This is a genomic window from Alistipes sp. DJF_B185, from assembly GCF_964250025.1.
Classification (GTDB): domain Bacteria; phylum Bacteroidota; class Bacteroidia; order Bacteroidales; family Rikenellaceae; genus Alistipes; species Alistipes finegoldii.
This window is the reverse complement of sequence record NZ_CAXUDY010000019.1, coordinates 1-43,682: the sequence shown is the minus strand read 5'-3', so window position 1 is coordinate 43,682 and position 43,682 is coordinate 1. Positions and strand designations below refer to the sequence as shown.

Below are 43,682 nucleotides of genomic sequence, written 5' to 3'. Positions count from 1 at the left end.
GCCGCTTCGATCCGTCATACGCAGCATATTATCCAGTGTCTCGATGCGGGTGCCGATGTGGCGACATGCCCCCTTGCAGCGATCGAAGGACTGCTCAGACATCCCCTGACGGACAGCGGGCTGGAGAAGTTCCTCGCAGACTATGCGCGCCTGAATGCCTGACGAGTCGCCGGCCGCGATAAAACGACAACGCCCCGATTCGAATTTTGAATCGGGGCGTTGTGGCAATCATTTCTTTTCTAAAAGCCGCTGGAAGTCTGGATAGGGTTTTGAACGCAGGGATATCATGAGCCGGAATTCTAATCGTCACATTTTTGGAAATGTTGCGTGCCGTCTTCTCCCTGCGATGCTTGCGGATGAATGCGCCGAAACCGCGAAGATAGACATGCTCCCCGGCAATTACGGTACCACGGACCTGTTCCATAAATTCCTCGACAACAACCGAAACGGTTGCGGCCTCGATGCCCGTTTCCTGGGCGAGTTGCTTTACGATATCTGCTTTGGTCATTTTTGTAAGTTTTTGTCCGACAAAGATAAACAAACTTCCGAACTGAAAAAAGCCCATCGACAGTCCGATGATTATACCAACAGGTTTATTGTATTGCCGCAGAACGGCGCATCGTGATATTAGAAAATAAAAATCCGGGTTCGAACATTTTTAACATGGATACAGATTCATCTCTTCCGACCCCGTTTCATAGAGGTCGTATCCTTGTCCTCCGCTACGGGAAGTTTCTGTTCTTTTAACGGCCACTGCGAAAAAATATGCTCTTGGCGGACTGTCATCTCTTTCAGTCGTCGGGCGATCTGCTTCCAGTCGTATTCGAAATTCAGCATGACGATATCCTCGCCGAAGTCGATATCATCGAAATATGTGAGTGCCTTGAACGGGCGGATGACATTTGCCTGCGGAAATTTTCGTTCGTAGCATTTGAGCATCTCATAAAACGGCATCCGGGTGGACAGGCAGGCGATATCCACGAAATCTTTGAGCCGCGAACCGTCGTCGGCGATCGCAGACAGCTTCATGGCGACGATATCCTCGATGCTGTATAAACGGATTCCGGATTCCGCATAGGGCCGCCGGAGATATGCATATTTGTGAGCTATGCAGTCGATCTTAACGCCGTCGATCATACCTTTCAGCGTGTCGGGGCGCCTGAAGGCCGTTTGGAATCCGTATCGCTGCGAAAGAAACGTTTCAAGTTCCCCGACGTCGAACGACTCCGGAGTGAACAGATCCAGATCGACACTCACACGATGCCCCAGATATAAGGCCAAAGCCGTACCTCCGGCCAGATTGAACGCCGCAAGTCGGGGCTCGGCCTCCAACTGCTTCAACAACCCAAGTGTCTGCGGCGCAACTGTTTGCGTGTGTAACATCTCAATTCCTCTTTTTTAAGGCCGAAAGCCGTACATACGAAATTCATATCCTGTGCCGAGAGTGTCGGAACCTCTTTGATGATTTCCCGGAAGCCTTCGATGCCTCCGTAGAGGTCGAACGCCGCGAAATAGTCCCGGAGCCATCCCCGTTCTATGATGCGCTGCACAACGACCTTACGCGAACGCTGCCAGTCAAACTGCGTCAGGTCATAGTCCCAAAGCAATGTTTTTGAGACCTTGCAGCAGCCTTTATTTCGGATATAGTCATCGAATATGGTCATGGGCCGGAGTTCGTTTCGTTTTACAAAGATACGGATAAGCCGAGAGTAAACCAAAACTTGTTTTGAGTTTACCGAGGCGGAGTATCTTCGGCGAAGCCAAAGATACGAATTATCCTGATGATATGCAATTTCCGTGCTTTGTCCGGCACACGTCTTCAAGAGTTGTGTCTTGTCGCTCGTCATTCGCCGCAGCAGACACGGGACAAATCGGATATATACTCCCCGACGAAGGTCGGATACGGTGGTACGGACATCTCCGAACCGATTGTTCCTGTCTGCAGCATAGTGCAAAATTTTCATACGCATAAATAACCGGTTTTCAGGTGTGGGTCGCCCAGCCGTGAAAGGGGCGGTCGATAAAACAGCACGACCGATCCGGACATCCATGATAAACCAATCCGCCGACAACGCCCAGACTTCCGTCGGGATAGCGTTCCTTGAAGAGGAACGAATAGGGCGCGAAGTCCCTGTAAAGTTCTATCTCGCACGGATGATGGGGATTTTGCTCCCAGCGTTCGAGCCGTTGCAGACACTCTTCGAGCGTCTTGTCGCCGATACTCTCGGCGTATTGCACTACCTTATCGTAGTGCTCCTGACACATGATTTTCATAATAATCAAATTTTAGAATTTTGTTTATTTCCCCATTTCGGGGTGTTGTTCCAGAAAGAGCATCCGCTGCCGGATATAATGCAGCAGCGGTTCTCCGTCGCCGACAGATTCCATAATGTTATTCGTTCCGCCAATATCCTTCAGCACTTTCAATGAGAAAGAGTTGTGTATCTGCCCCGAATCGAACTGCAAATCGTGTCCGGACTCGGTAAAGGTGATGCAGACAGGTCTTTCCCGCTTTGTTCTGCCGAAAACCGTGATAGCGCCACGCAAGTCTGTCGGATAGAACTCGTCGTTGTTCTCCCAGTCGATCTCAGGAGTCAGGCGGGCGATCTCCGCCATGACCGGCCGAAGCAGCCCCTCCGTCCAATGCGGATTATTCAGCCGCTCCCGTTCCTGCTTCAGATGTTCAATCTCCCGATCGATCTCCTTGCGGCGCTTGTCGCACTGCGTTTTATGCAGGCGGTAGCGCGTAATGATATTCTCAATAGCATTCATCTTGTCAGGTATATTATGCATACCAACTGCACCGCAGGGGCTGCCCGCCCCATTTCCATGCAGTGCGGCAGGAGTCGATGCGGATATAATTTTTCGACAGACGGTGCGTATGGGTCTTGCCCTTGAAAACATCGGGCAGCGGGACGGTCGTTCCGCACATATAGCCGTCTTCGGTAGTTTGCTGGTCGAGTTGCCGAAGGTCAACCGCGCTGCCGCGGATCGCCACGACCTGATAGAAGTCGATATTGGTCTGCTCCCAGCCCCACGATGCATAAAGTATGTCACCGACGCGCAGCGAACGTCGGAACTCCTCACTCGACCGCGCTACGGCTTCGTCATGGCGGCGGAACCGCTCGGCCTCCTGCCGGATACGCTCCATAGCTTTGTCGTCGTACATTTGTCATGAGTTAAACAATTGAATTATTTTTACAGTATCAGGCATGGAATAAGACAGATTTGTCGTTGGTTTTAGAAACCGTAGAATACGTTACGTCCCCATGCTTTGCATCTTAAAACCGGACAGTTCGTTAGGCCATGTAGAGCCCGTGTTCGCGACGATGGTTTACAAGATGTAGTTTTTACTTAAATTCTTTTTATTATGGTTTATATCGGTATCGACATCAGCAAAAGCAGTTTTATTGCAGCTTACCCGTCAACGAACGGCTACCGTACTAAGACTTATCCGAACACTATTGCGGGAATTCGTAAGTTCATCGCTACGCTCTCCGTCGCTGAGCATCACTGCATCATGGAAGCCACAGGTAATTACTGTTTTCTACTGCTGTACCTGCTTCATCAGAGCGGTATAGTCGTCAGTCTGGTCAATCCCAAGCAGATCAAGCATTTTGCCCGAATGATGATGGCCGTTACCAAGACCGACGAAAAAGACGCCTGCATGATCGCCATGTACGGGGAGAAGATGAACCCTCCTGTCTACAAAATGCCCTCGCAAGCTATTATCTTGCTCAGACAGAAGAAGACCGTAATCCGTCAATTGCGTAAACAACTCGTCGCATCAAAGAACCTGCGTGAATCGCTTGTCGTACTGCCGTATCGGGACAAAGCCTGTGTGCGGGCATTGGACAAGACCATTGACTTCTTAACCAGACAAATCGAGCAACTCGAAGCGGAACTGGCAGACATCGCATCTGCGGAGTTCGATAAGCAACTCAAAGCCCTAACATCCACCAAAGGAATCGGAATTACGCTCGCTACGGCACTCATCCTTACCACCGGAGGATTTACCTACTTCGACAATGCAAAGCAACTATCCCGCTTCATCGGAATATGTCCCACCTACCAACAATCGGGAACATCCGTAAATATCAAAGGGCATATAAACCGGAATGGAGATGAACACTTACGATCCTTGCTTTATGTCGCTTCATGGTCAGCTCTGCGTTCAAATGCGGCATGTCGGGAATCTTATCTCCGATTAAAGGCAAATGGAAAACCATCTAAAGTAGCTCTGATCGCTGTGGCTAACAAACTCGTCAGACAGGCTTTTGCTATCGCTACAACCGACTCAACATATATCGACGGGTTTGTCTCTACTAAAAAATAACCTCTCGTTCATTTTTTTTACCTCTTTATTTGCTTTTTAACACAGTTCGTATTCTTCCGGTGTGTGGGCCTTGTAAACATACCGGGGGTGCTTCATCCCCGGCGTCCATGCCGCGATACAGCGGCCGTTACGGCCCTGAAACCGGACAAGCGAGATATTATAGATCAATTCGGGAGCGAAGCCCGTCCCCTGAGCGAGCCGCTCGGCGTTCTTGTTGATGCGATAGGTTTTCATTGTTTCTGAGATTTAAGATTTGGGGTATCTTCTTCTACGACTTGGAAGTTGTCGGGATTCCAGCCCTTCATGAAAAGAGCAGCTTGTGCGTCGATGACGCTCGGAAAGATGCGGCGGTGCTGCCGCGAAAAAGAGATGCGCCCGGCCGAAATCCGCCGCACAGGGCGCCCCCGGTGTTCGAGGTGGCAGCGGCATGGCACGGGACGGTAGTGCAGGAAGCCCCGCATGCGCAGCAGCAGGCCCCGTTCGTACTCCTTGTCCTCGCGGCAGCGTTCCCACGCCTCGTATTTGTCGATGCCGTCGGTCAGCAGCGTGTAACCGACAGCCCGATCATAGCGGGTTCGGCCTTGCCAAAGGCCCTTGAAAAAGAGCGACAGAAGTTCCAGTTCGAGCGTCGGACGGCCTTTCGTGCGCAGAATTTCGGTCAACGATTCGACTTCGTTGTAACGGAAGTCGAGCGGGCGAATGTTGTTCGTCGCCATGCGCACCATCACCCGCAGGTCGGGGGTAATGGTGATACGTGTTATAATCTGATAGCTCATAATGATATGCAATTAAAAGACCGCAGCTTTAGGGCTGCGGCCTGATTTGACAATACGTGAAGTGTCGTGTTATTTCGGATTGGTCGTGTCCCGGAGCTTCAATCCGAAAGCACCGCAGGCTGTACGCAGATCTTCGCTGAACTTGCTGCTCTCGCAATAATAATCACCCATTCGCCCGGCCAATTCCTGCAGATCGCTGTCCGTAATCGTCGCAGTATCGTATCCGTGTCTTTCGAGTACCGCACGGTTCAGAAAGGCGATGTCGAACTCCGCATTCGGATCATCCTTACTCGGAACGCTTCGCAGTTTCTCGTCGGTGAATCGGCAAATCTCGTCGAGGTATTCCTTCTCCGCCCAGTCCGTATCCTCGTGCCGCCGGGAGAACTCGTCACCCCAGGCAATGAGCGTCGCGATCGTATCGCGGGAGTTGTCCGAGGGGCGGAATTTCCTGCGCCCGGCTTCATAGGCGATATCGACCAGCGCCTCGGCATAGTCGCGCAGGGACACATTGCCCGGAAGCGCTGCGGGCTGCCTTTTCATAAAGGCAGTGACGGCCTCGGCATAGATCCGAAGCTGCAAACGGTCGCGCTCCGCGACGGCTTCGTCGCGGTTCAGCCCGAATTCCGGGGATTCATGTCCGTCGAGGAAGTTCTGCAACTCGCCCAGCCGGAAAACGTCGTAGCGCGTATGGTATTCCGGCAGGCAGCGTTCTACGAAATCTGCCGTAAGGTCGCTTGTCGTCTGCGGCGCAGCTTCGGCGGACGGGATAAAATCATATTCCTGCAGCCATTCAGCGATGATTTGCAGGGTATCGCAGGATAGATTTTCAAGCGGAAGCGGGAAATCATCCCCGTCCCATCCGTCCATCAGGCAGACGGGCGTCAGCCCATCCTCACAAAATTCGAGGGAGATTACATTGCGATAAAGGCCGTCGTATCTGATTGTAAGGGGTGACTCGTAATACTCCTCGTAGGCGAGGCCGCCCGTATCTGCCAGCCTCTCGCGGTCTGTCGCATCGGCCTGATAGGTTCCCAGCCGCCCTTGCCGGCTGGCGATGACCGAGCGGATGACGCCGATCTGATAGGCACGCAGTTTTTCGAGTGTTTCTTTGTCTTTCATAATCGTAGAGAGTCAAGTTATTTATAAGAAAATTTCGGTCTGACGAAATAGCAGACCGTGGTGTGCCGCCCGTGATCCTTGACGAGTTTCACGGGTTGGGGCGCATTGTAGATGCGTCGCTCGGAAACGGGAGCATCGAGCGCATTCCATTTCTCTTGCGATACGGCGGTCTGCTCGTCCCGATAGCACCAAACGATGACGGATTTCGGATCGGGAGCCGCAAATACGGTTCCTTCGTAATCGGAGAGAAACTGCCGGAACTCCTCTTCCGAGCCGAACGAGATGCACTCGCCCCGGTAAAGATCACCGTTCCGGCATTCCGCATCCTTATAGAGTCTGATCTTGCGCCATTTCTCGGTGGAGAAATCACCGTAGAGCAGATCGCCTTCCCGGAACTCCCACTGCGGAACCTCGGCGCAGAACCGGACGACTCCGTTGCCGCAGGCGCCGCAATGGCCCCAAGCACAGAAATCCCCCGGCATAGCACCGGAAGGCTTCAGTTCTTGCGGCATCACGGCTGTAAAAGGCCCTCCGCTGACCGAGCAGCCGATACCGTCGGCTGTCGCCCACACGAAAGGCACGTAAGGGCACAGGCAGATCGAGCGCATTCCGTCTTCACGGACCGCCTCGATCAAGGCGTTGCCATGGAAGTCGCCGTGGCGCGTGGTATAGCGCACCCGGTCGCCGCCCTGCGAGACAAGCGGGTTGCGGGTACGTTCGATATGACGCACCAAAGCATTGGCGGCATCTACGTCCTCTTGCGTCAGGCAATGTTCATGGTCGTAAAGCGTATTCATCGGCAGCAGCGTTTCGCGGCTGTACCGATCTTCGGTTTGGGATTGTTGCATATAGCTGATAATGAAAGCGCCGCGACCTTTCGGCCGCAGCGCAGATTAAATGATTGGTTTATCAAGGTTCAGGCAGCTTCGGCCGGAATCGCTTCCGAAGAGTCTGATTCTTCCCCGCCGGCCAGCCGTTCGGAGATCATGCGTGCCGCCCGGTTCACGTCTGTGAGGATGTCGAACAGGTAGGTCGGCTCTTTATGGAACTCCGCCAGCCAGTCCTTGATATAGGCGGCGCTCTCCTCACGAGGCGTCGTAGCGAAGCCCAGCATCGCACCGCACAAGGCCGCCGTAAGTTCGGCGACCAACTCTTCGCGGATGTAGTCGGCATCTCTGTAGCAAGCGCCAAAAGGACGGTTCAGACGCTCCGCATGCCCCGTACTGTGCGTGACTTCGTGGAGAAGTGTCGTGTAGAATGCCGCGCCCTCCGGGAACTGCCGTTTTTCGGGGCAGACGATCCGGTCGAGCGTCGGCGAATAGGACGCCCTGTTGCCGGATTTGAGCAGGATGGGACAGAGCCACGACCGCTCCGCCAGCATCCGGTCCAGCGCCTCGCATGTCAGACCGTCCGAGTAGTCTTTCGGCCCGGTCGGTGTCGTAAGCGAAGCGTAGCGCTCCGGCTGCTGTTCCGACATATCCGTCTGGTCGATGTTGAAGACCGGGTAATAGCGCATCACGGGCAGCACGTCGTATTGCCGCCGCTGCTCCTGCGGCAGGCGGTAATAGTCCGCCAACTCAATCTTCTTGCGGGTCTCCTTATGGCGGATATACAGTTTCCAGAAGAAGACCGGGAACGAACCGGAGCCTTTGAGGATGTTCAGACCCTCCTCCTTGGCCTGCTTGAACGTCATAAAAAGCGGCGTACTGTAGCCTGCGATCTCCGAGAGGAACAGCAGCATCAGGATATTCCCGCCCCGGTAGGGCGTGCCGCGCAGATTGCGCGGAAGACCGTGCGCGAGGTCGGCGATCCACGGCTTGCGCCACTCCTCGGTGAGCGTCTCCATTTTCTTTATCATCAGCTCCGTCAGCTGCGGAGCGATCTTTTCAATCAAATTCTTATTCATAGCAGTAATAATGAAAAGACGGAGCAGGCATGACCTGCTCCGTCGGTTGGACATCTCGTTCGCGCTATCGTTATGCCGCCGTTTTCATCTCCTCAGGCACCCGGGTATCGGGTTCGATATCGGGGTCCATCGGAATAATCAGCGGCTCCGGCTCTGCGTCGGGCGTTTCATCCGGCAGCAGGTCGGGAAGCTCCTCGGGCTCGAAGTCCGGAGCCTCCAGCATCGAAACAGCCTGCGCTTCGGCCTCGGCTTTTGCCTGCAAAGCGTCGATCTGCTCCTGAAGCCGGGCTTTGCGACGCTCGTAGACTTTCAGATACTCCTGCTGCACTTTCTGGCTCTGTTCCGCGAAGTTCATATCCGCGAAGCGGCACATCATTCCCGTCAGGAGCGTTTCGTCCGTACAACGGAAATCCGGAGCCGCCGATCGGAAGTAGTCCACCAGAAACGCGCGGATCAGCGCTGCCTGCTGCTTGGCCGTAATGCGTCCCGCAGCGGCGAACTGCTCTTCGTCGGTCAGGTAAGAGCCCTCCTTAGGCCGGAAACCGCACTGACGGAGTTTCGAGTCGCTCATTACGCGCTGCATCACGGCATAGTAGAACATCTGCTGCTCCTCTTTCTGCAAGGGCTTGTTCGCAACTTTCACATCGAGGAAGACCCGCTTCATATCGGTCGTGATGTGTTCGTAGCAGATTTCCCGATAGCGACGCTCCTGTTGGAACAGTCCCTCCAACGGCGAGGGCGGGACGACGGTGACGAAGACCTTGTGTTCATCGTCCTGTCCCTCGTTGACCGTCACTTCCCGCTCTTCGTCCTCGATCTCTTCGTAGCGGAGCTCGATATCGAGGTTGCCGATGATTGCGTATTTGCGCACGCGCCCTTCCGAGATGTCGAACTCCAACTGCTGCGTCTGTTCCGTAAAGCGGATCATCCGGATCTCATGCCTCTCCTGAGCCTCGGCAAAATCCACCTCTGACACGTAATTTTCGGCCTGCGGAACGTCGGGCATCTGCGGAGCTTTGTCGTAGTAACCGGCATTGTATTCCAGTTCTTCGACGTGGTAGCCCTCCTGTTCGAGTGCTTCGAGCACTGCGGCAGGCGTTTCGCCGTCTGTGGCCAGTGTCGTACGCGGATCGTCCTTGAGGAGTTTCACGGCCTTCTGTACCAAAAACTCGTTGTTCTTGCGGATCATGCACTCGCGGTTTTGACAGCCCGCGCAGCCACCCGCGCATTCGTCCTTGAACAACACCTGATTGGCCGTGTTGTGCTGGCAGGAAAGGCACTCCGTCTTATCGAAGTTGTAGCTTTCCAGCTTGGTCATATAACGCTCGTAGAGCCGCCGGGCGATCTCCTTGATCCGCGCGGTCTTCCACGAGCTGTAACACCCCTCGGCGAAATGATCGTCGTAGACCTCCTGCTGGATGTCGGCGGGATATTTGGCGATCTCCGTAGCGACGCCCACCGAAATCTCCTCCTTGTCGAGCATCCCGGCCAGGGCATCGATCAGCTCGCAGAGTTTCAGTCGCGAGCGGATGTAGGCTTCCGACTTGCCGAACTTGCCCACGAGACTCTCGATCGTATGCCGCCCCGACTGCAAGGCCCGCTTGTAGGCAGCGGCCTCCTCGCGCGGCCGTACGTCCTCGCGTTGCAGGTTCTCCGTGATGGCGGCATCCTCGGCCTCGGCGTCCGACAGATCCCGCACCAGGGCAGGGATGAATTTCAGGCCCGCCATTGCAGCCGCCCAATAGCGGCGCTCGCCGTAGACGATCTCGAAGCCCTCGTCCCTCGGACGCACGCAGATAGGTTGAAGAACGCCCGACTGTTTGATGCTTTCGGCAAGTTCCAACAGCGTTTCTTCGCGGAAGTTCTTGCGGGGATTGTAGGTCGAATTGACGATCTTGTTCAGGTCCAGCAGCCGGACATCCGTTTCGGGATGGGCTGTCGGTTGTTCGACGGTAACGGTGTCCGCAACCGTTGTCTGCGGTTCGGCGGCTTCCGTATTTCGAGCCTGCGGCCCAACAGTGTCGGGAATGACCGGCATCAAAACTGCGGACTTGCCGTTCTTTTTCGATTTCGAATTCATTTTCGCAGTCTGCATAACATGTAACAGTTTTTACCGTGTGTCTCACGTGTTTGTGCCTGTACGACCTTTATTTGTCATGGATCGCACAGGCAATGAATAATATGTTATGAGGCTTTAATCCCGAACGGGTCGGTTGCCTCGGGAAGATTCATAAGCCCGAGGCGCAGGCGCAGGGACGGAAAAATACCGCAGCCCCGGCGAGGATGATTTTTCCGCCCCGGAGCCGGAGAGGGAGGCCCGGCCGACTGGCTCGGGCTTATCTTCCCCGACGGCAACCGATAAGGGGATGGAAATACTGATATTGAAAATCTGTGATTGATCGAAAACGTAATTTGATATGTTTGGAAAAAAGGTAATTTATATATAATTTCACCAAATATTTAGTAGGAGAATATTTAAAAGACATATGGATAAGGAAACATTGGCCAATCACATATCCAGATTGGGAAAGAGAGATTTCGAAATTGCATGTAGACTTATATTGCATGACATTTTTAACCTGATAGCCGTAAATGTAGATGGCGCAAACGATGGGGGAACAGACTTTGCTGTATTTAATTCAGAAGGGAATCGAACAAAAGCTGCCTATCAAATCACAACACAAAAAACGGACATTAGGAATAAAGCGTATAAAGATGCATCAAAATGTATATCTAAATTACACGTTGATCGTTTTTATTTTCTATCCACGTATTCACTTTCGGAAACTGATGCCAGAATGATTGAGGCGGAAATTCTGAATGAGTTAAAAATACCATCAACGGTTTTATCTCCAAATGTTATAGCAGATCTATTAATTAGCAACAGGTTAGAAAGTAAGCTACTTGATGCTACAGGGTTCCCCGACCTTAGAGCATATAATTCAAGTTCTTTAGATTATCGGGAAATGGCTCTGCATAGTTACACCATATTATCGAATGATGCTAAAAATCTCAAAGCTCAGATATATGATGATTCTATGATTTTGGTTTTATCTGATTATCCCGAAGGTTTGAATGAAACAGAAGTAATCGATAAAGCAATTGATCTGTTATGCCTTTCAGAAACAAAAAAAGAATTATTACACAAAAGAATAGGCGCTCTATTCACACATCGCATAATTCAAAGAACCGATGAGAATAAAATAACGTTGACAAATAACGCAATCCAAGATGTTAAGGCCAGAAAATCATTATATGAAAGAGAATTAGAGGATCTATCCGCAGCCCAAACGGACTTATTCCATGAATACGGTGTAGATTGGACCAAAGAGGACTCCAAACAAGCATCGATATGGATTGCCAACGCTTACATAGCACAACAATTATCTATACTTAAACAAGCAAAAACAAGTATGGCATCTAATTCTTTGCTTGCTATAGGAACAAAAAGTGGGATCGATAGACTTAAAGAATTTCTAATTAAAGAAAAGAAAATACCAACTAATCAGATAGATGTAATAATTGAAAAAATGATAGGAATGGCTTCCAGTCATCCTTTAATTGTTAAAATTACAAGTGCGTCTGTATATATCGCCTTAGAAGGCTCCAATCCTCTTACAGCCTCAAAAGTCCTCGGTGCGAATCGATGGAGCGACATTTATTTGTTGGTGGAACCAACAATCGGAATTCCGTATTTATGTTCTCAGCTATATAAGGGAAAAGTAAATCGCTACTTTGACAATGCCATTTTAAGTATCAAGCGAGCTAAGGAGTTAGGAATAATGCTACGCATTCCTTATTTTTATATTAAGGAATGTGCAGGTCATCTTCATATGGCGAGAAAATTTGATGGAATAGATTTAGATCCTAACGAAATGCAATATTCGAGTAATGCTTTTGTGGCTAATTATTATGCTTTAAGGGCACAAGGTGTTCATATGCCTGACAGTTTTATGGAATATTTAGCGACGTTTAGCCCTGCAATCAAAATAGAGCATAATGATTATGCCGATTGGATACGAGAAATAATGACAAATATTCAGTCCTTTTTCACCCGTTCAGGAATTGAATTCGCAGAAACGCCAACATATACGGCAGATGAACTAAAATTATATGAAACTGAGTACAGCTATTATCTTCAAAATAATAATTTAACAAAACCACAGCATTTGATGCGAAATGATATATATGCATTAAAATATACAGAGGAAAGGGTTTCCAAATACGGAGAACATTGGATGATTCTCACATTTGATAATTCATTAACTCAGGTTGCTCAAAAATGTGAACATGAAGCTTGGGTTAATAACCCATTCTCTTTTTTAGATATGGCTGAGATTACTAAAGACCTTTCGGACAAAAAATTCTATTCGTTAGTCCATGCGGTAGCATCCTATAGTCAACAAGCATTATCTATCGGAGCTCGAATTATAGACCGAGTCGTATTGTATGCATCGAAAGAGATGCAAGATTGGGAGTTTAGGCGTGATATAAATAAATTTAAATCAGAGTTGATAACACGAGCTCAGAATGACAATATAAATTATATGGTAGAAGTAGATCAAAAAACGGATGATTTTTTGAAAACGCATGGGATATCTATGACAAATGAGCTTGAAAATGTAGACATTTAAAACGAAAAATTCTGATATTCATTTTAGTTAAAGGTACGATCTTTTAAATAGTTTTAGGATATCTGTCAGAGAAATTCGCTTTATCATTGATATTTTCAGACCATTCGTCGAAAGTGGTTGCGTCGAAGACGCCGTACCGGCGTATTTCGGCATATGCCTGTTCTTCCCGGAGCAGGGACTGCCGGGAGACGAACGTTCCGGTGAAGTTTGTCAGAGCCAGCGGCACGAGCCACTGAAAATCGCTGCCACGGCCGCCCATGACCTCACACGAGTGAAAATCTGCGGGAAGGGTTTCGGGATCGAGGCGATACATAGTGAAAAGTGCAGGGATGCCGTTGATCTCGGCGTCGCGGAAATCCCTGATTTCTCCGAAAGGGAGAGATGAGGCGTATGCCATAATGTTGAATTTTAGAAAAGTTCATAGATTTTTCGAGAAACGACTGCGGCTCCGGATATTCGGAGCCGCAGTGTTAAAGCCGAAGGGCATGCCACTCGCCGTCCGAATAAACGTAACCCTCCAGATCGAGTGTGTACAAATCCGTGGACACGATCCGTAGAAACAATGTCGCGTCGTTGGGAATCGTTCGGGTCAGATGACGAAATGCAGCCAGAGGGAAAGGCTTGCGTGCGATAAACCGGCCGCGAACCTCGTTTTTCGATGGGATATATTCGTACAAACGATAATTGAGCGCCAGCCAGCGAAGAACTTTACGGCGGGCTTCTATATTGTCCGTTCGCAGCGTAAAACGGTTGAAGCAGTAATTGCGCATCGTCGGATGAACTTTACGGTCTTTTGATAAGGTATTAATTCAAAGCTAATGCAGCCATAAAGTAGTCGATGGAATCGTATTCAAGCCCCAATCCGGAGCAGGCTGTTTCGAGGTCGCCGTAATGCAGTTCGCCGGCATCCCGCAGCTCGCCGAGGCTGCGCAGTTCCGCATCCAGGTATTCCCCGGCACGCCGTTCTCCGCAGCGGCATGCGACCCGGATATTATTGATAATATCAGTTCGGTTCATAGTTGTAAGATTTATTATTTTCGGATTATATAACCGGACGAATCCGGTCTGTTCGCAGGAGTCGTTCAAGGATTAAGCCTTAATTTGTTATCGGAGGCGGCCAAAAAATCATCGAGCGTACGACAACGATAGTCCAGTGAAATTCGTTCACTGTAATCCGTCTGCCGGATCTCGAAAGTATAGGTCAGACCGTGCCGTGTGATATGACCGCGATTTTTGTCATATTCCCAAACCACATCAGGTATTGTTTCCAATCGATTGCGGTATCCGGTCATTTTTCGCTCGTTCTCCGCATTGATCCGTTCGAGGCTTCGGTAACCCTGCGTGAGGTATTCCACCCAGTCGTCGATCTTCTTCCGGGTGAAAACTCCGATACGGTTCGGTGCGGTTTGTTTGTCGAAAGCCTTGCCGTAGGAGTACTTGTCCGCATACCGGAGGAACGACCAATCGAATCGAAGGTCGTAATAGGCTTTCGGATAGAAGTATCGGCGGACGAGAAACAGGATGCCGTTTCTGCGGAAACCGGAACTTACCTCCTCGAAATAGTTCTTCAGGCTGTCCGCGGCATGTGTAACACGGTAGAACAAGGCTGCATCCGGAACGAACTCCTGCACCGTTTCCAATACGGCCGATGCGCCTTGAATGGCCCGCTCTATGTTATCCTCGGCATTGGCGAGCAACAGCTCGTCGAAGGTAGTCTGATCGATCCACTTTCTCATCGTTGAGACACCTGCCTGCGGCAGGATTCCGTTTCCCGCAGGTAATCGTTCAACGCAGGCACAAGGATCGTACACTCGGCATCGGGCTTTCCGAGAAAACATTTCACCTTTACCGATGCCTCCACGCCGTCCCGGGCGTAGGTCTTGAAGCGGTAGTCGTAACCCGCCACCGCAATCTCGAATTTTTGATGTTTCATCTTCGAAATGGATTTTGATTGGACATACGGCCGGCAGATCCCCGCTATGAAAGTGAGAAGCCGGCTTCGGGGCAAAAAATTCAGCGGCAGGGGCAGCCCGCAGTCGGTCTTTTTCGCGCGATACGACCCGAAGGGTGGAGATCGCGCGAAAAAGCCGAAAAGGGCGTAAGACCCTGACGCTATCTTGCCCCGCAGACGGCGATCACAAAGGAATTCTGATTATTACTCGTGCTGTCTCAAAACAAAAAAGCTGTTTGTGCCAGTACAAACAGCTTTAGCGCTTTCTCGATTATCGGACAACCACGCGAGGCGCTTTGCGTATGGCATTCTGCAAATTGCGCTGATTGAGTTTCAAAGACAATGCAAGCAAATCGTAGGCATTGTAGAGGAATTGTTTCCGATAAATTTTAGGACGGATTAGACGTTGGTGCCGGCACACGATAAGCGTTTCTGCCGATATACCGAGGATTTCACAAGCCGCACGAGCCGAAAGGTACATCGGATATTTACTTTGGCTGCATAGATATTCGAACAGCATCACGCTTTTGCTCAGCATGAAATTGGTTTTAATCAGGCTCTCCAACCGTTCGGGTGTGACCAGTACATAGATTTGGTCTTTTTTCGGAATGTTCATGGACGATAGTTTTTATAGGTTTGTGTCTTTCAATGTTTCGAGTTTTCCCTGCTTACGCATCTTGCGGATGAACTCTTGGACCTCGGAGAGCAGGTACATCCTGCGATGCCCGAAAGTGAAGCCCACCAGACGCCCTTGTTCTCTGTAACGTCGCACCTGACGTTCGCTTTGGCGGAGCATTTGGCAAACCTCCGAAAACTCCAGCATAGGGTCGCCCTCCAACACGCTGCGATGTTCTTTCAGGGAGCGGATCTCTTCCAGAATTTCCATGACGATGGCCAGAATACGCGAAATGCTGTCTGCGGATTGATTTTCCATAATTATTATGAATTGGTTTCTTCCGCAAAATTGGGATAATCCTTCGAGACGATCATCTATGTTTGAAGCAGTTATATTATTTTGATATACAATTAATTGTAATTAAAACGAATACTTGCCGGAGATTTTGTCATTGATTGTTGTAATAGCCTGGTCGATCATACTTTCGGTTACTTTTGCATAGATTTGGGTCGTCGTAATGCTCTTATGTCCCAGCATTTTACTCAAAGCGATCAACGGCACGCCGTTCATCAGCGAGATGGTCGTCGCGAACGTATGCCGGGCAAGGTGGAACGAAAGCTGCTTTTCAATGCCGCAGGCGGCGGCGATGAATTTCAGGCTTCGATCCATCACTTTGACTGTGGACATCGGAAAGACCTTCTCCGGCCCGGCCAGACCTTTGTATTTATTCAGAATTGACAACGGAACGGGTAACAACCTGACCAAGTATTTGGTGCCCGTCTTCATCCGGTTACCCGAAACCCACCAATTGCCCGCAGCGTCCTGCTCGAATTGCTTCCATTCGAGCGATCGCATATCCGCGTGACAGATACCCGTAAAGCAGGAGAAAAGAAACAGGTCTCTTGTCCGCGCCTGGCATTTATGACGAAGTGGTGTGGTCATCAGACGTTGTAACTCCTCGTTCGTAAGGTATCCCCGCTCGACCTGCGGAGGCGTATAGCGGTAGAGGGCAAAAGGATTGCGGGGCATCCAACCGTTATTGAAAGCCATTTTGACTACATATTTCAGGCATTTAAGATAACCGGACAATCCATTGGGGGACATTCCGAGGTCATGGAATAGATAAGTATGGAATTTTTCAATGAAGGACTGCTCTAATTCCAAAAGCGGCATATCTTTGACCCGATACACCTTTTCCATGAAAGAATGCAAATGTTCGGAACATTTACAGTAACGCTCCCAGGTCCTGCGGGCACGATCGACACCAACCCGTTTTCGATAGTCTACCGTAAATTTTTCGAATGCTTCGAGCAGGGTCTGGTATTTCCGGTCGAAACCCTGATAGGCGTTCCGTACCCGTTCGGCCGTTACATAACTGTCGTGATCACAAATATCCTGATAATGTTTATTGATTTGCCCCCGAATATTGTCCAAATAGCGATTGATACGATCGGCTTCGACACTCTTGCCTTTCGCACGACCGCCTTTAACCTCCCACAGGCGAACCGGGACTTCGATTTTGGCGCTGAACTGGGTAATCGTTCCATTGACCGTAATACGACCCATGACCGGAGCGAGAGGCTGCTCCTTGTTCCTTTTAAGGTAGAACAGAACCTTGAACGTGCTACGCATAACTCTGCTTTTTGAGGGTTGCAAAAATAATTTCAGCAGAGTCGGTTGTCAAGACGAATAACAACGCAATATATTGCAATTCAAAATAATACGCAATAAATAGCAAAAGTAAACGAGGTAACGATTTGGAAACCGAAACCTCGTTTACAATCACGTTTTTTCACTCTCTAAACGTTATGTTTCTTATTTGGTTCGAAACATAAAAATCTAAAAATCAATCATCTTGCCCCTTTTTGCAAGATATTGAAACCCAAAGGTACTCCCATAATAATTCCGGATGTAGTCGTCTATCTTCCTCTTGAGCATAACTGACTTATATTAAGGCTGTCGGCTGACCTACATGGCCCTGTTTGCCGTTTTTCCAATACGAATATAGGGTATTCATGCCGTTTTTCCAAGAATTATTCGCACACATTTGCCGCTTTTCCATAATTCGGGATTTTCAGCCGTACCAGCTCCATTTTGAGTTACTCTCAAAAGCCTTGCCCTGACAGAGAGCAATCGCCCCTCCGAAGTCGGACAATCAAGAAAATAATAGCAAAGACTCAACAAGCGGTGTAGATGAACTTTCTAAACGCATTGAAATGCAAGATACAGCTTACGTCCCCAAGCCCAAAACAGGATATTCCCCGAACGCCTGCCCTATCCCACTCCCGCAGTTCGGCTGCAATAGCTTTCACAGCCCGACCGCGGCGACGGCGCGAAGTCGATCTTCAGGTTCAGGGATACCCGTAGCTTCGAGATCGCTATTGCTTAACGAATTCCAAGACCTCCACCTTCTCCAGAAGCTGCGTCAGGCGCCCCGTACCGGCTCGCCGCCCCACGGGGAGCAGAAAGTCACCGTACCGGAAGCGCCTGGACACGGTCTTCGAACATGCGGTAGAAAACACCCCGTAGACGAAAGGTCTCCCGAGGTGAAGGCAGCGTCATATATTTTCCGTTCGAGAGCAAGTTGCATGCGTCGTTCGCATGCAGAGCAGATAGGAGTCTGCCTCCAAAGGTCTGACGGCCACCCGTCGAAGTTTATGAAATTTTTTTTTGGGGGGGGGGAAAATTTGGAACTTTCGGGGGATATATACTATTTTTGCGGCCGATTGGTTCCCAAGCGACTTTTTCCGAGTCGGGGGATTAAAAGGGAACCGGGTGAAATTCCCGGACAGACCCGCTGCTGTGAAGCTCCGCCAATCATCCGGGCAATCTGTACCACTGGCCGTTTCGTGCCGGGAAGGAGTTCGGATGAGGAGTCAGTCAGAAGACCTGCCAACGATTTATGGATTTAACCGCACCCGAGGACCGGTCGGTTGGATTGCTTTATAAATGCTTGTCGGATTTTATAAATATCTTTTGTTTCCCCTGGGACTGGCGGGAGGGTGCGTGCCGGAGGCATACGGACAGACGCCCCAGGATAGCCTCTACCATATCAGGGAGGTCGTCGTGACGGGCCGCGTCGTCCGGCGCGAGGTGATTCCCGTGCAGGAGCTCTCGGGCGAACGCCTCCAGCGGCTCAATTCGCACAACGTGGCCGACGCGCTGCGTTACTTCTCGGGCATCCAGATCAAGGACTACGGAGGCGTCGGCGGCTTGAAAACGGTGAACATCCGCAGCATGGGCACCAACCACGTCGGGGTCTTCTACGACGGTATCGAACTGGGCAACGCTCAAAACGGCACGGTCGATTTGGGGCGCTTCTCGCTCGACAACATGGAGTCGGTGACGCTCTACAACGGGCAGAAATGAGAAATGTGCGGTTGAATTTCCGCCAACAGGAACGTTCGCACCTGATGGAAAATATGATTTACAACGATTTGATCCGCAGGGGATATTCGGTAGACGTGGGAATAGTAGAACTGACGCGAATCATAGAGGGCCGACGCCGCTCGTCGCAATACAAGATCGACTTCGTGGTCAACGTGGGCAATGACAAACTGTATATCCAGTCGGCATTACACGTAGACACGCCGGAAAAGAAGGCACAGGAAACCTTCTCTTTGAGAAACACCGGCGACTTCTTCCGCAAGATCGTCGTGCTGGACGGCAACAGCAAGCCGTGGACGGATGAGGATGGCGTCATGTATGTGGGCGTGATCCCGTTCCTGCTGGAAGATATTGTGGCCGAGGCGATCGGATAAAACAGGGGACGGCGTTTCCTGTCCCGCAGGGAAAAACGGACGGTACGGACTATCGGTATCCACCACGGTACAAGAGGCTGTCGGCCGGCTTGCCGGCCCCTCCTGCCGCTTTTCCAATGCAAATACGGGTTGTTTTTGTCGTTTTTCTACGATTCGAGGTTTTTGGGCGGAATACAAAAGGATGGCGACCAGAGAAAAAAGGGACGGGGAGCGGCTTGTGCATAAACCGCTCCCCGCGCGTCTGTCTGCCGTCACGGCCTGACGGGCCGGAACCGGAAGGAGCGTCAGGCCAGCAGTCGGTCGATCATGGACTGCAACCGCAACAGATCGCAATATTGATTGGTGCCGCCGGTATAGTCCTCGGCATGCCGGGCCGTGCGGATCAGGAACGAATCGAGTTCTATTCTGACCGAGCCAATCCTCCGGGACAATCCGGAGGAATGGTTTATGTAAACGAATTTGCCGTTGCGCTCGACAAAACAGCTCGTAAAGTAATGCCCCTTGGTCTTGGCTACGACCGCCGCATCCACGGCTTTGGCATATTTGGATATTTCACGGACGAGCGCCGTCTGGAAATTCCGGTATTCTCTCGAGACATAACACCCTGCGTCCGCAAGGAAGACATATTGCCATTTGGTATAAAAACTCTGTGCCATAATCCAATTTGTCCGTTATCGTGTGTTCTGTAAATAAATTCGCCACTCCTCGCCGTCGATGGTAAGGCTGTTCAGTTCCCAGTCGTACTCCACTTCCGGCATATCGGAATAAGGGAAATGAACGGCATAGCCTATCTGTCCGTAGGAACAGAGCAGCGGCGTGACGCAAACTTCACGACCGAAATAGGTCTGCGGAGTACAGTATTTGCGCCAGTCGAAACGGCCTGCGGTCACATTGCCGCAGAGCCGTGCGAGGATCGCCCCGTCCGTCATCGCTTTCATACGTCGGCACCTCCTTTCTGTACCAACGTCAGTTGGCCGGGGCGGTCGGGGAACCAATAGGCGTCGTTGTCTGAAAAGACGACGCCGCAATCCTCGTCCTCGGGGTAACGGTGCGGACAAAGGAAACTGTCCGGACGGCAAAACCCCAGCACTTCGTGGGGGCCGAACGTCACTCCATAATCGTTTGTAAAGAGAACCGTGTCGCCGACGGCCAGGTCGTCGTCCGTGTCGATGACCTCCGAAAGACGGTCGTAAATCATCTTGCCGTGTTTTTTCTCCACTTCTGCCTTCCAACGCAGAAATTCCGCTTTGTAACTTCGTTTCGTACTCATTTCAATGCTGTTTTCAGGGTTTCATAAAGCGTGTCGATCATTGCCTCGGCCGCTTCCATATCGCTCACGATGTCTTTGATGTGGTAAGGGGCGCCGTTCTTGCCGTGCCCGTCCGTGCCGATCCACAGATAGGCTTCATAGTCGGAGTCGTAAGCCTCGTAATACTTTTCCAGCTCTTGCAGGAGGCTGTCGGGATCGCCGTTCCGCATTTCGACGCTGAAGCCGAAGTCCTGTCCTGCGGGCGTGTACTGCCGGAACTCGAACTCCGTGAAGCCGGGACGACTGGCGTCCGTTTCCACACTCCAGCCCAAAGCAGTGGCCACATTGGTAATCTGTTCTGTTGTTGTCATCGTTTCCGTTTTTTCTTTCCCTCCGTTCGATGTCTTCCGACTTCGCCCGAAGGGGATGTTTTCACGTGCGGAGTCGGACGGGGGATGCGAGAACGACGGGCAAGGAAACGGAAGGAAATTTTATGAAAGGCCGGAATCCCGGATTCCGGAAAGTTTGCGTCAAATTTCATTACAGGTAACGGCAGCGGTCCTTGAACCGTGTTCGTCCACCGTACCTTTGCACACGAAAACGAACCCGGCGGCGAAAGTCGAGACAACGAGAGGGTTATACTCGGTATATCGGGCGTCGTCCGGCAGGTATATAAACGGAAGGGGCGGCGGTCCAAGCCGTCCACAGGGTGAGCTATAAAAGCAACCGGGGGCGCAAACAGCAGGAAAAGATACGAACGTGCATACCGTTTCCGGTACGGGATTCGTTATATAGGTATCAAGGGATACGCCGGCGATACGGACTTTTCGGTTATATCCCGGAATTTATTATCTTTGCCGAACAAGAGGATAGCCTTACGACGAATTAAATACCTGACCGCTATGACACATATAATGATCGAAGACAATACGCCCGAAGGAAAGTGGCTGCTGGAGCTGATCCGGGGACACAAGAGCGTGACTGTCATGGACGAGAAAAAAAAGAAGGGGTTCCGGGAAGCCGTGGCAGAATGCAATGGCCGTCCTGCCGCTGAATTTTTCGACGAAATGAGCCGACAGGCTAAAGAGCATTTCGACCATGCGTGAGGTTATCGTATCCGAACATCTGTGGGGTAAGATTAAAGAGGTAAACGATTATCTCATAAACGAATTACACCTGTCTGAAGAAGCGACTGAAAAGCGAATCCGCAGGATGGAACAGTTCGTCATGGATTTTGCGAAACGGGTCGATCATCCCTTGTGCCGTTTCAAAAAGTGGCGGACACTGGGTTACCACTGCGCCGTATTCGAAAAAGACTGGGTATTCGCCTACGAGGTGTTCGACGAAGGCGTGATCGTGCGCGATATGGCCAATACCGCACTCTTGGCGGAATAACAAGATATATTCATCAACGCAAATCGTCCGAAGCAGGATATTCGGACGGTTTGCGGTCCCCCTACCCCATAGCCGGAACGATTTACGGACCTACAAAAGCAACCGAACCGCAAACAGCGGAAAAAGACGGGAAAAGATACGAACGGCTATCCGCCACTTTACGCATTCCGCGAATTGTTCATCCAGTTTTTCGACCTTTCTTTCATCATACTACCGGATTACATAATCCGGCCCATCTTCAGTGTTCGATCCGTGGTAGAGTTTCATCTCATACCTCCGCCGTTATTGTAACACACACGGGTCAAATCCTGTACGCTGTCGCCGACAGGTGCTCAGCCTCGTAGTGTTCGGCGAGAAAGTCCAACCCCTTGTAGCGGTTCAGGTAGTTGCCGGCTTCGCGCACCGTCATGCCATGCGTACGTGCAAATTCGCCTATATTGGCCACAATGTAACCGATTAAGCGCCGGTCTACGGGAACCGCCACCTGCAAGCACACCGACGCCGACTCTTTCGCCCAGTTTCTCCTGTGTCATTCTGCAACGGGTCCGTTCACGGCGGATCAAAACTCCGATATTGTTGATTTCCATATTCATAGTCTCTCGATTTCACAAAGAAAATCCAAAGTTGCCTATTTTGGAAACTATGCGGCAAAAATTTAGCTTAAAAAAGTAAAAACAGCGTCCGGCAGGTATAGAAACGGAGCGGAGCGCGTGAGGCTTAGAAATGGCCGCAGGAGATATTTCCGCCGGAACGTAATTTCAGAGATCCGCAGGAAATGTTTGCTTTTACGCCCCGAATACGGGATATGGCGCAACTGACAGTTCATGATTCTGCCGGATTTGCAGTATAGGGATAAAATGAGCACTCTCCCCGGTTAGACGATGGCATTCCGTTTTACCGTTCTTCCTTCCGATATTATATATCGAAACGACTTCCTTTACCCTATCCGGCCCTTCGGGAGAATAGAGAAAATACAGATCGGACACTTCGAATAATATTTCGCATATCTCTTTCCCGCACATTCCTCTGACAGCACTGTCTTCGGATACCATTTATGGATTATAATCTCAATCCAAAATACCAAAATGTGGGGATTGCGAGGGGGGGGGAGATTGCTGTAAATTTGCAGTCGAATAAAAAAACACCTAATCTTATTTTCCGACCGTTTAACCTTTTCAAATATAATCGTTAAAATATGAAACATTTTACAATCAAACTAATGACGGTGGCCGCAACCCTGCTGGCCTTCGCCTCTTGCAGCAAGGATGATGACGGACCGTCAGGGAAGATCGACCTGAAAGTTCAGGCTGTTGCTCCGACTACGGAGGACAAGGTTTCGGACTATTCTCAGTTCACCGTAACCGTATCCTCGGAGCGTGACGGGAAGACCATGACGGAATCTCTGGATGCCTCCGGTTCCGCGACATTCAACCTCGATATCGGCAGTTACGGAATCGAGATCCGCGGCAAGGAGAACGGCAAGGAATATTTCGGTACGACGGGTATGGCGCAATACGGCCAGAGTACCACGGTAAGCGTCGACGTGGAGAACCTCTCGGTACACTATACGGGCAATATGGACGGCATCGTTCTTTCCGAGCTGTTCTATAACGGCGGCACCTACGGCGGCACGATGATGCACCCCGACCAGTATATCGTCATTGCGAACAATTCGGACCGTGAGATCAACGTCAGCGGACTGGCACTCGCACAGGCTTCGAATATGAATACGCTGCCATGCTCGGACCTGACCTCGCTTCTGCCGGATTACGTGGTGGCTGCCAATATTTACCAGATACCGGCCGGACAGAATTATACACTCGCACCGGGCGAAGTTTACGTCATCGCTTCGCAGGCGCAGAACCACACGGAAAGCTACACGCCCAATCCGGAGAAAGACACCGGCATTCCGGTCGACCTTTCGGGTGCCGATTTCGAACTCGCCGATAACGACGCAGCCATGTCCGGTTCGGCCGTGGACAATCCGAAAGTTCCCAACCTGACGAAAGTCGCCAACAGCATGCCGGGCGGCGTCACGGCATGGATGCATCCTTATGGTATCCGTCCGCTGTTCCTGTTCGACGCCAGCGGTATCGAGTGGAGTTCGTTCAAGAGCCAGAACGGGTTTACCTACAACGACCGTCCGAAAAAGGATGCCGCCATTCAGGAATATCAGGGTTACAAGGTTCCTACGAACCTGATCGTGGATGCCATCGAAACGACCTCTGCAACCACTCCTTACTGGGGTAATTACACTTCCAAGTCGCTGCCTGTGACCGTCGACAAAAGCTATGTCCAGGCTACGATCGAAGGCTGTCACCACAACACGTTCATGTACCGCGTGAAAGGTACCGACGGGAAGTTCCAGGATACCAACGATTCGAGCGTGGATGTGAAGATCGAACACCGCAGCGACTTCAAGGGTTACCCGGAAGGCTGGAGAAACGAATAATCACCGGAGAATGGATTTGTCAGGGCTCGTCCGGGAAACTCCCGGGGGTGCTCTGACAATTCTGTAATTCCGGTCCCAGATAACGGGGCAGGTCCGTATACGGAGACCGGAATGGAATGACGAGGGGATAAATGAAGAAACTGATATTCATAGCCTTTTTTATATCGGGTCTATGCTCCGCACTCTTCGCGCAGACGGATAAAGCCACTGTGGAGGGTGTCGTCCGGGACTCGGACGGCAAGCCGCTGAGTTTCGCCACGATGTTCATCGCCGAACTCGGAACGGGAGTCTCGACGGACCTCGAGGGAAAGTTTCGGTTTACGGGAACGAAGGGAACGGAATATACGTTGAATGTTTCGTACCTGAACCATGTCGACAAGGAGGTCAAGGTGAAGGCCGGTAGCCCGGAACCCTTGGTGATCGTACTCGAAGAACAATCGTACGAGCTCGCGGAGGTGGTCGTCATGGCGGATTATAAGAAAAACCAAGGCTCTACGGCCGTCATCAACCAACAGGCGTTGGAGCATATCCAGCCCACGTCGGTAGCCGACGTGCTGTCGTTGATCCCGGGCGGATTGTTCCGGGAGTCGAGTGCCACCGGTTTCAACCGCATATCGCTGCGTCAGTCGGGCAGCGACGACAATACGTCGCTGGGTATGGCAGTCGTCATGGACGGCATCCCTCAGGATAACGACGGCTTTCGGGCTTCTATCCCGGGGTTGTCTACCGACGAATACAGCGACCGGCTCGGCATGAACAGGGGCATCGATCTGAAAACGCTTTCGACCGACCATATCCGCAAAATAGAGATCGTCAAGGGCATTTCCTCGGCCAAACTGGGAAACCTCTCGTCGGGCGTCATTCAGACGACCTCGAAGATAGGCATTACTCCCGCACAGCTTCGCATGAAGGTCGATCCGCTTACCAAGCTGATCTATCTGGGCAAGGGGTTCCGCATTTCGCCGAAGATGGGTTATCTGCATACCGGAATCGACTATACTTCGGTTTACGACGACCGCCGCGACCCTATGAGCAAATACAGCCGCCTGACGGGCCAGGTCACCTATAACAATTCCGTCGATGTGGGGGACAAGACGCTATTCCTCTTTTTCAAACTGTCCGAGGTCTATACGCTGAACCAGGCTAAGGAGGACGAGCTGACGCAGGATTACAACGAGTCGTTCCGAAACAAGTATTCGAGGACCGGCGCTTCATTCAAGGCGCAAATGTACGATCTGGGGAAGATCGTCGATAATGTCGAGTTCATCGCTTCGGCGGACTATACCTACGACCTGATAGACCGCAATCGCCTCGTGCAGACCGGGACGCCGCTTCCGTCCCCGCTGGCGACAGAGGAGGGCGAATCGGAGGGCATATACCTTCCTTCTACCTATTACAGTCCCTTCCAGATCGAGAACAAGCCGTTGTCGCTGCTTACGCAACTGAATGCCGAATCTCTTTTCGAGACGCGTTCTTTCCGCCACAAGGTGATATACGGTCTTTCATGGAAGCGGACCAAGAACTATGGGGAGGGCGTTATGGTCGACATGACCCGGCCGCCCTATCCGGGGAACAACGAATACGTGCGTCCGGTGCCCAACCGAAGCATTCCCGCACTGTCGGTCGGCGCAGCCTATGCGGAAGAACAACTGAAGCATTCGAACCGCTGGTTCGATTTCGAGCTGAACGCCGGGGTCCGGTTTACGCAGATGTTCAATTTAGACACGAAATATACCGAATTGAGAAAGTTGCAGGTCGAACCCCGTATCAATGCGGCGTTGTCGTTCAATATCGATCTTGCCGGCGGCAAATCGTTACGCAATATGTTCCGCTTCGGGTTCGGACAGGAGAACAAGCTGCCTACGCTCGATTACATCTACCCGGACAGGGTCTACAAAGATATGATCGTGTTGAACGCTTATACCAAGCAGGACGATCCGTTCAACCATCTGATCACCTATACGAAAATCTACGATGTCACGAACAATAGCCTGCGTCCGAACCGGAATACGAAATACGAAGCGGGATGGGATGTGGAATACGAAGGCTACTCCCTGTCCCTGACTTTTTTCAAGGAGCACTCCGACCGGGGATTCGAAAGCGTCGCCGAGTATTCTCCCGTACGTTACACACGCTATGTCGATCCGATCGACGGACAGCCGATCGTCGGCCGCCGGCCGGAAAAGGAGGATTATGTGGCGGACCCGTATGCCACGTTCGTGGATATGGACATCGTACGCAACAGCATGAAGGTCGAGAAAAAAGGTCTGGAGTACCTGCTGCGCTTCCCGAAAATCATCCCTCTGTCCACGACGGTGGAGATCAACGGCGCATATTATGATACGCGTTACTCTTCGGGCGCTCCGTTGCAGTACCATCCTGCCTTCAGGGACGACGACCGTCCGCAACCGTACGTGGGAATTTACCGGCGTCAGGATATCACCCGCCAGCGGATTTTCAATACGAACCTTTGGTTCAACACGAATATTCCGCGCTATAAAATGATTTTCACTACCTTCTTCCAGTTCATCTGGCTGAATGAAGAGATGCGTATCAACGGAGATGAATACCCTTCCGCCTATTTCGATACGGACGGTCGGATGCATACCGTGGACGACCGGATACTGCAGTCGATTAAGGACGGACATACGGTGTGGCGGCACTATCATATCTATAAGGAGGATTTCAGCGAAACGCTGCCCGTATCGCTGACGGTTAATTTCAAGGTGACCAAAGAGTTCAGCCGGATGATACGCGCCTCGTTTTTCGTGAACAATATTCTGGACATCAATCCCCTGTATAAGAACCGCTACAACCAGAACGTGCGCGTATGGCAGAAATCGTTCTTCGGGGCCGAGATGACATTCAGTTTTTAATATACACTGAGGATGCCTTTAAGACACACATATTTCACACCGGGAATCGTCGCTGCGCTCCTATGCAGCCTGTGTAGCGTTCCTTCCGTCAGGGGGCAGGAGAGGCTGACCTCGACGGCGTCGAATTCCCCGTTGCAGACCGAGTTCGAGAACCGTTCGTTGCGGCCCGGGACGGACATGCGGGACGCTTATCTGAGAAATCCGGCCCTGATACACCGCATGGTCGGCGAGCGGCGCTACTTTTCGGCCGAAAATCCCGGGTTCGTCAGAGAGAAGCCCGGTACGATCTTCATCGCTGCGGACGGGGCTTCCGGACGACAGGAAGGGGATTATCTGCCTTACGAGGGGCAGGAGTTCCGCGATTTTTCTGTCCGGGCGGACGGATACAAGCAGGGCGACCGGGCGACGTTCTTCGCCCGGATCGGATTTACGGCAGGAGGAAACGACAACGTCGGTTGGAGCGCACTGCGCAATCCCGGACTGTACTGGCCTTACATTGTTGCCGATTCGACGGGCGGCGACTTCCGTTATGAAAAGTACGATCTGATGTGCGGGTACTCGTTCCGGCTCGGGCGGTTCGATCTGGGCATGTCGGGGGAATATACGGGCGATTTCGCATTCCGCCAGAACGATCCCCGTATAGAGGATATCTCCACGTGGCTTACGTTCAAGGCCGGTGCCGCCTATGCATTCCGCCGCCATGTCATAGCCCTGAACGCGGAATTCATGCACCATCGCCAGCATGCGGATGTCAAACACTTCCGGACCGGACAGTTCGCCGGTTTCTTCATCGAATACGGGTTCGGTATGTTCGACTACATTTTCAGCCCGATTTTCAATTCCATGGAACAACGGCAGCATATCAACGCTTACGGCGTGAATCTGACGTTCAATTCCGACCCTTCGCGGGCGTTGCGCCTGAATCTGTTGCTGGGATACGGCCGTGAAACGATGAAGACGGAAGAGAACAATTATAAGGTGAATCTCTACCGGGCTCCGGCCAATACTTTCGATGCCGATCTGGGCATATTGTGGAATGACCGTCGGTGGGGAGCGGAATTTTTGGTGAAGGCCGCTTATGAGGATAAAAAGGGAACGGAAAATATCTTCGAACGTTATATTTCGTCGTCTCAGGACGGTGTGGACGTGTACGATTTCCGCAAGATCGGAGAACAGAACCGCTATGGGATGAAGCGTCTGGACGGAAGTGCGGAACTCAAGGTTTCCCGTTTTCTGGGACGGCACTATACCGTGTCGCTGCTCGGAGGCGTCGGCTATATGATGCGCGAGGAGACCTACAAGGACCACGATTACCTGATCCGCAACGTGTTGCTGACCCCCTCCCTCGGAATCGGAGCCCGGTATTCCGGGGAGAAGTTCGATGTGGAGTTGCGCGGTTGCTGGAGCCACCGGACAGTTCCCGAGAGCCGCTATGAGGTCGGAGTCGACCTGGAAAAAAACACGGAATTCCAGCATGCGTTCACGACTTATGCCTACTATGCCAATACGGCGGAGCTGTATACGGCGGAACTGACCGTGGCAAGGCATTTCCGGTTCGGAACGTTCGGTCTGCGGGGGCAGATGCTTTGCGGACGGGGCAACCGTATTCCGGAGGCCGTCTACGATCTTTCCCGCTACGAGCAGGCCGTACCATCGACGTCGCAGCATACGATCAGCCGGACGCCGGACCGGCACGACTCGGTCTGGTTCCGGGTGTCGCTGTTCACCGTTTTTTAACAGAAAACAATCAAATTCAATTCATACACATAAACACGGAAGAAATGGAAATAAAAGTATTGGGAGGAGGATGCTCTTCATGCAGCCAGATGTACGACAACGCCCGGATCGCAGTCGACGAACTGGGGTTGGATCTGGAGGTGGAGTTCATTCACGACATCACGAAGGCATTGCAGTACGAGGTGCTGCAGATGCCGGCGCTCATCATCGACGAAAAGGCCGTATCCTTCGGCCGCGACCTGTCGGTGGACGAAATCAAGGAAATATTGAAAAAGTATCGATAACCAATTAAAAGAAGACGAAAAATGAAAACCGTAAAAATCATGCTGCCTCTTCTGGCAGCCCTCATGTTCGGCAACGGAGTTGTCCGGGCTCAAAACGAGGCGAAGCACGACAAACCGGCCGTAGAGGTCGTCGTGTTCCATGGAGTGAAACAGTGCCAGACCTGTCAGGCTATCAAGAAAAATTCGCAGGAGGTGGCGGAGGAACTTGCCGCCGACGGGAAGAACGTCTCTTACCGGGTCGTGGATTTTTCGAAACCCGAAGGCAAGGACGAAGCCAAGAAATATGAGATAGCCTGGACTTCGCTGTTGCTGATCCGTCACGATGCCGGTGATAAGGAAACGGTCCGTAACATTTCCAAGTTCGCCATCGAAAATGCACGGACGAATACCGAAAAGTTCCGCAAGCAGTTGGCCGAAGATATCGGGAAGCTGTTGAAAGAATAAGCCCGTGCGATGGAGCAATTCGTAAATTCTTTACTCGATAATTGCAATCTGCCGGTTCTCACGGCGTTCCTGCTGGGTATACTGACATCGGTGAGTCCCTGTACTTTCACGACCAACGTCATGGTCCTCGGATACATCGGCCGGGATATGAGCGGCGGCAGGCGTGTGTTCGCAAACGGACTGTTCTATACTCTGGGGCGCATCGTATCCTATACGGTGCTGGGACTGATCTGTATTCCCGTTTTGAAGAAAGGGGCCAGCACGTTTTTTGTTCAGAGCCTCGTCAGCGACTATGGCGGGTACATTCTCGCTCCGACGCTGATCGTCTATGGGGTATTCCTGCTGCTGGGCAGTAAGTTCCCTTTCGGCAAGTTCGGTTTCCGAGCTTCGGAGAGCAGCAAGCGTCTGCGGGGCAGTTTCGGAGCGTTCGTGCTGGGGCTGCTGTTCGCGCTGGCCTTTTGTCCCATCAGCGGCGTATTTTATTTCGGTATGCTGTTGCCGATGGCGGCGCTGGAGCCGGGAGGCTACCTCTATCCGGTTGTATTCGCCGTGGCCTCGGGAATTCTGGTGGTGCTCATCGCCTGGATCGTAGCCTTCGGCATGTCGAGCCTGGGGCGATTCTACAACCGGGTAAACCAGTTCCAGAAATGGTTGAACCTGATCGTTGCGGTCGCGTTCATTTTGGCAGGGATTTATTATTTTGTGATTTATTACATTTAATGTATCGAGATGAAAAAATTGGAATTGATGAAAGGGCCGTTTTCGCCCAAAGAAAAAATCGAGTATGCCGAAGGCAGTATCGTAAGTCAAGAGTTCATCCATAACCGGGCGGGTAACCTCACGCTTTTCTCGTTCGACGAGGGACAGCAACTGAGCGAGCATACCGCGCCTTTCGATGCCGTATGTCAGATACTGGACGGGGAGGCGGAAATTCACATCGCAGAGGACGTTTATCGTCTTACGGAGGGTCAGATGCTCATCATGCCGGCAAACGTACCCCATTCGGTACATGCCGTGAAGGCATTCAAGATGCTGCTTATTATGATCAAGGGATAAACCTTTATTCCTGCGCCCTTTTTCTGTCCCTGCAGAACAGGAAAAGGGCGTATTTATTCAGACAGCAAAATAACAGCCGGGACTACTCCGTCCCGCAATCGACAGATGAAAATATATTTCAATTCCGGAAGGACCGAGACTCTCGAGAAGAAACGCCTTGAATCCCTGCTCTGAAATAGGTTAAAATTCATTGCTTTATTCTTATACAATTTGATTTCAAGTTGACGGAAGAAGATAGAAAAGTAATCCACAGCCTGAATAGCGGCAAGTTGAAAGTGGTCCACAACACCCCTATACAGGCAAAATTCTTCTGGGATTACGACAAAAATCTCAAACCGGGCAACTGATATCCTGCTTAAAGAATCCGGAATACAACATCTACTAAAAAAGAGAGTATCGACATCGATACTCTCTTTTTTATCCGCTTACGGATGAATCTCCGTTTTTTCCAATTTGTCGAAGAACAGTTCTACCTTCGAGTGCCGGTTGGCTTCCGTAGGAACGTAATCGGAAATGCCGCCTTCACCGGTCTTGGTGATCCTGTCGGACGGTAATCCCCGCTTGTTCAGCTCCGAGGCTATATAGTCTGCTCTCGAAACACTCAGGGCGTCGTTGATACCGACTGTTCCGGTCGCACTGTCGGCCGCTCCCGTAACCTTCACCGTCAGACCGTATTTCGTTGCAACTCGTACCAGTTCGTCGAGATTGACCAACTGGGAGGGGTCTGTCAAACGGGCCGTATTGAGGCTGAAAAAGAAATAGACGGGAGCGCCGATACATTCGCCGCCGGCCGGCCGGAAAGCGACGGAATCCGCAGTAAGGGAGTCGCGGCGGGCATTACACCCGTACCGGGAATTCGCACTACCGGCCTCCACACGCACGGAAACCGACCCGCCGCCGGGCCGAACCTCCGTCGTATCGAGGGGCGACGTTCCGTCCCACTGCCGGTTCTTCAGCCGCGCACGCAGCGAGTTCAGCCCGCTGTAATTGTTCACAGGGTAATCTTTGCCGACCTCGCCGTCCTCTTGCAGGATATGCCCGTAAGCGTCGAGCAGGCCCTCGATCTCCAGTATCTTCTTCAGCTCGGCCAGCGTCCGCCGGTCGCAGTCGTGCCGGCCCGCATAGCGTCGGTTCTCCTCCGACAGGAAATCCACATACTCCGCAAGCCGTTCGCTGCGGCGGATATAGGGTGCAGCGTCCACGGCCCGCTTCCAGCCGGTCTTGCCGATATGGAACGTGAATCCGGCGGTCAGCGACAGCATGTGGTCGCCCAAACGGTTGGCGCGGCCGTAGCCGTCGAAGTCCTGAAAGGTGGTCGTGCCGGAGAGTTCCGCGACGGCGCTTACCCTTCGGGAGATGCGGTACTGCCCCTGTACGCCGTAGGAGACCGCAAACGGGTTGTGCCCGTTCGTAGCATGATGCAGCAGGCCGATGCCCGCAAAGGGAACGAGCCCCCAGCGCACCTGCTCCTGCCGGGCATACCCGCGGCCGAGAACATTCCACAGCAGATCCGCATGGACATAGTGGTACCTCTGTGTGGACAACCGGGCGTCCTTGAAGCGCGATCCGCTGTAATTGATCCGTGCGCCGACCGAGGGCGTGAACCACTTGCCGACGGCGAGGCTGTACGATGTTTCGATGCGTCCGAACAGGTCCTCGCAGCCGAGCAGCGTACCGAGAAAGGCGGTCGAGCCTCCGGCGATACCGACAAACCAGTTGCCGCTTCCGCGCATCGGAAGAATCACGCCGTCGAGATGGGTGGGCTGCACCGGCTGGAGCAGCTCTGCGGCATCGGTGAAGGATGTGTACCGTACAGTGTCAGCCTGTGCGGGCCGGACACTCGCGCGGGCCTGCAACGAGCAGAGCGCCGCGAAGATAAAGATGATGCGTTTTGTCATTATCCAATCGTTTTACCTGTTATACTTTCATTCGTTGCGGGAGATGATGCCGTTTATCGCTTGGGCTTTTTGCCGATGGCCGGGCGCATCATGCGGCTGGCCATCCTCATGCAGCGGAGTGCCCATGCGCGGTTGTCCTCGTCTTCGTCGCGCCCCCACTTAAGGTCGCTTCCGCCACTTCCGCCGCCGTGCGTTTCGGCAAATGTAGTGGCATCGTCGACCATCCCGAGGAAGAGCATCGTCGCGCAGTGCATGACCTCCGCGCCCTGTTCCGCGATTGCCTGTACGAGCGTGTCGTCGAACAGTTGCCGCTGCGGAGCGTCCAGCCGTGCCGACAGGTTCCGGTATTCGCCGACCAGACCTTCCAGCAGGGCGTCTTTGAGCAGCGTGTCCACTTTGGAGTGGACATCTCGCGAGTACCGGTAGGCTTCCGCCCGGAGCTCCTCCGTGCGTTGCTGGACGGCATCCATGTTCTCTTTGAGGTCGGCGAGTTGCCGGTCGGCTGCCTGTAGTTTACCCTGCTTGTCGGCCAGTTGTCTGTCGATACCTTGCAGCTCCTTTTGCAACGACTCGATCAGCATCTCCAGCTCCGCCGCATCGTCGCTGTTGGCTGCCAGATCGCGTTCGGCTGCCGATAGCTGCGCCTGCTTTTCAGCCTTCGACTTTTCGAGGTTATCGACCATCGTGGTAAGTCCCTTGACCCGGCGCTCTGCCAGCCGGATGTCCGACTGGATGGAGAAAAACACCTTTCGATGGCGATCGATATTCTCCTCAAAGGTCGTACACTCCTCCGAAAGCATACGGCGGTACTCCTCGGTCGTGAGATGCCGGGCGCCCGTTTCGGAAACGCTCCGTCCCCGCGACATCCCCCACTTCGTATTGACTTCGGTGAAAAAATCTGTATGAAGCTGTTTCATCCGCTGGCTGAACTCGTACTTGTCCTTTCCGGCGAATATCTCCTTGTATGCAAAGCGGCCGTCTTTGATCGGCAGCAGCGTACAGTGTACATGCGGGTTTATTTCATCGAGGTGTACAATGAAGGCGGCGATGTTCTGCTCGCCGTATCTGCCGCTGACAAACGCATAGACATCCTTCGCCCAGCGTTCGATGTCGCGCTTCCGCTCGACGTCGGAATTGTCCGCCCCCTTATCGAAATTTACCTTCTGCGAACCGAACGCCAGTTCGCGCATGCGGTCCCGGGAACCGCCGAAGATGATATTGACCACCGTGCGGTATTTCGGTTCGTCCAGCCCCTCGTTGGGGTCCTTGATCCCGCGCCGGTCCAATATTTCAGCCATCCGTTCAGGAATACTGCGGCTTTTGTCGACGGGACGGACCTTGCCGGACACGATCTCGAAGTTCAGATGTTCCCGGCTGGGGTCGTAATTGCCCTTTTCGAGCGCCTGTTCCCATCCCTTCTCCGTCCAACGGCGCTGATGTTCGTTGCTCTGCGATGTCGTGATGCCTTTCGATACCCGGACATCGAGTACCTGTTTTGCTTTTGCCATACTTTTTCGCGTTGATTCGGACAATCCGCCGTGTCCCAGCTTGCTGCTTGTCCGGACACCGCTCCCGCCGGCGTCAGCCGGTAGGGGTATTGAGCTACCCCACCCTTCGTTTGGTGGCAGGCGGGCAAGCCCGCGTGCCCGCTACAACCGGCAGAATGCCTGGCCGGAACAGGGGCGGATTGTCGGGGTTATACAAACTCCGTTTCCGGCCTTCGGGTCAATCCGCCTCCTCCAGTACGTGTGCCGCAAGCGCCAGAAAGGACTTGCGGAACGATTTGAGGCCCTCTTGCGTTGCGTCCGGCTCTGTGGTCGTCCCGTCCGCTTCGGCATCGAGAATGAGCCCCGCAAGCACCTTGGAGGTCTCGATGAGCGACGACCACTCCCCGCCGAGATCGAGACGGAAGAAATCCATGAACTCCAGACGATCGTCGAACCTCGACCGGCGCAGCACGCGCTGCATGGCAGCCAGGGCGATACACCCCATAGCCGTCGCATGGATTCCGACCGCCAGCGGATCGTCGTCTTTCGACGCCTTATCCGGATCGACGCGGACGCCGGATGCGGTCATCGCGCTACGGACGAGCTGTCCGCACGCCGAGCCGGTCGCGGAGGAGTCCGCATAGCCGACCACCCAATCGGACAGTACCTCCCGCAGTTGCGCGGCAAGGCCGGATACGGACTGTACATCGTCCGCCGGAGCAGGCTGTCCGGACTGCACGGCCATGGTAATGACCACGCTCTTGGGAAGACGGATGCGCGTCAGCAGACCAAACGACTCCAGCGTGTCCAGAAAGGAACGGACGGTAGCGCGGTGCCAGCGCCACTCCACAGCCAGGTCGGAAACGGTAACATGGCACTGGCAGGGCCGGAGTTCATAATCCTGGCGCCTCAAATACGAAGAGACGAATCCTGCCATCGCCTTGTCCAACAGGTCGCAGTAGGCTTCCGTTCTCGTCTTTCGTTCGCCGACTTTTTCCTTGAGGTAGTCGAAAACCTCCATTTGTGCCAGCACCGTGGCCGGCATTCTTTTCTTGTTTTCCATATTCGTCGATATTATTGATGATAATCGTGTGCGGATATGTCGGAGCTGCCGCCGTCCGCATCATGCGGCAACCCTGCGCGATGATCGTAGCGATGGGGCACGGCAGATGTTGCGGGAGGCTCCGCCCGTCCGGGCTCCACCTCCTTGCCGTCGCATTCGGACATGGCCCGAGCGGAGGGATAGAACAGAGCTGCCAAAAGGCAGTAGGCGGCAGTAACGGCCACGGGGTACAGACCGGGCACGAAGCCGATAGCCACGGCCGCGAGCGCGAGCTCGGCAAAGGCCCGCGGCCGGCCGGACAAACCGCGCAGCCACCGGTCCGTCCGCCGGGAGGAGAACAATGCGGCACACGCTCCGGTAGAGAGCAGGACGCCGAAGCCGCTGGGGTGTCCGTTCGTATAGGCATAGTGGTACAGGAGCAGCAGGACGAGCAAGAGCTGCGCGTAGAATTTACGGGCCTTGGCGTCGCGTGCCCGGGCGTCGCCCTCTCCTGCCGGAAAGCGGCGCTTCCTGCTATACAATGCCGCTGTAAGCACAAAAGGCAGTGCGGCAAAGGCGAGGTGTACGGCAATCCACATCATAGGTAGTAGGGTTTTTCACGCACGGGAACGGGCGGTATCACGAGTTCCAGGCGGACAATACCGTAGGTCGCCAAGCGGATAATGGCCTCGGCATCCGCGGGGGAAAGGTACATGGCCGCCTTCTTGATGCGCTGCCGGAACGAAGCGTCCTGCTTGCGGTGGGTGGCCAGCGCCCTGTCCAGTTCGTGTTCGGGGATCTCCCAGGTCGTACCCTCGGCGTACTGACCGTTCGCTTTGAACGCCCGGAGCACCAGCGTGCGGGAAACGACGTAATCGGTACGGTCGCTTCTTGAAATGATATGCTCCTTGTAGAGGTTATCGTCGGCAACCTTTATCCATGTTCGGTACATGTTGATCCAGTAGACCATCTGTCGGTACAACGTGTTTCGCATGGCTCGGTCGTTTACAGGAAATCCATCAGTACTTCCTCCTTGATCTTCTTGTACTTGAACGTGCCGCTGCGGGCATGGAGTTCGAGGTCGAGGCACAGATCGCCGTACATCAGCTCCAGCGAATCGTAAACGGTGGCGACGACGACATGCACCTTGCCGTCCTCTTCCGTCCGGGCGTTCATCTTGAACATCTGTCCGAAGGCGGGATTGGAATAGGCGCACGTACTATAGCCGAACTCGCCGACACGCATGGGGATATGGTGGTAGAGCGTGATGAGCTCCATGTCATCCTCGAACATATCCATGACCTCCTCCAGGTCGTAAGAGTCCCGGAGCGGGAAGGTAAGCAGCACGTAATCGCCGTAGAACTGCGGCTTTTCCATCGTCGTCACGTCGATCAACTGCGGCAGTTGCAGCGGAACGAGCGCCATGAAGTCGTTATAAAAGTGTCGTAGCATATTCATTGCGAATGAGGTTTACAGCGTGTGAATAAATGCCTCCATGAGCATTCCGGGCAATTCGTCTTGTCGGTCGCCCGTCGATTGCAGAATTGAGCCCAACGCCTCGAACGCGGCCGAGGTCTGCGCGGCGATCTCGTCGAGGCGCTCGCGCTCTTGCGGAGAGAGCAGCGCGAGGCAAAGGCCGTCCATGGAAGCATAGGGCTGGAGGAGCATCCAGATGTAGGCACACGCCTGCTGCGGCGTTTTGACCCGCCGGTTCCGGATGTCGTCGATGCAGGTATGGGCGTTCTGTATCAGCCGGCGGCCCGTGCGCATCGCCAGAAAGAGCATGGCATCCCGCCAGGCGATCTCGCCGCGCCCGGCGGCGAGGAAGACCTGCGAGCAGCAGCGTTCGGTATCGCATGCGATGTCGGCCACGTCCGAGCTTCCGAGCTCGTGCAGATGCGTGAGGAAGCCCCGAAAGACGGCATCTTCTCTTGCGATGTAGGCGGTCAGGTCATCGCGGCTGTGGATGCCGTCGCGGATGCTTTCGGCGAGCAGCGCCCGGTAGGTCGAAAGCACCTGTCGCCTGTCGTCACGACAGGCCGGATGGCCGTCCAGAGAGGCGAAAAACGGGCGAACCGTTTCGGCCGCGCGGCGCAGCTCCTCGTCCGCGGCGTAGGGCGAGAGCCGCTCCTTGAGCATGAGCAGCTCCCCGTAAGTGCGTGGCCCCGACAAGGCCAGACGGGAGAACTCGATGCGGAGCGAATCGTGTATCCCCTCGCACACCTTACAGGCATCGGAACCAGGCAGGCCGAGCGTGTCCCGTCGCAGGCGTGCAAAAACGGAATCCTTTACGGTCTGCCACCGTTTAAGGTGTCCCGCCAGTTCTTTGGCCGTCAGGTGGTCCAAGCGCCGTATTTCGGACAGGTACCCGCGGTAGGTGTCGGCAGGATCGTCCGAGCCCACGGACGACGGTTTGCCGTTTCCGCTCCCGCACGAAGAGAACAGGAACAAGACGGTCGAACAGACGGTCAATACGGCTAAAAGCGCCGGACATCTTGAATATGATTTTCTATTTTTCATATCCCAAATTCATATCATTAGCCGCAAATCTATATATTATTTTCAATAAGATAGCAAATAGGAATCATATTTTACATAAAAACAAATATCATATTCAACAATATGATTATCAATGAAAACAAGTGCAATAAAGAGTAATTTTAGAGTATGATTTCAGAGGATTTCAACTCTGAATATGATTTTATCGAATTAAAATCTTATCTTTGTGTCCGTTATCCTAAACAGTGTATAGAGATATGGCAAAGGTGGGTTACATATTCAAGGCTAATTCCTATGACGCGCTCGATGCGGACAAAGAATGGATGCGACAATACGGGTGTGTACAGGTGGTCGAGGAAGAGTGCGCCCACGAGGCGCTCCGGCCGCAGTGGAAACAACTCATGGCAAGCCTCGGCAGAGGCGACGAACTGGTAGTGGCCAAATTCAGCAACGCCGTGCGCGACTTGCGCGGGCTGGCCGCACTCGTCGAGCTGTGCCGGATCAAGGTGGTGCGCCTGGTATCCATCCACGACAAAATCGACACCCTGGGCGAACTGTTTCCCGATACAACGGCAGCCCAGGTACTGGAGATGTTCGGGGCCCTGCCCGAAGAGGTAGCCGTGTTACGCAAGTCGTCCAGCCATATCATGCAACTGCAACAAACCATCAAGCCACCGGTAACGAAGAAGGCCATGTCGAGGGCGGAACGGGAAAAAACCATCGTGGATATGTACAACAACGGCTATTCGATCGACGACATCTGGGAGGTGAGCGGCTTTAACAGCAAAAGCTCAATATGGCGCGTACTCAACAAATACGGCGTATATCTCAACCGCGGCAGAACCAGCGGCCCGCGTGTCAAAAAGCAACAGGACGAGACAAAATAACCGACCGGCGGCACACGGGGGAAAACAGAAGGGAACGCCACCCTGTATTGCTTTTTCGCCGATTTTGCATATCTTTATATGGGGTATAATCTTTAATTCGGAAGCTATGTTAGATATTATTATCGTATTGGCAGGATTCTATCTATTCTGCGGCATCGTGAGGGTTCTGCTCGGAGGATTCGGCAAAAGCGACTATCAGCGCGACCGTTAGACTGCGGAATCGCATGCCGCATCTCATGGAAAAGACAATATCGTTATCGCATAAAACTCACATAAAACAAGAACTGAAATGACAAAAGCCGAGTTAGTTGCCCTGATCACACATCAGACCGGGGTAGAAAAAACGGCAGCGGAGGCCGTTGTGGAAGCATTTATGAGAAACATAAAGGAGACGATGATCGCCGGAGAAGATGTGTTCTTGCGGGGGTTCGGCAGTTTCATCGTCAAAGAGAGGGCCGAAAAAGTGGCTCGCAACATCACGAAGAACACGACGATGGTTATTCCAGCCCATTCCATCCCCGCCTTCAAGCCATCCAAAGTATTTCTGGAGGCAGTAAAAGAGGGGAATAAAAAAGGATAAAACGCTGGTCCTGTCAGGGGTAGCATGGTATCATTCGGCCCCGTCGGACAATGAAAAACGCAACCGCCTGTCAACGGCGGTTGCGTTTTTTGGTAGACAGCCCTTACGCCGCCTCGCTCTTCGGGTTCATCGGTCCACAAGCATCCGGTTGGCATACTCCGCAATCTCCTCACGGGTCAGCCACCGGGGTTTTTCGTCTTCAGGAAAACCGTCGTAAAGTCGGGTCATCCACTCGATTTGCCGCGCTTCATCGCCGGCCCACAAGCGGCCGGTACTCCTGTTACCGAAACCGAGGTAATACTCGCAGTCCGATTGCAGCCGCGCCAGCAACATGTATCTGAATCTCTTGTCCCGGCGCATTACCTCCTCTACCGTCATTCCTTCTGTCTTGTTCATTCCGTTCATGTCTATAAAGATTTAAATTTCTCTTTTTCCCCTCCGGTAGTCCTGTACCGAAGGCCGATTGTTTTTCTGCCTGCGGGATTGACGGCCGGGCCAGGCAAGGAGGATGCGGAAAATACACTCGCCGTTTAGTCCGGGGAGGAAGATTTTCCGCCAGCCAGCCAAAAGCGGTCCTTGACAGGGCCGGCAGCCGGCAATCAATTTCGCAGAATAAACAAGCGGCTTGCGAACCGGGTACAAGGCGAAGCGGATAGAAAAGGGAAAGGCGTATGCGCAATGAATGGGTAGCCGGGCCGTCGGGACAGCGTAAGACAGACTGTTTGGTATAAGAGGATGGCCCCGATTTGAGTGCAAAATACCGCAACACATCCTTCGGACGGTTGCGGTATTTCAAGGTCACGTGTGCCACTTTCAAGCGTGCAACTTGCGGCGCCTGATCTTCCAGCCGTAAATATCGGCGACATACGGATAGAGGGAACGTGTTCTCTTGCGAAAACCGACTTCGTCGATTTCTCCGCTATAGATCTTGTCGGCGATGCGTTCCGCCTCGCTTCTATCTTTGGCGATGCGGTACAAAGCGTAATTCATGCCGTCATGATGTATCATGCGCCCCCGGATATTGTAGCTGTCTCCGTACCACTCCGCGTCGTCGCATTGGGAGTACAGGATGTCGGCAATGTTGCTGCCCAGAATTTGGTACCCTTGCCGCGGTCCTCTCCATGTGCCCACCGAGGCGAACGCGATGATAACGCCTTCGATTTTTTTATCCAGATTCAAGCGTTCATCGGTCAGGGAGCCGGACACCACGTCCGCCCACTCGGCGTCGCTGACCGTGTACGTGTCGTCTTCCTGCACCTCCCGTTGCAATTCCTGGTACTACTCTCTTGCCTCGTCGTCCAGCATGTCCATGCTCGACCAAATCATCTGTTTTTTCATACTTCCTGAATTTTAATGTTCGTTTGGCTTGCTTTTTCATCCCTCTCTTCGGAGGTTTCCACCTCGTCCGACGGGGATTTAATTTCACGTGCAAAACTCCAAGCCGGAAAGAAGGGAACAAGGCAAGGAGGAAGCGGAAAGTCACAGACGATTGCATTTGGGTTGAACATGCCTGAGCGAGCCTGCGAGTCGATGGCCGTCAACCGCAAATGGAACGCGCCTTGCTGGTTCCCGCCCGGCTTAACTTCGCACAGGGAAATCAATGACGTCGGAGAAAGGGCAGAAATGAGTGATAGCAATACCGACACCGCAATGAGCAAAATAAAAGCGGCCCGAAGGCCGCTTTGTCGGGATAAGGCAGGATTTACTTCTTGCCCTTTTTCGTTGTCTTTGCCGGCTCCGCAGGTTCTTCCTCCTTTTCGACGGCCGGGTAGAACCTGACGGCGACCATCACGATGCGGTTGTGCAGCACGCCGTCCTTGTCGGCCCACTCTTCGGGCTTGAAGTAGCCTTCCACGGTAAGCAGCGTGCCTTTGGTCAGCACGTCGAACGAGTCGGCATTCTCGTTCTTACGCCACGCTTCCATGTTGACGAACGCCGACACGCGCTTGGTATCCTCGCCGTTCTTCTCCTGACGGGCTACCGACAGCGGGAAACGGGCTACGCTTGCGTTGGTGAACTGGCGGATTTCAGCGTCTTTTGCCACGAATCCGGTTACTGCGAAACTGTTCTCGATCTTTTTCATTGCGATTGTTTTTTAGAAGTTAATAAATCAGTTTTACGGTGCTTAAAAAGTAGGTGCAGCAGAGGGATGCACCAAGGATAGCGCATAAATACGCTTTATTTTGGGGCGCAGGCCCAAACCGCAGGCTCGATAAAGGAAGATTTGTGCCGCTACGCCATTGGTCAAGATCTGACAGGTCGTGCCCGTCGGCACCCTAACTTTGCAGCGAAAAACGATGGGGCGACTTCGACAGAAAACGGTCGCGGAAAAGGCGGGGAAAACAGGGAGCAGCGGCATTCGCGGATCTGAAAAGACCCGACCGCCCATCGGCAAGAGTGCAGCACGTTCCGGCGTGAACCCGGGAAGAACATCGAGGCGGGGTAAGCGAAGCGACCGCGGGTGGCATGGAAGCGGCAAAAGATGGTATGCCACCGGACTGACCTTGGCACTGCGTCCGCGGAAGGGCCGTCGAACGAAGGCCGGGTAAAAGGCGTGCGTGAAGCATCGGTGTCGGCCGCATCAGGTCCATCTGGGCAGAATAGCGAGGGAAAGGAGGGAAAAAAGGAGGCAAAGGAAAAACGGCGGGAGCCTACCCCTCCGGCAAAACGGGAAAGGCGCTCCCGAGCAAATGGACGGGTTCTAAAAAAGGGAACGGCGCAGCCGGAAGGAATTACAAACGGCGGTTCCGACAGAAGCGGCTGCGTGTCGCAGGCGTTATGCCTGAAGCGTGTAGCGATTCGGGATAAAAAAGTGGATCGTGCCAGCGTTTGCCGCTCGGACAAAGAAAAGCGGGCTGAAACGGGACCCATTTCAGTCCGCTTTTCTGGCAATCAGAACCGGGCAATCAGAATCCGGTGTTCGAAGATTTTGCTTTTATCGCTCGCCCGCCGCTGGCAGACCCAGAGGTGGTGCGCCCCGTAACCGTAGACGAAATACTCGTCGAGCAGCGTTTGGTTCTTCAGGTGTTCCATGCCCGCCCGAAGATCGTCTTCATGCGTGGAGAAGAGAATCGTGTTCACAATCCGAAAATAAAGCTCTATCGCTTCGTCGCAATAAGGGCAAAAACTGTGTTCTATCGTTACTTCCATAATTACGGCACTTCAACAATAACTTCAATTCTTCCGTACAGCATCGAACGCAAGGCTGTCTTGTCGATGGCGTAATACTCCGTTATGTGCCCGTACTGCTTGACAAAATACCGTTTCAGCACGTCCGAAAAATCGAAAAGGTAGCCGCCCAAGGCAATCCCCCGCCTGAAACGACAACACTCCCACACGTTTCGGGTAAGCCAGTTCTTCTCTTCACGGGTCAATTTGTCGCCGTTATTGAGGCGCTCTCGCAACCTGTAGACCTTGCTGTCTTTCAGGCCATCCAATTCGGGCACGTCCCATTGGACGAATTTCATCGCTATCTGTGTCATTGCTTCAATATAGATAATCACTTCATCACGGAACTCGACAATCTCTTTCCCGCTGGTCAGGCGGACGACTACGGTGTTACCATAATCGCCTACGATTGTACCTTCCGTATAACCTTTGTAAGGATTCATCAGCGAACAAGGCGAGCCGATAATATCGCTCTTTTCTTCGTATTCGTACATAGCCTGTGCATTGAGATTAAAACTTAATATTCCATGTGCCCTGCGAGAATGTCCGGAAACTCACGTACTCGTCTTTGAGTGCGTATGTCAGAATGCGGATGTAAATCTCGTCTTTGGCATCCAGCGATTCCACCAGCTTGTCTATTTCTTTTTCCGGGTAAACCCAAAGGGATGAGAATTGTGCATCGAGCATGTCTTCCGAACGCTCGATGAAGCAATCGGCAAAATTGTCGTCCAAAAAAGCCTCTACTTTGTCGAGGTCTCGTTCGTTCTCCGTACTTGCGAAGAAGAGATTCGTTGCGTAGTCTGCCATAATCTTAAATTTTGAGTTTCTTTTTTCCCTTATGTAGCATCAGCTACTTTCGGGCTTGATTGAAAATTATGTCGCCTCAAAAGGTGTTATGGCTGTTTTTGCAGGGTTTCACGATCAAATACTACCTCTGCGAAGCGGAGCGTGGAGATTTTATCGTGAACCGTCAGGCTCCGACCTTGCAGAAAAAAAGACATGACAGATACCTTTGCGACACAATTCTCATCAGACAGACCGAAAGTTGATGTGCAAGATGGAAATGTAGAAAGATACAACGGTAGGATCTAAAGCGGGGAGTTCGTTAAACAGGAACGACGTACAAAAGGCAGGTTGCTGGCCAAAAGAAAAAGAGATAAGCGTTCTTGTTGCCGATGTCCGTCATTTCGACGTTGTGAAAAAGGTTTAGTTTAGAACTTGAATAGATATACAACAAACCAGACTAAACTCCTATAATCGACCTTTTGCGTGGATTACATAAATTTTTCATATCTTTGGGAAACGGAACCTCCGATATGGAATAAAAAGCGATTCTATATTTGCTCTTTTTTTCTTTTGGCCAGCAAAATTCCGTCCCCAGTTCGTCCCCCAGCATATTTTTAAGCGTTGTAATAAACTAAACATCAATAATATACCACAACATAACATTTTTTGCACCGGAACATTTAAACTCAATATACGGATTCAGGCATCCGGCTCTTTGAGTACCTTCAGGAACTCCTCTGTAG

Annotated in this window: 50 protein-coding genes, 4 pseudogenes and 1 riboswitch; of the genes and pseudogenes, 16 read left to right on the top strand and 38 right to left on the bottom strand. The window is 52.5% G+C overall.

What is annotated here, in order from left to right; translation table 11 throughout:
- Positions 1–162, top strand: a pseudogene (locus ACESTR_RS14800) (fructose-6-phosphate aldolase); the annotation flags it as partial.
- Between the two features lie 106 nt (positions 163–268).
- Here ACESTR_RS14800 and ACESTR_RS14795 read toward each other — a convergent pair.
- The 6 genes and pseudogenes from ACESTR_RS14795 to ACESTR_RS14770 all read right to left on the bottom strand — a co-directional run.
- A pseudogene (locus tag ACESTR_RS14795) lies at positions 269–508 on the bottom strand (HU family DNA-binding protein); the annotation flags it as partial.
- A gap of 167 nt (positions 509–675) precedes the next feature.
- Complete coding sequence (locus ACESTR_RS14790; RefSeq protein WP_278752677.1) at positions 676–1,383, bottom strand: nucleotidyl transferase AbiEii/AbiGii toxin family protein; 708 nt, start codon at positions 1,381–1,383, stop codon at positions 676–678.
- A complete protein-coding gene (locus tag ACESTR_RS14785; RefSeq protein WP_278752676.1) occupies positions 1,338–1,664 on the bottom strand; it encodes a DUF6922 domain-containing protein in 327 nt (108 codons plus the stop codon). The genes ACESTR_RS14790 and ACESTR_RS14785 overlap by 46 nt, the downstream gene beginning before the upstream one ends.
- A 319-nt stretch (positions 1,665–1,983) precedes the next feature.
- Positions 1,984–2,274, bottom strand: a complete 291-nt coding sequence (locus tag ACESTR_RS14780; protein WP_118406995.1) for a DUF4120 family protein — start codon at positions 2,272–2,274, stop codon at positions 1,984–1,986.
- Positions 2,275–2,298: 24 nt separating this feature from the next.
- Positions 2,299–2,772 carry a hypothetical protein gene (locus ACESTR_RS14775; protein WP_278752675.1) on the bottom strand — a complete coding sequence of 158 codons (474 nt, stop codon included), beginning with the start codon at positions 2,770–2,772 and terminating at the stop codon, positions 2,299–2,301.
- Between the two features lie 13 nt (positions 2,773–2,785).
- On the bottom strand, positions 2,786–3,169 hold the full coding sequence (locus tag ACESTR_RS14770) for a hypothetical protein (RefSeq protein WP_244075982.1): 384 nt from the start codon (positions 3,167–3,169) through the stop codon (positions 2,786–2,788).
- A gap of 201 nt (positions 3,170–3,370) precedes the next feature.
- On the opposite strand from ACESTR_RS14770, the gene ACESTR_RS14765 reads away from it, so the two are divergent.
- The gene (locus ACESTR_RS14765; protein WP_244075983.1) at positions 3,371–4,336 is read left to right on the top strand and encodes an IS110 family transposase; all 966 of its coding nucleotides are present in this window, start codon (positions 3,371–3,373) and stop codon (positions 4,334–4,336) included.
- 36 nt (positions 4,337–4,372) lie between these two features.
- Here ACESTR_RS14765 and ACESTR_RS14760 read toward each other — a convergent pair whose 3' ends face one another.
- The 6 genes from ACESTR_RS14760 to ACESTR_RS14735 all read right to left on the bottom strand — a co-directional run bounded on the left by ACESTR_RS14760 (position 4,373) and on the right by ACESTR_RS14735 (position 10,175).
- Positions 4,373–4,570 carry a hypothetical protein gene (locus tag ACESTR_RS14760; RefSeq protein ID WP_244075984.1) on the bottom strand — a complete coding sequence of 66 codons (198 nt, stop codon included), beginning with the start codon at positions 4,568–4,570 and terminating at the stop codon, positions 4,373–4,375.
- Positions 4,567–5,112 (bottom strand): hypothetical protein, encoded by a 546-nt coding sequence (locus tag ACESTR_RS14755; protein WP_244075985.1) that lies wholly within the window; start codon positions 5,110–5,112, stop codon positions 4,567–4,569. Before ACESTR_RS14755 ends, ACESTR_RS14760 begins: the two co-directional genes overlap by 4 nt.
- A gap of 69 nt (positions 5,113–5,181) precedes the next feature.
- Positions 5,182–6,231, bottom strand: a complete 1,050-nt coding sequence (locus ACESTR_RS14750; protein WP_278752712.1) for a hypothetical protein — start codon at positions 6,229–6,231, stop codon at positions 5,182–5,184.
- 17 nt (positions 6,232–6,248) lie between these two features.
- Complete coding sequence (locus ACESTR_RS14745; RefSeq protein ID WP_373179390.1) at positions 6,249–7,079, bottom strand: DUF4121 family protein; 831 nt, start codon at positions 7,077–7,079, stop codon at positions 6,249–6,251.
- A 68-nt stretch (positions 7,080–7,147) separates the two neighbouring features.
- Positions 7,148–8,137: an ArdC family protein gene (locus ACESTR_RS14740; protein WP_373179389.1), complete on the bottom strand. Its 990-nt coding sequence runs from the start codon at positions 8,135–8,137 to the stop codon at positions 7,148–7,150.
- 70 nt (positions 8,138–8,207) lie between these two features.
- Complete coding sequence (locus ACESTR_RS14735) at positions 8,208–10,175, bottom strand: ParB/RepB/Spo0J family partition protein (RefSeq protein WP_373179391.1); 1,968 nt, start codon at positions 10,173–10,175, stop codon at positions 8,208–8,210.
- A gap of 448 nt (positions 10,176–10,623) precedes the next feature.
- Here ACESTR_RS14735 and ACESTR_RS14730 point away from each other — a divergent pair, with 448 nt between their 5' ends.
- Entirely contained in the window at positions 10,624–12,771 is a 2,148-nt protein-coding gene (locus ACESTR_RS14730) for a hypothetical protein (RefSeq protein WP_244075990.1), read from the top strand.
- Positions 12,772–12,814: 43 nt separating this feature from the next.
- Here ACESTR_RS14730 and ACESTR_RS14725 read toward each other — a convergent pair whose 3' ends face one another.
- From ACESTR_RS14725 to ACESTR_RS14690, 8 genes are all read right to left on the bottom strand, one after another.
- Positions 12,815–13,168: an LPD28 domain-containing protein gene (locus ACESTR_RS14725; RefSeq protein ID WP_130063997.1), complete on the bottom strand. Its 354-nt coding sequence runs from the start codon at positions 13,166–13,168 to the stop codon at positions 12,815–12,817.
- Positions 13,169–13,241: 73 nt separating this feature from the next.
- Positions 13,242–13,541, bottom strand: coding sequence for a hypothetical protein (locus ACESTR_RS14720; protein WP_130063996.1), 300 nt, complete (start codon positions 13,539–13,541; stop codon positions 13,242–13,244).
- Between the two features lie 34 nt (positions 13,542–13,575).
- On the bottom strand, positions 13,576–13,788 hold the full coding sequence (locus ACESTR_RS14715; RefSeq protein ID WP_130063995.1) for a hypothetical protein: 213 nt from the start codon (positions 13,786–13,788) through the stop codon (positions 13,576–13,578).
- 65 nt (positions 13,789–13,853) lie between these two features.
- The gene (locus tag ACESTR_RS14710) at positions 13,854–14,507 is read right to left on the bottom strand and encodes a hypothetical protein (protein WP_130063994.1); all 654 of its coding nucleotides are present in this window, start codon (positions 14,505–14,507) and stop codon (positions 13,854–13,856) included.
- The gene (locus tag ACESTR_RS14705; RefSeq protein WP_130063993.1) at positions 14,504–14,704 is read right to left on the bottom strand and encodes a hypothetical protein; all 201 of its coding nucleotides are present in this window, start codon (positions 14,702–14,704) and stop codon (positions 14,504–14,506) included. The genes ACESTR_RS14710 and ACESTR_RS14705 overlap by 4 nt, the downstream gene beginning before the upstream one ends.
- 289 nt (positions 14,705–14,993) lie before the next feature.
- On the bottom strand, positions 14,994–15,338 hold the full coding sequence (locus ACESTR_RS14700) for a hypothetical protein (protein ID WP_015546383.1): 345 nt from the start codon (positions 15,336–15,338) through the stop codon (positions 14,994–14,996).
- A gap of 12 nt (positions 15,339–15,350) precedes the next feature.
- On the bottom strand, positions 15,351–15,656 hold the full coding sequence (locus tag ACESTR_RS14695) for a helix-turn-helix domain-containing protein (RefSeq protein WP_015546384.1): 306 nt from the start codon (positions 15,654–15,656) through the stop codon (positions 15,351–15,353).
- Between the two features lie 102 nt (positions 15,657–15,758).
- Positions 15,759–16,970 carry a site-specific integrase gene (locus ACESTR_RS14690; protein WP_244075991.1) on the bottom strand — a complete coding sequence of 404 codons (1,212 nt, stop codon included), beginning with the start codon at positions 16,968–16,970 and terminating at the stop codon, positions 15,759–15,761.
- Positions 16,971–18,048: 1,078 nt separating this feature from the next.
- Positions 18,049–18,250, top strand: a riboswitch (cobalamin riboswitch).
- 37 nt (positions 18,251–18,287) lie between these two features.
- On the opposite strand from ACESTR_RS14690, the pseudogene ACESTR_RS14685 reads away from it, so the two are divergent.
- Together ACESTR_RS14685 and ACESTR_RS14680 are read left to right on the top strand one after the other, a co-directional pair.
- Positions 18,288–18,704 (top strand): annotated as a pseudogene (locus ACESTR_RS14685) (TonB-dependent receptor); the annotation flags it as partial.
- Positions 18,705–18,751: 47 nt separating this feature from the next.
- The gene (locus ACESTR_RS14680; RefSeq protein ID WP_229108417.1) at positions 18,752–19,099 is read left to right on the top strand and encodes an ATP-binding protein; all 348 of its coding nucleotides are present in this window, start codon (positions 18,752–18,754) and stop codon (positions 19,097–19,099) included.
- Between the two features lie 284 nt (positions 19,100–19,383).
- On the opposite strand, the gene ACESTR_RS14675 is transcribed toward ACESTR_RS14680, so the two are convergent.
- The 4 genes from ACESTR_RS14675 to ACESTR_RS14660 are packed head-to-tail and all read right to left on the bottom strand — an operon-like array spanning position 19,384 to position 20,719.
- Positions 19,384–19,755 (bottom strand): hypothetical protein, encoded by a 372-nt coding sequence (locus ACESTR_RS14675; protein ID WP_004328572.1) that lies wholly within the window; start codon positions 19,753–19,755, stop codon positions 19,384–19,386.
- A gap of 15 nt (positions 19,756–19,770) precedes the next feature.
- Entirely contained in the window at positions 19,771–20,028 is a 258-nt protein-coding gene (locus tag ACESTR_RS14670) for a hypothetical protein (protein WP_040293444.1), read from the bottom strand.
- Positions 20,029–20,033: 5 nt separating this feature from the next.
- On the bottom strand, positions 20,034–20,369 hold the full coding sequence (locus ACESTR_RS14665) for a hypothetical protein (protein ID WP_373179388.1): 336 nt from the start codon (positions 20,367–20,369) through the stop codon (positions 20,034–20,036).
- On the bottom strand, positions 20,366–20,719 hold the full coding sequence (locus ACESTR_RS14660) for a hypothetical protein (protein WP_004328569.1): 354 nt from the start codon (positions 20,717–20,719) through the stop codon (positions 20,366–20,368). Before ACESTR_RS14660 ends, ACESTR_RS14665 begins: the two co-directional genes overlap by 4 nt.
- Before the next feature lie 531 nt (positions 20,720–21,250).
- On the opposite strand from ACESTR_RS14660, the gene ACESTR_RS14655 reads away from it, so the two are divergent.
- Together ACESTR_RS14655 and ACESTR_RS14650 are read left to right on the top strand one after the other, a co-directional pair.
- Complete coding sequence (locus ACESTR_RS14655) at positions 21,251–21,454, top strand: hypothetical protein (RefSeq protein WP_004328568.1); 204 nt, start codon at positions 21,251–21,253, stop codon at positions 21,452–21,454.
- A gap of 106 nt (positions 21,455–21,560) precedes the next feature.
- Complete coding sequence (locus ACESTR_RS14650; RefSeq protein ID WP_015546414.1) at positions 21,561–21,743, top strand: hypothetical protein; 183 nt, start codon at positions 21,561–21,563, stop codon at positions 21,741–21,743.
- A 301-nt stretch (positions 21,744–22,044) separates the two neighbouring features.
- On the opposite strand, the gene ACESTR_RS14645 is transcribed toward ACESTR_RS14650, so the two are convergent.
- Positions 22,045–22,188, bottom strand: coding sequence for a DUF3791 domain-containing protein (locus tag ACESTR_RS14645; protein ID WP_227088790.1), 144 nt, complete (start codon positions 22,186–22,188; stop codon positions 22,045–22,047).
- Positions 22,189–22,938: 750 nt separating this feature from the next.
- Between ACESTR_RS14645 and ACESTR_RS14640 the strand changes: the two genes are divergently transcribed.
- The 7 genes from ACESTR_RS14640 (at position 22,939) to ACESTR_RS14610 (ending at position 30,592) form a co-directional block, all read left to right on the top strand.
- Positions 22,939–24,195 (top strand): DUF4876 domain-containing protein, encoded by a 1,257-nt coding sequence (locus ACESTR_RS14640; protein WP_004328564.1) that lies wholly within the window; start codon positions 22,939–22,941, stop codon positions 24,193–24,195.
- Between the two features lie 131 nt (positions 24,196–24,326).
- Positions 24,327–27,071, top strand: coding sequence for a TonB-dependent receptor (locus tag ACESTR_RS14635; RefSeq protein ID WP_004328563.1), 2,745 nt, complete (start codon positions 24,327–24,329; stop codon positions 27,069–27,071).
- 177 nt (positions 27,072–27,248) lie between these two features.
- On the top strand, positions 27,249–28,808 hold the full coding sequence (locus tag ACESTR_RS14630; protein WP_015546418.1) for a DUF6850 family outer membrane beta-barrel protein: 1,560 nt from the start codon (positions 27,249–27,251) through the stop codon (positions 28,806–28,808).
- 44 nt (positions 28,809–28,852) lie between these two features.
- Positions 28,853–29,092 (top strand): MTH895/ArsE family thioredoxin-like protein, encoded by a 240-nt coding sequence (locus tag ACESTR_RS14625; protein WP_081443362.1) that lies wholly within the window; start codon positions 28,853–28,855, stop codon positions 29,090–29,092.
- Between the two features lie 21 nt (positions 29,093–29,113).
- Complete coding sequence (locus ACESTR_RS14620; RefSeq protein WP_004328560.1) at positions 29,114–29,536, top strand: nitrophenyl compound nitroreductase subunit ArsF family protein; 423 nt, start codon at positions 29,114–29,116, stop codon at positions 29,534–29,536.
- Between the two features lie 9 nt (positions 29,537–29,545).
- Positions 29,546–30,256, top strand: a complete 711-nt coding sequence (locus tag ACESTR_RS14615) for an aromatic aminobenezylarsenical efflux permease ArsG family transporter (protein ID WP_004328559.1) — start codon at positions 29,546–29,548, stop codon at positions 30,254–30,256.
- 9 nt (positions 30,257–30,265) lie between these two features.
- On the top strand, positions 30,266–30,592 hold the full coding sequence (locus ACESTR_RS14610; RefSeq protein WP_004328558.1) for a cupin domain-containing protein: 327 nt from the start codon (positions 30,266–30,268) through the stop codon (positions 30,590–30,592).
- A gap of 425 nt (positions 30,593–31,017) precedes the next feature.
- Here ACESTR_RS14610 and ACESTR_RS14605 read toward each other — a convergent pair whose 3' ends face one another.
- The 7 genes from ACESTR_RS14605 to ACESTR_RS14575 form a co-directional block, all read right to left on the bottom strand.
- Positions 31,018–32,490, bottom strand: a complete 1,473-nt coding sequence (locus ACESTR_RS14605) for an OmpA family protein (protein ID WP_015546419.1) — start codon at positions 32,488–32,490, stop codon at positions 31,018–31,020.
- A 53-nt stretch (positions 32,491–32,543) separates the two neighbouring features.
- Positions 32,544–33,998 carry a MobV family relaxase gene (gene mobV / locus ACESTR_RS14600; protein ID WP_373179387.1) on the bottom strand — a complete coding sequence of 485 codons (1,455 nt, stop codon included), beginning with the start codon at positions 33,996–33,998 and terminating at the stop codon, positions 32,544–32,546.
- Positions 33,999–34,215: 217 nt separating this feature from the next.
- On the bottom strand, positions 34,216–35,040 hold the full coding sequence (locus tag ACESTR_RS14595) for a hypothetical protein (RefSeq protein ID WP_015546421.1): 825 nt from the start codon (positions 35,038–35,040) through the stop codon (positions 34,216–34,218).
- Between the two features lie 11 nt (positions 35,041–35,051).
- Positions 35,052–35,618 (bottom strand): hypothetical protein, encoded by a 567-nt coding sequence (locus ACESTR_RS14590; protein WP_015546422.1) that lies wholly within the window; start codon positions 35,616–35,618, stop codon positions 35,052–35,054.
- Entirely contained in the window at positions 35,618–36,013 is a 396-nt protein-coding gene (locus tag ACESTR_RS14585) for a hypothetical protein (RefSeq protein WP_083810179.1), read from the bottom strand. The genes ACESTR_RS14590 and ACESTR_RS14585 overlap by 1 nt, the downstream gene beginning before the upstream one ends.
- Positions 36,014–36,024: 11 nt before the next feature.
- A complete protein-coding gene (locus tag ACESTR_RS14580; protein ID WP_083810180.1) occupies positions 36,025–36,477 on the bottom strand; it encodes a hypothetical protein in 453 nt (150 codons plus the stop codon).
- A gap of 12 nt (positions 36,478–36,489) precedes the next feature.
- Positions 36,490–37,539 carry a hypothetical protein gene (locus ACESTR_RS14575; protein ID WP_130063932.1) on the bottom strand — a complete coding sequence of 350 codons (1,050 nt, stop codon included), beginning with the start codon at positions 37,537–37,539 and terminating at the stop codon, positions 36,490–36,492.
- Positions 37,540–37,775: 236 nt separating this feature from the next.
- On the opposite strand from ACESTR_RS14575, the gene ACESTR_RS14570 reads away from it, so the two are divergent.
- A complete protein-coding gene (locus ACESTR_RS14570) occupies positions 37,776–38,405 on the top strand; it encodes a recombinase family protein (protein WP_015546425.1) in 630 nt (209 codons plus the stop codon).
- Positions 38,406–38,694: 289 nt separating this feature from the next.
- Positions 38,695–38,985, top strand: a complete 291-nt coding sequence (locus tag ACESTR_RS14565) for an HU family DNA-binding protein (RefSeq protein WP_015546426.1) — start codon at positions 38,695–38,697, stop codon at positions 38,983–38,985.
- 126 nt (positions 38,986–39,111) lie between these two features.
- Here ACESTR_RS14565 and ACESTR_RS14560 read toward each other — a convergent pair whose 3' ends face one another.
- The 6 genes and pseudogenes from ACESTR_RS14560 to ACESTR_RS14535 all read right to left on the bottom strand — a co-directional run bounded on the left by ACESTR_RS14560 (position 39,112) and on the right by ACESTR_RS14535 (position 42,960).
- On the bottom strand, positions 39,112–39,363 hold the full coding sequence (locus ACESTR_RS14560) for an LPD11 domain-containing protein (RefSeq protein WP_044054714.1): 252 nt from the start codon (positions 39,361–39,363) through the stop codon (positions 39,112–39,114).
- 435 nt (positions 39,364–39,798) lie between these two features.
- Positions 39,799–40,323 (bottom strand): annotated as a pseudogene (locus ACESTR_RS14555) (hypothetical protein).
- Between the two features lie 364 nt (positions 40,324–40,687).
- Positions 40,688–41,068 (bottom strand): single-stranded DNA-binding protein, encoded by a 381-nt coding sequence (locus ACESTR_RS14550; protein WP_015546429.1) that lies wholly within the window; start codon positions 41,066–41,068, stop codon positions 40,688–40,690.
- 809 nt (positions 41,069–41,877) lie between these two features.
- On the bottom strand, positions 41,878–42,135 hold the full coding sequence (locus ACESTR_RS14545) for a hypothetical protein (protein ID WP_015546430.1): 258 nt from the start codon (positions 42,133–42,135) through the stop codon (positions 41,878–41,880).
- A 2-nt stretch (positions 42,136–42,137) separates the two neighbouring features.
- The gene (locus tag ACESTR_RS14540; protein WP_044054715.1) at positions 42,138–42,467 is read right to left on the bottom strand and encodes a hypothetical protein; all 330 of its coding nucleotides are present in this window, start codon (positions 42,465–42,467) and stop codon (positions 42,138–42,140) included.
- Positions 42,468–42,663: 196 nt separating this feature from the next.
- On the bottom strand, positions 42,664–42,960 hold the full coding sequence (locus tag ACESTR_RS14535) for a hypothetical protein (RefSeq protein WP_015546432.1): 297 nt from the start codon (positions 42,958–42,960) through the stop codon (positions 42,664–42,666).
- Positions 42,961–43,682 lie beyond the last annotated feature (722 nt).

Excerpts from the sequence above, each read along its gene's own strand:
- ACESTR_RS14650 (WP_015546414.1), top strand. The coding sequence starts at position 21,561 with ATGGAACAGTTCGTCATGGATTTTGCGAAACGGGTCGATCATCCCTTG.
- ACESTR_RS14700 (WP_015546383.1), bottom strand. The coding sequence starts at position 15,338 with ATGAACATTCCGAAAAAAGACCAAATCTATGTACTGGTCACACCCGAA.
- ACESTR_RS14750 (WP_278752712.1), bottom strand. The coding sequence starts at position 6,231 with ATGAAAGACAAAGAAACACTCGAAAAACTGCGTGCCTATCAGATCGGC.
- ACESTR_RS14695 (WP_015546384.1), bottom strand. The coding sequence starts at position 15,656 with ATGGAAAATCAATCCGCAGACAGCATTTCGCGTATTCTGGCCATCGTC.
- ACESTR_RS14740 (WP_373179389.1), bottom strand. The coding sequence starts at position 8,137 with ATGAATAAGAATTTGATTGAAAAGATCGCTCCGCAGCTGACGGAGCTG.
- ACESTR_RS14550 (WP_015546429.1), bottom strand. The coding sequence starts at position 41,068 with ATGAAAAAGATCGAGAACAGTTTCGCAGTAACCGGATTCGTGGCAAAA.
- ACESTR_RS14620 (WP_004328560.1), top strand. The coding sequence starts at position 29,114 with ATGAAAACCGTAAAAATCATGCTGCCTCTTCTGGCAGCCCTCATGTTC.
- ACESTR_RS14625 (WP_081443362.1), top strand. The coding sequence starts at position 28,853 with ATGGAAATAAAAGTATTGGGAGGAGGATGCTCTTCATGCAGCCAGATG.
- ACESTR_RS14690 (WP_244075991.1), bottom strand. The coding sequence starts at position 16,970 with ATGCGTAGCACGTTCAAGGTTCTGTTCTACCTTAAAAGGAACAAGGAG.
- ACESTR_RS14755 (WP_244075985.1), bottom strand. The coding sequence starts at position 5,112 with ATGAGCTATCAGATTATAACACGTATCACCATTACCCCCGACCTGCGG.
- ACESTR_RS14660 (WP_004328569.1), bottom strand. The coding sequence starts at position 20,719 with ATGACAACAACAGAACAGATTACCAATGTGGCCACTGCTTTGGGCTGG.
- ACESTR_RS14790 (WP_278752677.1), bottom strand. The coding sequence starts at position 1,383 with ATGTTACACACGCAAACAGTTGCGCCGCAGACACTTGGGTTGTTGAAG.
- ACESTR_RS14535 (WP_015546432.1), bottom strand. The coding sequence starts at position 42,960 with ATGGCAGACTACGCAACGAATCTCTTCTTCGCAAGTACGGAGAACGAA.
- ACESTR_RS14715 (WP_130063995.1), bottom strand. The coding sequence starts at position 13,788 with ATGAACCGAACTGATATTATCAATAATATCCGGGTCGCATGCCGCTGC.
- ACESTR_RS14665 (WP_373179388.1), bottom strand. The coding sequence starts at position 20,369 with ATGAGTACGAAACGAAGTTACAAAGCGGAATTTCTGCGTTGGAAGGCA.
- ACESTR_RS14680 (WP_229108417.1), top strand. The coding sequence starts at position 18,752 with ATGGAAAATATGATTTACAACGATTTGATCCGCAGGGGATATTCGGTA.
- ACESTR_RS14760 (WP_244075984.1), bottom strand. The coding sequence starts at position 4,570 with ATGAAAACCTATCGCATCAACAAGAACGCCGAGCGGCTCGCTCAGGGG.
- ACESTR_RS14770 (WP_244075982.1), bottom strand. The coding sequence starts at position 3,169 with ATGTACGACGACAAAGCTATGGAGCGTATCCGGCAGGAGGCCGAGCGG.
- ACESTR_RS14735 (WP_373179391.1), bottom strand. The coding sequence starts at position 10,175 with ATGCCGGTCATTCCCGACACTGTTGGGCCGCAGGCTCGAAATACGGAA.
- ACESTR_RS14560 (WP_044054714.1), bottom strand. The coding sequence starts at position 39,363 with ATGACGGTAGAGGAGGTAATGCGCCGGGACAAGAGATTCAGATACATG.
- ACESTR_RS14605 (WP_015546419.1), bottom strand. The coding sequence starts at position 32,490 with ATGACAAAACGCATCATCTTTATCTTCGCGGCGCTCTGCTCGTTGCAG.
- ACESTR_RS14675 (WP_004328572.1), bottom strand. The coding sequence starts at position 19,755 with ATGGCACAGAGTTTTTATACCAAATGGCAATATGTCTTCCTTGCGGAC.
- ACESTR_RS14655 (WP_004328568.1), top strand. The coding sequence starts at position 21,251 with ATGACACATATAATGATCGAAGACAATACGCCCGAAGGAAAGTGGCTG.
- ACESTR_RS14595 (WP_015546421.1), bottom strand. The coding sequence starts at position 35,040 with ATGGAAAACAAGAAAAGAATGCCGGCCACGGTGCTGGCACAAATGGAG.
- ACESTR_RS14575 (WP_130063932.1), bottom strand. The coding sequence starts at position 37,539 with ATGAAAAATAGAAAATCATATTCAAGATGTCCGGCGCTTTTAGCCGTA.
- mobV (WP_373179387.1), bottom strand. The coding sequence starts at position 33,998 with ATGGCAAAAGCAAAACAGGTACTCGATGTCCGGGTATCGAAAGGCATC.
- ACESTR_RS14565 (WP_015546426.1), top strand. The coding sequence starts at position 38,695 with ATGACAAAAGCCGAGTTAGTTGCCCTGATCACACATCAGACCGGGGTA.
- ACESTR_RS14775 (WP_278752675.1), bottom strand. The coding sequence starts at position 2,772 with ATGAATGCTATTGAGAATATCATTACGCGCTACCGCCTGCATAAAACG.
- ACESTR_RS14570 (WP_015546425.1), top strand. The coding sequence starts at position 37,776 with ATGGCAAAGGTGGGTTACATATTCAAGGCTAATTCCTATGACGCGCTC.
- ACESTR_RS14765 (WP_244075983.1), top strand. The coding sequence starts at position 3,371 with ATGGTTTATATCGGTATCGACATCAGCAAAAGCAGTTTTATTGCAGCT.
- ACESTR_RS14785 (WP_278752676.1), bottom strand. The coding sequence starts at position 1,664 with ATGACCATATTCGATGACTATATCCGAAATAAAGGCTGCTGCAAGGTC.
- ACESTR_RS14745 (WP_373179390.1), bottom strand. The coding sequence starts at position 7,079 with ATGCAACAATCCCAAACCGAAGATCGGTACAGCCGCGAAACGCTGCTG.
- ACESTR_RS14630 (WP_015546418.1), top strand. The coding sequence starts at position 27,249 with ATGCGGGACGCTTATCTGAGAAATCCGGCCCTGATACACCGCATGGTC.
- ACESTR_RS14670 (WP_040293444.1), bottom strand. The coding sequence starts at position 20,028 with ATGACGGACGGGGCGATCCTCGCACGGCTCTGCGGCAATGTGACCGCA.
- ACESTR_RS14720 (WP_130063996.1), bottom strand. The coding sequence starts at position 13,541 with ATGCGCAATTACTGCTTCAACCGTTTTACGCTGCGAACGGACAATATA.
- ACESTR_RS14610 (WP_004328558.1), top strand. The coding sequence starts at position 30,266 with ATGAAAAAATTGGAATTGATGAAAGGGCCGTTTTCGCCCAAAGAAAAA.
- ACESTR_RS14705 (WP_130063993.1), bottom strand. The coding sequence starts at position 14,704 with ATGAAACATCAAAAATTCGAGATTGCGGTGGCGGGTTACGACTACCGC.
- ACESTR_RS14640 (WP_004328564.1), top strand. The coding sequence starts at position 22,939 with ATGAAACATTTTACAATCAAACTAATGACGGTGGCCGCAACCCTGCTG.
- ACESTR_RS14730 (WP_244075990.1), top strand. The coding sequence starts at position 10,624 with ATGGATAAGGAAACATTGGCCAATCACATATCCAGATTGGGAAAGAGA.
- ACESTR_RS14540 (WP_044054715.1), bottom strand. The coding sequence starts at position 42,467 with ATGACACAGATAGCGATGAAATTCGTCCAATGGGACGTGCCCGAATTG.
- ACESTR_RS14710 (WP_130063994.1), bottom strand. The coding sequence starts at position 14,507 with ATGAGAAAGTGGATCGATCAGACTACCTTCGACGAGCTGTTGCTCGCC.
- ACESTR_RS14580 (WP_083810180.1), bottom strand. The coding sequence starts at position 36,477 with ATGAATATGCTACGACACTTTTATAACGACTTCATGGCGCTCGTTCCG.
- ACESTR_RS14725 (WP_130063997.1), bottom strand. The coding sequence starts at position 13,168 with ATGGCATACGCCTCATCTCTCCCTTTCGGAGAAATCAGGGATTTCCGC.
- ACESTR_RS14585 (WP_083810179.1), bottom strand. The coding sequence starts at position 36,013 with ATGCGAAACACGTTGTACCGACAGATGGTCTACTGGATCAACATGTAC.
- ACESTR_RS14635 (WP_004328563.1), top strand. The coding sequence starts at position 24,327 with ATGAAGAAACTGATATTCATAGCCTTTTTTATATCGGGTCTATGCTCC.
- ACESTR_RS14590 (WP_015546422.1), bottom strand. The coding sequence starts at position 35,618 with ATGTGGATTGCCGTACACCTCGCCTTTGCCGCACTGCCTTTTGTGCTT.
- ACESTR_RS14545 (WP_015546430.1), bottom strand. The coding sequence starts at position 42,135 with ATGGAAGTAACGATAGAACACAGTTTTTGCCCTTATTGCGACGAAGCG.
- ACESTR_RS14780 (WP_118406995.1), bottom strand. The coding sequence starts at position 2,274 with ATGAAAATCATGTGTCAGGAGCACTACGATAAGGTAGTGCAATACGCC.
- ACESTR_RS14615 (WP_004328559.1), top strand. The coding sequence starts at position 29,546 with ATGGAGCAATTCGTAAATTCTTTACTCGATAATTGCAATCTGCCGGTT.